Genomic DNA, 57671 nt, shown 5'->3' with positions numbered 1-57671 from the left:
TTATGACCTGGTGTTGACGGATATGAGAATGTCAGAAATGGACGGCTACGGGGTACTGACCTTGCTCCGGGGTAGTAACCTCGGACAAGCAAAGACACTTCCCGTATTGGCGGTAACCGCACAAGCGGACAAAAATCCAGAGTATTTTAGAAATGCAGGTTTTGCGGACTGCCTGTATAAGCCTTTCTCGCAAAGAGAATTAGTTTCGGTTACTTCAAGTATAGACAGGACGAATTTTACAACTATCGTGGAGGGGGAAGAAAATGCGAGGGAACTGTTGGATATGTTCATAGAGGACACGGAAAAGGAACTCTCTGAAATGCAGGACGCTTTGGAAACGGCAAATTATATGCAATTGAGGCATATCATACACAAAGCTGCTCCATTATGGGGAATGATTCGTATCAATGTACCCTTGAATGAACTGGAAGAGATGGCTTCACTATCCTCTGAAAAATGGTGTAAGGAATTGGACGCCCGTATTAAAAGACTGATGGAAGCAGTGGAACAGGCCGTAAAAAAAGCGAAAGAATTAAAGTATGAACCGGATGAAAACCATATTGGTAGTAGAAGATGACCGGATATATGCACGTACTACCGCCAACTGGCTGGTAAAAAACGGGATGGATGCCCGTTACGTGCTGTCAGTAAATTCCGCAAAAGAATTTCTAAGCGATCACGAAGTAGATCTGGTCTTGTCGGATTTCCGCCTTGGTGACTGTAATGGTGTGGAACTACTCGAATGGATGAGGGTACATGGATATCGTATGCCTTTTCTAATCATGACAGGATATGGAGATATACCTGGTGCTGTCGAAGCTGTAAAGAAAGGGGCTGACAATTATCTTCCCAAACCCGTACAAACAGAAAAAGTACTTGATGTCATCCGTGAACTGTTGGAACGCAGGGAGAAAAGGAGAAATCCGGAGCAGGCTTTTTATGTCTGTAAAAGTCCATTGGCAGTAAAACTTCAGGAGATGGTTCGTTTGATAGCTCCCGCAGACAGCTTATCCGTATTGATACGTGGCGCATCGGGCACAGGTAAGGAATGGGTGGCGCGACGGATACATGCACTTGGCAGACGTTCGGACGCTCCTTTTGTAGCGGTGGATTGCGGGGCATTACCACGGGAGCTGGCCGCATCGGAATTGTTTGGACATAAAAAAGGTACTTTTACGGGAGCAACTGAAGATAAAACCGGTATGTTTACTGCCGCCAATCATGGGACATTGTTTCTGGATGAAATTGGTAATCTGAACATGGAAACTCAGGTATTACTATTACGTGCCTTGCAAGAGAAACGTTATAGACCTCTTGGTGGAAAGGAAGAAATACAAGCGGACATACGACTGCTTACAGCCACCAATGAGGATTTAGAACGGGCTATAAGCGAGGGGCGGTTCAGGGAAGACTTGTTCCATCGGTTGAACGAATTTCCGCTTCATGTTCCGTCATTGAGAGAGTGTACAGATGATATTATTCCGTTAGCCGGATTCTTTCTTTCCTATGCGAACGAGGAACTTGGCAAGGAGATAAAGGAATTTGACCGGGACGTGAAAAAGGCTTTCAAGGCTTATTCATGGCCGGGCAATATCCGTGAGTTAAAAAGTGTGGTGAGGCGTGCGTGTGTATTGGCGCAGGATGAATGGATTACACTTAAAGACATCAACCTTCCGGTGGAGATAAAACCATCGGATGATTACCGGCTGGATATGGAGCGTACGGAATTGGAAGCGATAGTGAAAGCACTGGAAACTACAAGTAATGACCGGAAAGCAGCCGCCCGGTTGCTGGGCATATCCCGAAGTACGCTTTATTTGAAACTGAAAAAATACGGTTTAAACTGAATGTGTCCATAATTCTGAACACATTGTGTCTGATGGGGATAATAAATGCAGACACGTTTTGGGGATAACAAATTTTAATGTATTAGTTATCAATATATTAATATATTAGCTTTTCTGTGGCATATCACTTGTCCTTTATGGTTATGACAAGTGACGGTGAAAACCGGACAGTTTTAAACTTTAAATTTTAACGCTATGAGAACATTGACAAATACTCTTCTATTCAATATGTTCACCTATTACATGACAGGCTCTGAACTTATGTCGGAAAATTTACCTGCCGCCTATGACGATTTCGCAAATCAGCTTGCCGAACTGTCGCAAGATGAGGATAGAATGAAGCTATTAAGACGGTTGAACTACACAAAAATAGAACTTTTTTTTATGCAACAGACTTGTAACGTCATGGAAGGAGGACGACATGTACTCTACGATGTGTTTATCAGCAAGACTCTTTCATTATTGGAAACGGAGATAGAAATAACGAAAGATTATTTCCGTTATCATGCAGGTGGCACCAGTATGAAAATGGAAATTCACCGGCAGGGTAATAAACGGAAATCAACACTTCGCTGGAACGGTACGGATAATGACCTGATAGAATTAGTGGCCGCATTGATGGCTGCCGGGGTTGTGGACTGCGCGGAAGGGAAGAAACTTACTGTTGTAGATGTCATCAGAGTATTCGAGGATGCTTTTAACCTGAAAATAAATGCCTTATACACCAAGCGGGGAAAGGTGTTTGACCGCTGTACGGTTTCCACTCCTTTTATTGACTCTATTCGCAAAAGCTATATCAAGATGTTGGACGAACGGCTGGCGTAAAGTTTGCACGCCAACAGCCGCCAAAAGGTGACTTGTGTGTCCGCTGTGTTGCAGATTGACGGTCAAAGCGCTTTCTTTGCATCTATAAAACTTCTGTAAACAAATCAAGATTATGGGATTACTGAAAGATTGGACGACCCGCTGGATAACCCGTTTATCGGGGCGGACAGCGGGAGGGCCAGGGAGCGTGTTCATCACGCTGGACGAAAAAAATACCCCGGTGGATGTACACACGGGTGATGCCGTACCGAAAGCGTATGAGGATTATATCGGGAAGATGGTGAAGAGCTTCGACAAACGGGGCTACCTACCCGGCTGAACGATTCTAAAAGCAGATTTCGCAGATAAAGGGAAGATACCTTCCCGACGGGGAGAACTGGCGGACTGGTATTTTCATACTCTGGTTCCGGCTATCCATAGACACAAGGCAGTGACGGGAAGGCAGATTCCTTTGAGGGATGCGGCCTATACGCTGAAAACGGGGTTGAAACTGTTCAGCCGCCGGGCATCATCCACAGCACTGCAAAAAGACAAGCAATATAAAGAGTTTATCCGGCATAACGAGGCGGAAGGCTGGAACAATGAAAAACTGTCGGGCGAAAAGTGGCGAGTGTATGCCGTGGCGACGGATGAGGGCGTATTGTTCTTCTCGGACAACGAAAAGGGTATGAAAGCCCGCAACAGCTATCTGCAATATCTGGCGGATGGATTTTTCAATATGACCAAAGGGGCGGAAACATTGAAACTGTATGAGATAGAGACACCTTCCCGACAAGTGGCGGAACTGGCGGACAACTGCATCGACAAACTGGCGAAAAGCGATTTGCGCAGTGCCGATATGCAACTGCGTAAATCGGAGTTCAGCTTTACTTCTGAGAAACTGGCAGGAAAAGAAATGCTGGAAGGTGCCATCTGCACGGACAAATACGATTTAAGACCGGATTACAGTAACTTTGACCGGTTGACGAAGGACTTCAATCTGGGTATTTCGCCACGTAATTATGACGTGGCCTCTCTGCTTTATATTTCGGAAAACGGGTATGCCGGTCATGTGACGACAGACTATTTTCATCCGTTCAGTTATGAGTATGAGTTCCGAGATTTGGCTGAAAAGTTGGGTGACAGCATCAAGGCACGGCAATCGGTGCCAATGTCGTCACATGATTTCGGCTATGCGGCCTTGCAGACGGAAGCGAAGGTAATGGCAAGGGATATTCTGCAATCGGAGTTTCATATAACGGACGGGGAATTTAAGTTGGGCGGAAGTATCAACCGGATGGAAAAAAAAGAAAGAATGCAAACAGCTTCTTATCAACGTTCTAAAGAACAAAAGACAGGTAAATCAATCGATACAGGCCCCATACGGGAAGTTCCTGCGCAGAAACGGGGTAACGGTCAACGGCAGGCAAAGCATGTGGCCTCCATTACTCCGGATAAAAAGGAAAAGAAACAACTAATCATATAGAATTTATGGAAGAAAAGAAAATGCAAGCGGTGGAAAGCGGCAGTCTGTATATGACGTTGGATGCTTTTTACCGCCCCGTTTATTTAAGTATGCGGGGACAGGGAGAAGAAGGATTCTCCCGATATATCAGCAACAACGTACGGTTTCATACTGCAAGCAGGGAATTTGTACCCGACCACTGAATGTTCCGTTTCGACTTCAGAGACAAAAGTCTGATTCCCCCCATACTCGGAACGGATAATGCGAATTATCTGGAACGGCTCACGCCGGTATTGGAACGGGAAAGGATTCATCCTTCGGGTGTGGTAAGACTGCGGGATGCGGCATTCTGTGAGGAAAGGGGTATCGTACAACTGTCATCATCGGCGGAACATACGGTCTTATTGGAGAATGATGACTACAAGCGGTTGGGGCACCGTTTCGGAATGAACGGGGACGTGATAAGGAACGGACTGGCCGTTTTTCCTACTTGTACGGCAGTAGAATACGGACAGAAGGTGTTGCTACTGGGAAAAACGGACAAAGGGGACAAGGCATTGGAAGAGTTTCTGAACGATTTGACCGGATACTTTTTCGACGGGAAACGAAAGCCGGAGGAATTGAGGTTCCATGAGGTGGCACCGTTGGATGCGGAATTTCGGGCGGAAATCGGGGACTGCAAGACAGCTTCGCCGGATATACTCCGATACGGGATTTGTACGAAACGGTGCGACATGGCACCTACACTGAGAAACTTTAACCGGCTGAGAAACTTGCAACTGATGCGTGCGCCACTCTCAAAGGAGCAGGAACGGATTGTCTCGCTGCTGGTTACACGACCGGATAATGCAAGGTTCCCGGAGACGGAAGTGAAAACAAGGATACCGTTTAAAAAGAAAGGACAGGGTATAAACATTTAATTCTTTAATATATGGAAAATGAACAGAACGGAACGATAAAAGGTGGCAGCGTATATATAACTGTGGACAAATTTTTCAATCCCGTACATATCAGCATGAAAGGTACGGGTGAGGTAGGTTTTCAAGAGTTCATGCAGAAGGATGTGGAAAAGGCATTGAAAAGCGAGGAAATGCCGGCTATGGGCCTGATGTATTATAATGTGCCCGATATGGGTATCGTACCTCCCTTGCAGGAAGGAAACAATGAGGATTACCTGAAAAGGCTGGAAAAGGCGATGGACGAGCATGGGATCATTTTACAGAGATACCAACGTCTGTCGGAAGTAGTGTATTGCCTGTGAAATGAAATAGACCCGTTTTCGAAGGATGAGACTTATACCCGCTGGCTCACGCCGAAAATGTGGAAAGAAATAAAGTCATCACCCGTAGCGGTGGCGGATATGTTGGATGACTTGGAACACGGGAACAAATTTTATACGGGTGTTGAAACAGACAAGGGGGTATTGCTTTTCAGCCGGGATTATAAGGGAAACCACCAATATGGAGCCTTTATGGAGGCGAATATCGAGAGGCGTTTCTTTGAGCCGGACTTTGAAGGCAAGTCGCTGACGGTATATGAGCTTCGGGGATGGCCTTCGCTGATGGCGGGGAAAATAAACCGCTGTTATGATAATTATGACAGTCTGCTACCAATGGAGAAGATTCCGGCAGATGCCTTTCTGGATAAATCGGCTTTGAAAAGTGTTACGGACAAAGAGGAGTATGATCTTTCACCCACATGGGAGAATTATGCCCGGCTGACGGATAATGAGAAGGGGCTTGGTTTAGCTCGGAGCATGGATAACTATGACCGGATGACATTGCTGTATATCATGGACAAGGGTTATCCGAGGGACGGACTGATAGACGAGTATCCGGACAATTTCAGTTTTCATGAGAAATTTGAAAGAATTGAAAACAAGCTGCTGAGTCGGGACAGATGGGATGTGTATGACGAGATGCAGGAGAAGGCGAAGAAACTGGCCGGAAAACTGTTGTATGAGCATTTTCCCGATACACGGCAGAAAGAAGATGCCATTTCAAAAATGAAGGTTGAAAAAGAAATACCGAAAAAGAGTAAAGGCAGAAAGATGTAGAATAACAAAAGACAAGTAAAAGGATGGAAGGCCCGTTGCTGCGTGGATGCAGGGACGGGCTTTTGTTTTATCAGGCCAATGCACGCCAACGGGTGACTTTGATTTCGGCGGTTTGGAAGGTATGTAAGATGTGCCTTATTTTGCCGCATATTCAGAAACTTAAAAATGATTTTAGTATGGAACTGACGATTATTGAAACAAGCGCGTATCAAGAGCTGAGAAAGCTGGTCAGTACACTGGCCGCACAAATGGGTGACTTTCAAAAAAAGATTGCCCCGTCCGCACCGGACAAATGAATGGATGCGCAGGACGTATGTCTGGCATTGGGCATATCGAAAAGATGCCTGCAAAACTATCGGGATAACGGACTTATCCCTTACTCAAATGTAGGAGGAAAGTTCTTCTACCGGGAAGTGGATATTCAGGAGATTCTGGAAAGTGGACTAACCAGAAGAAAATAAAGGTATGGCAGAGATTATCACAAAAGATTCGGAAGAGTTTAAGGATTTGACCGGATGGATCAGGAGAACGGGAAAAGCGGTGGAGGATGCCACAGCACGAATACGCCCGACGATTGCGGATGAACATTACCTGACCGGGGACGATGTATGCGCCATGCTGCACATCTCACGGCGCACGTTGCAGACGCTGAGAGATGAAAAGGCGGTACCCTATACCACTATCGGTGGGAAACTGCTTTATCCGGAAAGTGGATTGTATGAAGTGCTGAGAAAGAACTACAGGGATTTCAGACGATTCAGGAAATAAAGAGAGAAAAGAAACGTCCTCCGGGCTATGGCTTGGGGGACGTTCCTCTTTATTGTCATGCTACATGGCAAGTTTGTAAATGTGGCCGATTCTCTCGCACAGCTTGTCTGTATCCTCACCGACTTTCGGGTTAATAAGTTCGGCATATATCTGGGTGGAGAGAATGGAATTATGCCCTAAAACCTTTTGCAGGGTTTCCAGCGGCATCCCTTTGAGGATGGCCAAAACAGCAAACGTGTGGCGTCCGATATGTGGGGTGACTTCAGTTCGGCAATCGCATTTCTTGCCTATGATTTTGAGACTGAGGAACATAGTGTTATATTCACCTACCGGGAAAACACAATCGGGGGAATCTTTCTTTTCATCCACACCTCTGTATTTTTCAATCAGTTCGATAGCAATCGGCAATAATTTTACGACGTATGCAACTCCTGTCTTTATACGGTTTCCCATCAGCCATGTGCCGCCATCGGAATCGGTATGGATATTGTCATAGGTTATGGCTTTCAGGTCGGCATAGGCAAGACCGGTGAAGCACATGAATAGGAACATATCGCGCATGGCACGCTGACGCTTGTATTTCAGTTCTACATGAATTATTCTTTGCAGTTCCTCTTCGGAAAGAAAAGAACGTCTTTTGTATTCGGGTACACATTCGAAAGATACAAACGGATGGACTCTTATCCAACCTCTTTCCTGTGCGATGTACAATAACCATTTCAGAGTGTTGACACGGCTAAAAGCCGTAGCGTTTGCATTTCCTGCTGTTCCGAGCATCCATGTGTAATAATCCTCAATGAACGGTTTTTCAAGTTCATCAATAGCTATATCTTCGATGTCCTTTTGGGTTTTCATGAAAAGCAGGAGGCTTTTATAGTCGGCAACCAGTCCACGGTAAGTGCTTTCCGCCTTTCCTTTACCTATCTTTTCCTTATACGATTCAAGTTGCTCTTTGAAAAGTGCCATAAGCGTGTGATAGTCCTCACCAAAACCGACGTAACGGTTATAGACCTTCTTAGCCGTGACAAAACTGTCATGGTCGCAAATGTATTGATAATGCTTGGTAATCTGGGCCCTGATATTATCAAGTTCCTGATTGAGAGTACGGGCTTCTTCGGATTTACCTTTTGCCCGGTTGGCTTTGGCGTCCCACAACGTAAGGGATACTTCTTTCTTACAACTGAAACCTGCCTGGGTTCCGTTAATGGTGATACGGCCCATCACAGGTGCCTTACCGTTTTTCACTGACTGGTTCTTTGTGTAAAATAACACTTTGAATGTACTTCTCATAACTCAACTTTTTTTAGTTACAAATTTAATTACTGTTGAGCTATTTGAAGTTATGCAAAAGTAGGCAATTAATTGAAAATTAATCAATTAAACCCCATTTGAAAGCTTTTGGAGGTGAGTTACGATTTGGTAACGTAAATCCCTTCCAAATATGCTTTTCTTTGCTTTCTTTTCCGACCTTACTAAAAAATATGTTTTATAACTATTTGATTTTTAGCATGGTTGCATTAACTTTACGCATCTTTTAAAAATACTTGGTTTCATTGCTTGAAACTCATAGTTTCATGCCGGGAAACCAAGAGTTGTACTAAATCCCTCCATATTATTGGATATATGCAAAAGAACTGTTAAATTCGCAAATTGAACAATTGCATTTTTTCTTTTTGCGTTGTTTATAGCATAGAGACTCGAACTATTAATTAAGAAATAAGATTGATGCTGAAAAGACTTATATTCTGCCTGTGGATATTGTTACCCTTCTCTTTGTTTGCGCAAAACGAAGAGGAAAGTTCTACCGCACACGATAGCCTTAGTACCGAAAAGCATCAGGAGGCCTTCATGAAAGCTATAAAGAAATTCCTCAACTTCAATGACTTCGACACAACTTATATAAGCCCCAACCGATACAACTATGCCTTGATGCTCGATCATTTCACAAACTACGAATATTATTCCGTAGGTACCGCCGCCCCCGAGCCCCAACGGCTCCGCTTCACTCCCAACCCTCGCAACAAGATAGGGGCTTACTTTGGTTGGCGCTGGATATTTTTAGGATGGTCAGTAGATACGGACGGGCTCCTTGGAAAGAAAAGCGGGAAAAACAGAGGGACAGAATTTGACCTCAGCCTTTACAGTTCTAAGTTAGGGGTGGATATTTTCTATCGTCGCACAGGTAACGATTACAAAATCCATAAAGTAACAGGCTTTTCCGACCGTGTTCCTTCTAATTACTCAGAAGACTTCAACGGTCTGAAAGTAAATATGAAAGGATTCAACTTATATTATATCTTCAATAACCGGCATTTCTCTTATCCGGCAGCTTTCAGCCAGTCCACCAACCAACGTCGGAATGCAGGTACACTTATAGCCGGCCTTTCCGTATCTACACATAATTTGAAGTTTGATTATACCAAACTACCCGAAATCATTCAGGAAACAATGAATCCCGGAATGAAGGTCAGACACATAAAATATACCAATATCAGCCTCAACTTTGGATACGCCTACAACTGGGTATTTGCCCGTAACTGCCTAGCATGCCTGTCGCTAAGTCCAGCTGTTGCTTATAAGACGTCGCGCATAGAGAAAGATACAGAAGAGCCCAGCGACTGGTACAAGAACTTCAATATTGATTTTATATTACGGGCGGGCGTCGTATACAATAACAGCAAATATTTTGTAGGTACTTCCTTTCTGGGCAGGACATACGATTATTACCGGGATAACTTCTCCCTGAACAATGGATTCGGGACGTTGCAAATATATGCCGGATTCAACTTCTATCTGAAGAAAGAGCACCGGAAGAAAAAATAATCTATCTGCAGATTACCAGAACTTATTATGTTCTGCGCTATATTCAAATCCGGCTGACTGCAACAGTCCTACAATCATCTCTTTATTGACATTCATATCATCACAGAGTTCATCCAATGAAGAATAACAATCACGCAATTTCGTATTGATGAAGCTGAAAAGCATCATCGGGTCTTTAGGCAATTCCATCTTTCTACTAATACTTATTGATTCCGACTGCAAAATTACAATTATCCGGATTATCTTATTCCTCCTGATGATCTATTTTTTCTATCTTTAACGCTACTTTCTCTATAATTCTGCTGAGTTCTTCCTCCAGTGGAATAACGTTGAAGTCCTCCCAGAAATGTTCATCATACTTAAACTCTTCATCTGCAAGTACGGTACGGGGAGGCAATCTTTCAGCTCGGGAGAAGCGGGTTACATTCTCCGTATCCACCAGACAAGTCACCATCTCGAACCAAGTATGCAAAGTAGGGTTGCTAAAGAAAAAACGTTTCCGCTTCATCTTGAAGTACAGGTCACCACGGATATGATGGATATAATAAGTACCTTTCCACGGTTTATACGAAATAGTATATACCACCTTCTGTGTCGTCAGATTTATCTTTGGCGCCTGCCTGACAACAAAGATACGTGTAGCCTCCTTGATATACTTGGGATTTATCTCAATGCGGGCCTGCACCAAAGCGCTGTTCTCAGAGTCAATATACAACGCCCCACAATAAAGAGGCGACCTGACACTCCGCTTCTGCTCAAAATAAACCACATTGACGCAACGGTCATCTATGAATGTAATGTCACCGGAGGTATACATATACGGATTATCTTCCGCATCAACCGACAGAAAATCCGGCAGGTCTTTCATTATATCCAACTGCAAACAAGCCTGAATACCGGCCCTGATCTTAGCAACCAGACTGTCTGTACTCTCCCGGTTATCAATCTTACTCATCTTTAGCAGCTTCACCTGATCGGATACGTTAATCTCCGGCAAAGAAGATTTATAAACTTTGAAAACAGCTTCCGTCAAGCTCTGGAATTTATTTTTCAACTGTACCCCCTCCCGATAGAACGTAGTTAGATAAGCGGGATTCAATGAATAGTTTTCCCCGCGTTGATTTACCATTTCACGCAATAGTTTCTTGGGTTCCACCAACCGTATCAACACTTCTTGCAAAGGAACAATTTTAGGTTCCAAGCTCAACACATTGTCCCGGCCAATCAGCGTAGATGCTTCAATACTTTGTGCAACATATCCTAAATGGGAAAAAGAAAGCTTGCCATTTTTCAGGGAGTCAGGCAGGTTAAGCCTGAACTCCCCGTTCTTATTTGTAATATTACCTATTGAAGTTCCTTGAAGAATGACCGACGCACTCACAATGGGATCACCCGTTTCTTTATCCCGCAAAAGGCCGGTAATGGTGAAATAGGTTGGCAAGGGTGCCTCTTCCGAGACTTTCCGCTTCCGTACGACCTTCTCCGCAGGAGGCAGAATCAAGATGTGATTTCCTATCACTTTCAGTTCTAATGTCCGGTCGCCTACAATTTCATAGATGGCCTGCCGGACCGTACAGTTTTTCTTTTTTGTCTTGATTTCGACGTCATTGTTCACCACCTTACTGTCATATACAAAAAAATAGCCGGATTGTTCCGACACTTTGCTCAACAGGGAATATACCGTTCCTTTCATCCCGGGTAACCGGATAATACGTTCCAACACATCTCCTCCGTCCGCCCTCATACCACAGGTAATGAGAAGCAGGCTCAGAAAATTTATGAAGAAACGATGAAGTTTCATGATTTATATAGTTAAGTTATCATTCGGATAAAATCAGTTTATCACCTTCACGTGAACATTTCAAACTCAGCGCCCAGCAAATAAGTTCCGCTACTGTTTCGGGGGAATTATTCTCAAATTCAATGGTCAGCTTCCGTTTACTCAGAACCGGTGATGCAGTCCGTATCTGCAAAGCGGAAGCCTCGGCATTTACCACTCGCAGAATATCTTCCAGGCATTCGTCCTTGAAGCGTATATTCTTTGTATATTGTCTGAACTCATCAGAATCTCCTGTCTCACTCAGTTGCAACTGCCGTGCTTGCAAGGTAACGGTTTCCCCTGCATTTACCAGTATACTTTGTCCGCCTTGCTTTAGCGAGACCTTCACTCTGCCCCGCTGCACGGAGAGCCGGAAAGAGTCATCTCCATAACTACGGACATTGAAAGCTGTACCCAACACTTCTATCTGTACCTTTTCCGTTTCAATCAGAAAAGTTTGTTCATGTTTCTTTGCTACATCAAAGAAAGCTTCTCCCTGTAAGTTCACTTCCCGCTTGTCCGTAGCAAAATGTTCGGGATACTTCAGCGTGCTCTCCTGTGCCAGATATACTACAGAACCGTCTTCGAGCGTGGTAACCAACATGGATGCTTCACGATTTTCTTGCGTCACCAGATTGAGGCTTTCAATCTCTCCTCCCGGAACAAACCACAACGCAGATGCCAGATAGACAAAACCGGCAATTACGGCCGCCGCCAATGCTCCCCATTTCAAGAGAAGTTTGCGGTACACTGCCCCGCCCCGCCCTGCTCCGGCGAGCTGGTTATCTTCATCCAAACGGGCATACAACCGTTCCCATGCCTCATCCGTCTTCGTCCTATTTTTATTCACTTCAATCATTTCGTTAGAATATAATTATCAATTTCATTTCGTAAGGTTCGCAGCGCTTTCGTCATCTCAGCCTCTACCGTCTTGACGGACAGAGATAATGAAGAAGCTATCTCCGCATATTTCTTTCCTTCCATACGATGCATTTCAAATATCCGGAGCCTGCGTACAGGCAATTTATCGAGAGTATGACGGATCAGTCCCTGTAACTCTTCATACTCCAACTGCCGGTGAGGATCAGAATCCTGTTCCGCAGCATTTCCCGCCAGTACATATTCGCGATACCGTTCCTTGACTTCCTTATGCTCGCAAAACTGGAGTGCTGCATTTCGTACAGCTTTATATAAATAGCTTTTTACGGACTGGAATATCTGCAAATGTTCCCGGTCCTTCCAAAACGCATAGAACAATTCTTCCACAATTTCCTCAGCAGCTTCCATCTCTCCCGTAATACCTGCGGCATACCAGCAAAGAGGGGAATAGTAACGACGGAAGATTTCCTCAAACGCCTTTATATCGCCCTCTTTTATTTTAGTCAGTATGAACAGCTCATTCAGCATACTCCGGAATTATTGTTGGTCTCCAAATATAAGAAAACTATCTGAAATCTAACGGGATTGCTTTTTCAATTTATTCACAGCATGTTCCAAAGACTCTGTAGGCTCAATAATATTGTATGTCTTCCAGAAATCCTCATTCCAATATTCATCTACCAAATCATAGAACACTTGTTTTTCTTTGAAAGCTTTCTTGCTAGGAATGGCTGCAAAGTCGCTCTTTCTATCTGTTACCACCATTTCGGAAAATACGGTATAGCTGGAAGAGAATAAACGCTTTTTCCAGTCGCACTTGAAACGGATTTCATTCCGTATGTAATTCAGATAAGTTTTTCCATTCTGTTCTTTATACGTCACCAAATAGGAAACTTCCTGTGGCCTGAAACGTAATCCGAGAGGCTTCTTATGAAGAATAGCTTCCACCGCCTTCACCCTGTTTTGCATATCCAGAGAAAATTCCGCACGGGTGAATGCCAGTTTCTCAAAATCAATATAGAGTTTTCCGTAAAACAACGCATACATCAGACTGACTCTGGGGCGAAAACTGACTACATATTGCATACGATTATCCAGATTCACAGGTTCCTCAATATGAAAATCATAATAATTCAGATTTTCCATGCTCAACAATGCATCTCCGTTCTTCACAATATCCAGATAAATAGAAAGATTAGGTCCGCCCACCACTTTTACCGCCAGTGTATCACTGGTTTTCGGGCTCAGCAGGCGACGTCCTTTTTGTAGTTGCACTCTATCATTCGATGGTTCCCGGTCGCTGTACGCAGTTTTAGACACATCTATCACAGCCTCCGATACACTGATATAGCGTCGCCTTTTCTGTACTGTCTCCCGATAAAATGCAGTCAGCAAATTCTTGTCAGCCGAATAGTTCACCGGAATTTTTTTAATCGCCTCTTCCACAAGCCCTCGGGCATTATTGCCAAAGACAACAATCTCACTCAGTAGATTAGGAGCCGGCAGCATCCAGATAGTGAGATCAGATACATCTTCCTTATCCTTCAGAGAAACTTGAGAATTCAAATACCCAATATGTGAAACCTCCAATCCCAGAATAGTCTCCGTGTCCTTTATCTTCAGAGAGAACACACCATCCGCATTCGTAACGGTTCCGATGTTCGTACCGGGAACAGACACATTCACATTCTCCAGTTTTCTCTTATTATCCTTATTTTTCACTATTCCTGTAATAGTGAAATAGTTCCCGGCTTCTTCCTGTGCCCATAAAGGTGAAATACCCAACAGCAAAAATGCCATCAACCACCCAACTGCAATACTAGCTAACTTTTTCATCTTCGTATGATTTTAAAAGGTGAACAATTCTCGTTTTCTACTACTAAGATCGCTCAGAAATGAAAAACCCTATCGGTTTTGGAAGAAAAAGTGAGGAAAATGTTTCCGGCTTAAAATATTTCGAACAGTTATTTTGTCGTCAGATTTATTATAAAAGAATACAAAAAGAGGAAAGAAGTAACTGTTAATATGAACCTTGATCTCTTTCTATTGTTCTCATGTGATTAATAAACAAACTATTCACCTTCAAAACGTTTAACAGCTATGAGAACTGTTCATCTGATAGTTATTCATTGCTCCGCAACAAAGGAGAATGAAACATTAACGGAAATTGAATTGGAAAAGTCGCACCGCCAGCGTGGACTAAATGGTATCGGTTATCATTATTACATTCGGAGAGACGGAAATATTAAGAGCACACGTTCTATTCGAAAACCCGGAGCTCATGCCCAAGGGCATAATCTTGACAGCATCGCTATATGTTACGAAGGTGGTCTTAACCGGCACGGACTTCCCAAAGATACACGCACTCAATGGCAAAAGCACTCCATGATTATTTTACTCAAAACGCTCCTTATTGATTATCCGAACTGTCATATTTGCGGGCATCGTGATTTACCTCAAATTATGGATAACCATTCATTAATAGAACCGGAATCATGGCTGGAAGAATGTCCTTGCTTCGATGCAGCGACTGAATATCATTGCTTACGCTATAGCAATGGCTAGAAGAAACCTAAAGCAAAAAAGAGTCGTAAATCATTGATTTACGACTCTTTTTTTAATATGACAGTCTATTTACTTCACTTCCTCAAAATCAATACATTATCTCTATCAGCAACTTGCGTACACGTGTTGCAAATATAACGCAAATCCGAAAATAAACATTCATAAGCAACACACGCTCTTGTTCACAAAAGTACGATTTTTATTCATAAATAACGAGATGTAAACGCATAAAAATCAAAAGAAAGCGATGTTTTTAACAGATTCTTCGGTTTTATCCTTACCTTTGTAAATGATATTGGGGTGATATACCCGAACAACAATAAGAAAACGATGCAGATACATAACAATACATTGATAGCTGAATGCTCAGCTTACAATTTCAAGGAAATGTTGGAGCGCAAAAAAGTGAAGTCATGGCTCAAATCCGTGTCGGCTTTTGCCAATACGGATGGTGGTAGTTTATTCTATGGAGTAAACGATGACGGAATAATTGTAGGTTTGGAAAACCTGCAAGCCGATGCCGACTTTATCAGCGAAACAAACAAGGCGAGGCTTGATCCTGTACCGGAAATACAGCTTATCCCGATAGAATATGAAGGACGTACCATGCTTGAAGTAAAAGTGAAAACTGGAACGCTGACGCCTTATTACTACTATCAAGACGGAACACGTACCGCATATGTACGAGTCGGCAATGAAAGTGTAGAATGTAATTCGCAACAACTCCTTTCGTTAGTATTGAAAGGAACACACATGACATGGGATTCACTTCCTACTCAAGTGGATGCCAGCAAGCATTCTTTCGTTATCCTTGCCAATACTTTCCGTGAGCAAACCCATCAGGAATGGAACGACAAATATTTGGAATCATTCGGCTTGGTCACATCAGACGGTAAACTTACCAATGCCGGATTGCTATTTGTAGATAATTGCACCGTATTCCAATCACGTATCTTCTGTACCCGTTGGACTGGACTACATAAGGATGATGCTATCAGTTCCGTAGAACATCGGGCCAACCTTGTATTACTCTTAAAATATGGGATGGACTTTATCAAGAATTACACCATGAGCGGATGGGTAAAAATGCCAAACTATCGCCTTAACCTACCCGATTATTCCGACCGTGCTATCTTTGAAGGATTGGTAAACCATCTTATTCATAGAGATTACACAATAATGGGCGGTGAGGTACATATCGGCATTTATGACGACCGAGTAGAATTAGTGTCACCCGGTGCGATGCTTGACGGTACGCAAATTCAGGACAGAGACATATACAGCGTTCCTTCTTTACGCCGCAATCCTGTCATTGCCGATATGTTTACCCAGCTTGACTATATGGAAAAACGCGGTTCTGGTCTACGTAAGATGCGTGAACTGACAGAGAAACTACCGAACTTTCTGTTTGGCAAAGAGCCACATTACAAAACAGAAGCATCTTCTTTCTTCACGACTTTTTATAATCTGAATTGGAGCAAGAATGGTAAAATCCCTGTGGAAGAAGTAGCCAACAGAGTAAATAGTACTCTCGAAAAGTATCCTATAAATGAAGAAAAGTTCGGTGAAAAACAAGAAAGTTCGGTGAAAACCTTCGGTGTAAACGACAATAGTTCGGAGAAGAGGTTCGGAGAGGTCTCTAAAAGTTCGGAGAGAAGGTTCGGAGAGGCTTCGGATAAACCTAAGAACATAAATAAAACTGCACAGAAAATTATCGATTTCGTCATTTCTGACCCTTCTATATCAGCCGAAACTATGGCTTATAAAATAGGCATAAGCTCTCGTGCCGTAGAAAAGCAAATCGCAAAGTTGCGTTCTATGGGTATATTGTCTCGTGAAGGTGCGGATTTTGGTGGATATTGGCGCATTGTTATTAATCCTCAAACTAAAAAATAAGCATATGAGAATACCTTTCGAACCACTCTGTGCCATAATAGCCGTCCCGCTTTCACAGAACATGACTTAGTACTTCTGCCCTCAATAAGAATTCAGCCCCAAGATACATGCAGCCAGCAAGAACTTATGTACTTTGTTTGCTCTGCTTTTTTCAATATAGGCAAGAAACGCAATGATATTGTGAGCTTCTCATATCAAGTTTTTCCTCTCTATTTTCCTGCAGGAGAAAGTGCATTAGCAGAAACGGTGCCAGGATTAGAAAAGGTAAGGGATAGAAGGGAAAAAATAACAATTCCAAGTAAGCTTATTGGGATTCGTATTAAAATATAATTCAATATAAAGTTGTTTTTTGATATATATTTTAGAAAAATATCAATTTAGAAATCTGAGATTTACTCTTGAAGTGTTAAAACAAAAAACAAAGACAATGCTGATGAAATTAGGAATATACGAGCAAATTATCAATCAATTGTTTGAAAAGAAAATTTCTTCAATTGACCAAACTCGTTTCTATATAGGGGAACGAACTATTGAAAAGAATGAAGTAGCAAAAATGCTCTCTATGCACCTAAGTGGCATCTTCGAACAAATGCTAATGGATGTGGTTGAGACAGTTACTGACATAGAGGAAAATGAAGAAGCTGCAAAAACACACGCCTTAAAAAAAAGCATTGATTTGACCAATGCCATTATTGGTAAACTGGTAAAAGATTTTCATTTAGAATCAGGAAATTTTGTGTCGGCGCAAGCCAAGATTCTAACAGCAGTTATCGACAAGACGCAGTCTGATTATCCCAATTTAGCTAAACGGTTAAAAGAGATAATGCCTATTAAGGGGCTCGTAAATGGAGAACTATTTACTGGCAAAGGCGTCAAATTGTATACAGAACTACAGAAGGAAATATGTTCCGCTAACGAAATCCGCCTGATGGTATCGTTCATCAAAAAACGTGGTCTTGCATTACTACTACCACAACTGAAGGAATTTACCTACAGAGGAGGTTTGCTAAAGGTAATAACTACTACTTACATGAAGGCTACTGATTTTGAAGCAGTAAAGCAGTTAGCAGCCCTAAAGAATACTGAAATCAAAATAACTTACGACGAAACATCAGAGCGCCTACATGCAAAAGCTTATGTTTTTCTGCGTGAAACTGGTTTCAATACAGCCTATATAGGCTCGTCAAATATGTCTGAGCAGGCTCTTGATACAGGTGCAGAGTGGAACGTTAAAGTAACTCAAATGGAACAACCTCGTATGATGAAAACCATCATGGGAGCTTTTGATGCTTCATGGTGGGCTGAAGGTTATGATACTTTTGTAAATGGTGAAGATGATATACGACTAAAAGCTGCCCTTGACGAAAATTCGGATAACGAAATTGACTTTAATGTACTTCAATTGATACGTCCGTTTGACTACCAACAAGAAATATTGGAAAACTTACAGATGGAGCGCGAAGTGAGAGGGCACTGGCGGAATCTTGTAATAGCTGCAACAGGTACAGGTAAGACAGTGATAGCGGCAAGCGATTATAAGATATTTGCTAATAGCCACGAACGTGCACGTTTGTTGTTTGTGGCCCATCGTGAAGAAATCCTCAGACAAAGTATACGGACATTCCAACAAGTGCTTTGTGATTACAACTTTGGTGAGAAATGGTATGGAGGCAAAGAACCAACCAATTATGAACATGTGTTTGCTTCCAAGGATACGTTAAACAATCGCTTGGATGATTTGTATCTACCAGAAGACTATTATGACTATATTGTCATTGACGAAGTACACCACGTAGCTGCAGGCTCTTATCGAAAAATTATAGATTATTTCAAACCAAAGATACTCTTAGGATTGACTGCAACACCAGAGCGAATGGATGGTTATGATATTACACAGGAGTTTGATGGAACTATATCTGCGGAAATTCGCCTTGACGATGCATTGAATAAGGGACTATTAGCCCCGTTCCATTATTACGGAATAACGGATTCAGTGGACTATTCAGAAGTGACATGGAACAGGGGGCAATATGTTGCATCAGAGCTCTCGCGTATATATACATATAATGATGCTCGTACTGGTGTTATATTGAAATCTCTAGAAACATACCTAACTATATCCAATATCAGTAATGTTAGAGCATTATGCTTCTGTGTTGACCAGGAACATGCCAAATATATGGCAGCAAAATTTACGCTATGTGGATTGAAAGCAGATGTACTGACTAGCGAAAATGCTCAGATGCGTGCAATACTATACAAGAGATTAAAGAACAAGAAGATCAATTACTTGTTTGTAGTAGATATGTTCAATGAGGGAGTAGATATTCCTGAAGTAGATACCATTTTATTCCTTCGTCCAACAGAGAGTCTCACTGTGTTTATTCAACAGTTCGGGCGCGGTCTGCGTAAGGCAGAAGGAAAGACTCATGTGGATATTTTTGATTATATTGGAAACTGTCGTTCCGAGTTCAATTACACAAACCGCATGCGTGCGATAATCGGGCGAACATCAATGAGTGTTGAGGAAGAAATGGAACGCAACTGTCCCCATTTACCCTTAGGATGTAAAATTTCACTTGAGCCAAAGGCCAAGGAATATATTATAAGAAACATCAAGGGGGCAATAAAACGATTTACTACACAACATATCATTGCATTAGTACAAAATTTTGAGAGACATCATTCTGTACCGCTTACACTTACCAATTTTATCAGGATATATCAGATTCCCTTAAATAAATTATATCGTGACAGGACATGGAATCAACTTTTATGTGAGACTGGAATAGAGCATCAACAATCCCGATTCAATGCTGAACTACGCCGTGCCGTACTTCGTAAATGGTTAGCTACAGATTCGTATAGCTATCTAAGTTTTATTAAGAATCTGGTGCAGAAAGATTTTAAGGTAAAGGTGGATATGCTAACTCCTGTCGACCAAAAACGTCTGTTAATGTTCTATTATGATTTGTTTGAAAATGCAGGATATTTTAACAATCTTCAGAAAATGGTGGATGAACTTGCAACCGACCATTACCTCTGTATAGAACTTAAAGAAATAATAACACTGCTACTTCAAAGAAACAAAGCATATGAAAAAACGGATAATTCAATGTTGCCTAATTTCCCATTGAAATTACATGGAGTATATACAAAAGCTCAAATTCAAGTAGCCATAGGAACATCTACACTTGAAAGAAAATCTCCATCTCGCGAAGGAGTAGAACGCAACAAAAAATTGAAATTGGAAGCGATGTTTGTCGATATTATTAAAAATCGCGAAGAAGGATCTACAACAGATTATGACGACAAAGCACTTTCTCCCTACTTGTTTCAATGGGATACACAGAATCGTGTGAAACCAGAATCCAATGAAGGAAAAGCATATATCAACCAAACGCGAACAATGCTTTTGTTCATTCGCGAACAGAAAAACTTTGCGGAAGACAAATCACGCACAATGGGATATGTCTATTTGGGACGTGTTACACTGAATAAATGGGAGTACAAAAACTTAGGTACTCGAAAGCAGATGCAAATAGTGTGGAATATGATTGAACCAATTCCTGGTAGTGTAATGCTTTTTGCAAGAATGAAGGAAATTGCATAATATTATGAAGAAAATAGAAGTTGTTGCTGCCATCATCTCTAAGGGAGACAAGATTCTTGCCACGCAAAGAGGATATGGAGAATGGAAAGATTGGTGGGAATTTCCTGGCGGAAAAATAGAGGCTACAGAAACTCCCGAGACTGCATTGATACGTGAAATTCGTGAAGAGCTATCAGCAGATATAAGCGTGAATAATTTTCTATATACTGTGGAATATGACTATCCCTCATTCCACTTTACAATGCACTGCTATTTTTGCTCTCTATTAACAGATGTTTGGAGTCTAAACGAGCATAAAGCTGCATGTTGGCTTTCAAAAGAAGAATTAGATAATGTAAAATGGCTGCCTGCTGATTTACAAATTCTTCCAATATTAAAATAGATAGAGTAAGTTTATAGTTAACAATCTTGTAATTGTACAGCAAAGCAATTTGAAATAAGAGATAAAAAAGCCCATAGAAGACACATAGCAACCATGAACCCCATAAATACAAAAAGCGTGCAACTCATTGAGCTGCACGCTTTTGCTTATTGCTTATTATCTGTTTCCTTATCGGAATCATTTGACTTCCTCGAAATCTGCATCCTGCACATTATCACCATGCTTACCGCTATCCTGAGCACCGCCAGCTTGTCCGGCATTCGTATCAGGACCAGCCTGTGCACCACCTTGAGCACCACTTTGTGCATACATTTCAGCACTTGCAGCCTGGAATGCAGTATTCAATTCTGCCATAGCAGTATCAACAGCAGCCAAATCCTGTGCTTTATGAGCATCTTTCAGTTTCTGCAAAGCAGCTTCAATCGGAACTTTCTTATCAGCCGGCAACTTGTCGCCCAACTCCTTCAACTGATTTTCAGTAGTGAAGATCATTGAGTCAGCCTGATTCAGCTTGTCAATCTTTTCACGCTCTTTCTTATCAGCTTCAGCATTAGCTTCAGCCTCAGCTTTCATCTTTTCAATTTCTTCTTTACTCAAACCGCTGGAAGCCTCGATACGAATGGCTTGTTCCTTACCGGTAGCCTTATCCTTAGCAGACACCTTCAAGATACCGTTAGCATCAATATCGAACGTAACCTCAATCTGAGGAACACCGCGACGAGCCGGAGCAATACCTGACAGATTAAACTGACCGATTGACTTATTCTGAGCAGCCATCGGACGCTCGCCTTGCAATACGTGGATCGTTACTTCGCTCTGGTTATCAGCAGCAGTAGAGAATGTTTCGCTCTTCTTGCACGGAATAGTAGTGTTAGCATCAATCAACTTTGTCATTACACCACCCAGAGTTTCGATACCCATAGACAGCGGAGTAACATCCAGCAATACCACACCCTTGATTTCATCCGTCAACACAGCACCTTGTACGGCAGCACCTACGGCTACTACTTCATCCGGATTCACACCTTTAGAAGGAGCTTTACCGAAGAAATCCTCAACCAATTTCTGTACGGCCGGTATACGTGAAGAACCACCTACAAGGATTACCTCATCAATATCAGCATTGTTCAAACCAGCATCAGACATAGCCTTCTTACACGGTTCCAGACAAGCCTGAATCAAAGTGTGAGCCAGAGCTTCGAACTTAGCACGAGTCAAAGTCTTCACCAAGTGCTTAGGCACACCACCTACCGGCATAATGTACGGCAAGTTGATTTCAGTACTTGTAGAAGAAGACAATTCAATCTTAGCTTTTTCAGCAGCTTCCTTCAGACGTTGCATAGCCATCGGATCCTGAGTCAGGTCAGCGCCTTCGTCATTCTTGAATTCATCTACCAACCAAGTGATGATTACCTGGTCGAAGTCATCACCACCAAGGTGAGTATCACCGTTTGTTGACAATACTTCGAATACACCGCCACCGAATTCCAGGATAGAGATATCGAATGTACCACCACCAAGGTCGAATACGGCAACCTTCATATCTTTGTTCGCTTTATCGATACCGTAAGCCAAAGCAGCAGCTGTCGGTTCGTTTACGATACGCTTCACTTCCAGACCGGCAATCTGACCGGCTTCTTTTGTAGCCTGACGTTGAGAATCAGAGAAGTAAGCCGGAACAGTAATAACTGCTTCCGTAATTTCTTGTCCCAAATAGTCCTCAGCGGTCTTCTTCATTTTCTGAAGAATCATAGCTGAAATTTCTTGCGGAGTATACAGACGTCCGTCGATATCTACACGCGGCATGTTGTTATCACCCTTTACAACCTTATATGGCATACGGGCAACTTCTTTCTGTACCTGATCCCAAGTTTCACCCATGAAACGTTTGATTGAAGATACGGTTCTTGTCGGGTTCGTGATAGCCTGACGTTTTGCAGGGTCACCCACTTTACGCTCACCACCGTCAACGAATGCTACGATAGACGGAGTAGTGCGTTTTCCTTCACTGTTTGCAATTACTACAGGTTCGTTACCTTCAAATACAGCAACGCAAGAGTTTGTAGTTCCTAAGTCAATACCAATAATTTTTCCCATGATCTTTAATATTTTATTTGTTATTATTCAAGTTTCGGTCGCCTGCATCAGCAGCAGACGCCAATAAAAAGACAAACGTCGTGCCAAAATGTTCAGGGAGGTTGTAATTTTATAGGTTGGCAGAAAGGCTGTCAGTTTGGCAGAATTCTTCTTTGTTTTTCTGTCGAAAATTACCATTTGTTAATCGCCCTCCCACATAAAAGCAGTAATTTTGCCAACGAAAAAGCAGAGAGTACAAGCTACGAGTGCCTTTCGGCATCATAGCGCAGCCACTCGTAACTCGTAGCTTGTAGCTCGTAACTAAATATAATTATGGAAAGAGATAGCATTGATTTTAAAAACACAGACATCGCGGCATTGTTCCGCAAATTATTACTCCCTACTGTACTGGGAATGATATTTTCCGCATTATTTGTCATTACGGATGGAATATTCGTAGGAAAAGGTATTGGCAGTGATGCACTTGCAGCAGTAAATATAGTGGCGCCATTATGGTTATTCTCTACGGGCATCGGACTGATGTTTGGTGTAGGAGCATCTGTTGTAGCCTCCATCCACTTGTCACATGGAAAAGTAAAAGCTGCCCGCATCAATATTACTCAGTCTATAGTTGTATCTTCATTGTTGTTGATAGGTACCTCCACGCTACTCTGTTCGTTCGCCCCACAGGTAGTACATCTATTGGGCGGTTCCGAGCGTTTGACTCCACTGGCTGTAGAATATATGGTATGGTTTGTCCCGTTCTCGGTGTTTACCGCCCTGCTTAACTCAGGAATGTTCTTCCTGCGTCTGGACGGATCACCCAACTTTGCCATGATGTGCAACGTAGTAGCTGCCATCTTGAATATCATTCTCGATTACCTGTTCATCTTTCCTTTCGGTTGGGGCATGTTCGGTGCAGCTATTGCCAGTGCCATCGGTACTACGGTGGGAGCATTGATGATAATCATCTACCTCTCCCGCCACAAATGCGCTCTACGCTTTTACCCCGTAAAATTCACTCGCAAAAGTATGCGACTGACTCGTCGCAATATAGGTTATATGTGCCGGCTAGGGTCTTCTGCTTTTCTGTGTGAAGTAGCTATTGCCTGCATGATGTTTGTCGGAAACATCGTGTTTATACATTATTTACAAGAAGAAGGTGTAGCTGCATTCAGCATTGCATGTTACTTCTTCCCTATCATATTTATGGTGTACAACGCCATTGCACAATCCGCTCAACCCATTATCAGCTACAATCACGGACTTCATGAAGAAACCCGTGTACGTCGTGCCTATTTATTGGCGCTGAAAACAGCCATCGGCTGTGGTACTGTCTTCGCTCTGGTCACCATCTTCTTCAGTTCAGAGATTGTTTCCATGTTCATCGACCGCAGTTATCCGGCCTATGAAATAGCCAGCAAAGGACTTCCTCTATATGCCACCGGCTTTATTTTCTTCGCTGTCAATATCGTTTCCATCGGATATTTTCAAAGTGTGGAACGGGCTCGTTATGCCACTATCATTACCCTGTTGCGTGGTTTCGTCCTGCTGACAGCGTGCTTCTTCGGACTCCCCCTACTCTTTGGTAATCCGGGTATCTGGTTGGCAACCCCTCTGGCTGAGCTACTGACCACCCTTTTCATACTTACTATTTATATAAAAGCAAAAAGAAAGCACAAAAAAAATATAGTATCTTTGCAGCATGGAAATGATGATAAAGAAATTCTGCCAAAGATACAGAGTCCCGGAAAAAAGCCTGCATGAACTTTTGTCACACATGACAGAATATCATTTCGGTAAAGGGGAATCCATTGTGAAAGAAGGAGAACGTAACAGTAACTTCTACATCTTGAAAAAGGGTATTTGGCGTGCTTATTATATGATAGACGGTACTGAAAGTTCCCTTTGGTTTGCCGGAACAGGAGAAATAGCTTTTTCCTCCTGGGGGTATGTCAATAATGAAGCTTCACAAGTGAATATTGAATCTGTGAATGAAAGTATTGCCTATGGTATTGCCAAACCGGATTTAGAAGAACTCTTCAATAGTTCTATAGAGTTATCCAACTTTGGCCGAAAAATCTTTGAACAGGAAATTTTATTCATTGATAGCTACACATTGGCATACGGCACTCCAAGTGCCAAAGAGCGTTATCTGACCCTAATGGAAGAGAATCCGGAACTGTTGCAATATGTTCCGTTAAAACATTTAGCATCGTATTTATATATTACACCACAGTCTTTGAGCAGAATACGGGCAGGACTGAAGAGAAGGAAATAAATCATCCCAATATATCCATTCCCTTTTCAGAATCTACTGTTTCACAATCTGTCAGCTCCGTATCTGCTCCGTACCAGCTCCGTACCAAGCCTATAACTATAACTATGAAGATGGTACGGAGCAGATACGGAGGTGGTACGGAGATAGCACGGAGATGCTACGGAGATAGTACGGAGATAATGCCGTGCAAATGCCATAAGAAAGATACATAACACAGTACCCAATATGGATTTAGATCAGATTATCGATAATATAGGAAAGCTGCCGGAGCCGTCAAAGAATGCGCTGAAGGAGATCATTTCTGAAGTCACTCACCCAAAAGGACATATCCTATTCAGGGCGGACAAGGTAGAAACCAAAGTATACTTCATAAAGAAAGGCATTGTACGTGCCTATACCGAGTTAGCTGACAACGAAATAACATTTTGGTTCGGACGCGAAGGCGATACGGTGGTATCCATGAAAAGCTATGTATCCAACCAAAGAGGCTATGAGAATATAGAACTCCTGGAAGAATGTGAACTATATGAAGTAAGGAAACGAGCCTTACATGAATTATTCAGCAAGGATATACACATCGCCAACTGGGGAAGAGAATTTGCAGAAAAGGAATTGCTCAAAACAGAAGAAAGATTTATCGGCCGACAGTTCAAGACATCCTTGGAACGTTATAGAGACCTGATGAATCATACTCCGGATCTTTTGCAAAGAGTACAATTAGGCTATATCGCTTCCTATCTTGGTATTACACAGGTCAGTTTAAGCCGTATTCGGGCTAAATTCAGATAAATCACTTTTTATCATTTGTTAAATAAGAAGTCAAACCAATTCATGAACTTTGCACAAAAAATAAAAGTTATGAGTTGGATATATTTAATTGTGGCCGGATTGTTCGAAGTAGCGTTTACATCGTGTATGGGTAAGGTTAAAGAAACAACCGGCAGTGAAATGTACTGGTGGTTCACCGGTTTCATTATTTCTATGAGTATCAGCATGTTTTTGCTGATAAAGGCAACGCAAGCCCTGCCTATTGGTACAGCTTATGCTGTATGGACAGGGATAGGTGCGGTAGGAACCGTATTGGCGGGCATACTGATTTTCAAGGAACCTGCTACTATATGGAGGTTATTTTTTATTGCAACGCTGATAGGTTCGATTATCGGTTTGAAAGTAGTATCTCATTAAAGCAAAAAACAGGATGCCAATTGATATTGACATCCTGTTTTTCTATATTCTGAATTACCTGGATTATTTCTTTACCAGTACCATCACCAGTGTATTATCCGCATCATAAAGTCCGATGCCACCACCGGCCAGTTTACCGAAAGACTTCACTTCATTCAATGCTTTCATCACACGGCCTTCTACTTCCATATCCGGACAAGCCATCATAGTGCTGATAAGTTGCGGGAAAGAAATTGCAGAACTGTTCTCGTTGTCTGCAACAAATCCGCCATTAATAAGATTACAACCGGCATTGCCGTGTATTCTCTTTTCAGAAAGATTGAACTCAATAAACGGTTGTTTCTCCATACCTTCGGGAATGGACTGACCACCGGCTTCGGAAATAATCCACTTACCACTCAAGTCTGATAGTTTCACTGTAGGAGCTTTCTTTTGTAATACAATAATAGGACGATTGGATGAACCGCACAAAGCGATGTTCTCCTTACCTAACTTTTTATACTTCTTCACTTGTCCCAAAGCAGACAACACGTTTTGTTCCAGCGTCATATCCGGACAAGCCATACGCGTACTTGCCATAGCTCCGAGATCAATTGTACCGGGTTTAGCGTTCACATCGAACGAACCCATCATACGATTACAACCACTATTACCGAATACTTTTCCGGTATTCGTATCAAAACCGATAAAAGGGAATTCCTGATTGGGAGCAGGCACTACGGCAGCACCATTTATTTCAATAATATTCCATTCACCATTGATGGAAGATAATGTCGCAGCATCTTTGGAAGAGCGACAAGATGACAGAGCAATCAAAGCTCCTGCCATACAAAGAGAAACTATTACTTTCTTCATTGCTATTCGTTGTTTAAGTTAATTTTCGCGGGGCAAATATATACAAAATAACCCAAAAACAAGCAGTTTGTTTAGAAATAGAAGCTTTTTATAAAAAGTATTTAGCAGGATTTTAATGTTTATCTGCGAATTAAATCCTATATTTGCTCACCAATAAAAAAAGGATAATTTATAATTTGTAACTCGTAATTTGTTATTAAAAGAAATGGGTAAAGTTCTTATTATCGGTGCAGGCGGTGTAGGTACCGTCGTTGCGCACAAGGTGGCTCAAAATCCGGATGTATTCACTGAGATCATGATTGCCAGCCGCACAAAGTCCAAATGCGACGCTATCGTAAAAGCAATCGGTAACCCCAACATCCAAACCGCACAGGTAGATGCCGACAATGTGGATGAACTGGTTGCTCTCTTTAATAGCTTCAAACCCGAAATCGTCATAAACGTAGCACTTCCCTATCAGGATCTTACCATTATGGAAGCTTGTCTTAAAAGCGGAGTCAACTATCTGGACACTGCCAACTATGAGCCGAAAGATGTGGCTCACTTTGAATACAGCTGGCAATGGGCATATAAGAAACGTTTTGAGGATGCCGGACTGACCGCCATTCTTGGTTGCGGTTTCGATCCGGGGGTAAGTGGTATTTATACTGCATATGCTGCCAAACATTATTTCGATGAAATGCAATATCTGGATATTGTAGATTGCAACGCAGGTAATCATCATAAGGCATTTGCAACGAACTTCAATCCGGAAATCAATATTCGTGAAATCACGCAGAACGGACGTTACTATGAGAATGGCCAATGGGTAACAACCCAACCGTTGGAAATCCATAAGGACCTGACTTATCCGAATATCGGACCTCGTGATTCCTATCTGTTATATCACGAAGAATTAGAATCTTTGGTGAAAAACTTCCCTACCATCAAGCGTGCACGTTTCTGGATGACTTTCGGTCAGGAATACCTGACTCACCTGCGAGTAATCCAGAACATCGGTATGGCACGTATCGATGAAGTGGATTACAATGGGATGAAAATCGTCCCGCTGCAATTCCTGAAAGCCGTATTGCCTAACCCGCAAGATCTGGGCGAAAATTATGAAGGAGAAACTTCCATTGGCTGCCGTATCCGGGGATTAAAAGACGGTAAAGAACGCACCTACTACGTTTACAATAATTGTAGCCACCAGGAAGCCTATAAGGAAACAGGTATGCAGGGTGTAAGCTATACAACAGGGGTTCCCGCCATGATAGGTGCCATGATGTTCCTCAAAGGATTGTGGAAGAAACCGGGAGTATGGAATGTGGAAGAGTTTAATCCGGACCCGTTCATGGAACAGTTGAACAAACAGGGATTGCCTTGGCATGAAGTGTTTGATAAAGATTTGGAAGTATAAACTAAATGAAGAACTAAAAATGAAGAATGAAGAATTTAGCTGCGCGGTAAAAGCATACCGAAAGGAAATTCTTCATTCTTAATTCTTCATTCTTAATTTAATTATAGATTATGCAAGTTGGAGATAAAGCGCCCGAAGTATTGGGCATCAATGAAAAAGGCGAAGCAATCCGCCTCAGCGATTATAAAGGAAAGAAGATAGTTCTTTATTTCTATCCCAAAGATATGACTTCAGGATGTACGGCACAAGCCTGCAACCTGCGCGATAATTATTCAGAATTACGTAAGGCCGGCTACGAAGTGATTGGCGTAAGTGTAGACAATGAAAAGTCGCACCAGAAATTTATTGAGAAAAACAACTTACCTTTCCCGCTAATTGCAGATACGGATAAGAAACTCGTGGAGCAATTCGGTGTTTGGGGAGAAAAAAGTATGTACGGACGTAAATATATGGGAACCTTCCGCACCACTTTCATTATCAATGAAGAAGGAGTGATAGAGAGAATCATCACCCCCAAGGAGGTGAAAACCAAAGACCACGCCGCACAAATATTATAAGTACACAAGGAAATTAGTTAACGAATTGAGAAGGAGACAGCAAGGTCATTCCTTGTCAACTAATACCTGGTCAACTCGTCAACTCTAAATAACAGAAAGCAATATGGCAAAGAAAGACGAACTTATTTTTGAAAACGAAAATGGCGGCAAGATGGCATCCAGCGAGAAGTTGAAAGCCCTGCAAGCCGCTATGGACAAGATAGAAAAGAGCTTTGGCAAGGGTTCTATCATGAAAATGGGCGACGGCATCGTCGAACAAGTAGAAGTAATCCCCACCGGCTCTATCGGACTAAACGTAGCGCTTGGTGTCGGCGGTTATCCGCGTGGACGTATCATCGAGATTTACGGTCCGGAATCATCCGGTAAAACAACTCTGGCCATCCACGCCATTGCCGAAGCACAAAAGGCCGGTGGCATTGCGGCATTCATCGATGCAGAACATGCCTTCGACCGTTTCTATGCTGCCAAACTGGGTGTAGACGTAGATAATCTCTTCATTTCCCAACCGGACAACGGTGAACAAGCATTGGAAATTGCAGAACAGTTGATTCGCTCCTCAGCTATCGACATCATTGTTATTGACTCCGTAGCCGCCTTAACTCCAAAAGCGGAAATAGAAGGTGATATGGGCGAGAACAAAGTAGGTCTGCAAGCCCGACTCATGTCGCAGGCATTGCGTAAGCTAACCGGTACCGTCAGCAAGACACGCACTACTTGTATCTTCATCAATCAGTTGCGTGAGAAGATCGGTGTCATGTTCGGTAATCCCGAAACAACGACCGGTGGTAATGCGCTGAAATTCTATGCATCCGTACGTATCGACATCCGCGGAAGCCAAGCCATAAAAAATGGTGAAGAAGTTCTTGGCAAGCAAACTAAAGTAAAAGTTGTAAAGAACAAAGTGGCTCCTCCTTTCCGTCGCGCTGAATTCGACATCATGTTCGGTGAAGGAATCTCACGTGCCGGTGAAATCATCGACTTGGGTGCAGAATTGGGTATCATCAAGAAAAGCGGCTCTTGGTTCAGCTACAACGACACTAAAATAGCCCAAGGGCGTGACGCAGCCAAGCAGGTTATCCTTGATAATCCGGAACTGGCAGAGGAATTAGAAGGACTTATTTTCGAAGCATTAAAGAAAGACAAATAAGCAAACTTTCTCTCATAATAAAGGGGAACCGGAATCGGTTCCCCTTTTCAACAAACTATTTACACCTATCAGCAGGATATCCTATTCCAGGTTTTCTAAACGCTCTTCCAGCATCTCCATGCTCTCTTCAAAACGTTTCCAGGAATCGGCATCCATCTGTTTCTTCAGATATTCGCTATCCTTTAGTTTACTTAAGTCTTTCAAACTTTTCAATCCCTTTAAACTTTCCAGGCTCTTCAGGCTTTCCAGACTCTTCAATCCTTCTAATCCTCGCAAGTCCTCCAATCTTTTTAAATCCTCCCAATTGCTAGCATTCGCCAAGTCAATATTGCCATCAATGCGGTAAACATTCCCTCCCGCATTCATACTGGTATTTTGATACATCATGATATTCTGAATATCTTTCAAAGTCATTTCTCCTTCCAGATAAACGAACTTCAAGTTAGCAGCGCCGTCTATAATCATAATCAGTTCCTTCACCTTATCTCCTTTCCTGTTAATATAGAATTCGGAACTGGAGACATTCCCCTTCTGCTTCATCAACAGCTCATATTTGGACGACTGTACCAGTGCACGCAAATCTTTCCGCAAATCCTTCTTGATATTATTATCCATTGTAGAAACAATCTGTACACTTTCCAGCTTACCGGATACTTTCCCAATATAGATATCCTTCGTGAAAAGATTGGGGTTCATTTCAATCATCGCTTTTGAGATATAAACAGAGGAAACCCCTTTCATATCATTATACGTATTGAATATATTTTTCTGCGCCTGGCAGAGCAGGGGGAGCATCAACAGCACACCTGCCAATAAAATTTTGTTGAGTTTCATAATCGTTTATCTTTGCATTTCTTTTTTTACTTCCTGATTCACTTTTTTCATATCCAATTGAGTTTCCTTCACCTGGGCAATGCCTTGGTTCAAATTGGTGGAAACTTCAATCAAAGTGGCTTGCAAAACCTGATAAGCTTCTTCCGGATCAGAGAATGTATCCTGCGGTGTGGGCGGACATACATCTTTTCCCAGATTTTCCACGCCATATCCGATGCCTATAATTACCAGTATGGTTGCTGCAACACTCCCAATCCAGCGCCAGTTACGTCTGGATTTGTTAGGGCGGAAGAAGCGTTGTTCTTCTTCAGCCTTTTCATCAATCAGCCGGCTCAGTTTATCCCCCAAGCCCGCAGGAACTTCCACATCTCTATCTGCACCCTGGTTAAGGCTAAGAAAAATTTCTTTATCCTTTTGCAGATGTTCGGGCACTTCCGTTGTTCTGAAATAATCTCTCAACGCCTCTTCCTGGCTCTCGGTAGTGTTCCCCTCATAAAACTCGGCGAGCAGCCTTTCAATTTCCTCGACTTTCATAGTTATTCCATTTATTAAATTCCTCACGTATTCTTTTCCTCGCCCGGGACAGCAGTACACGGATATTTGTAGAGTTCAACCCGGTCACTTGTTCTATCTCTTCGTAAGAACAGCCTTTGACATCACGCAGGTTTACAATCCGCTGCTGCTGTTCGGGCAAGTGGGCTATGATATCTTTTACTTGCCTTACTTCGTCACGTACCTCCAGATTATCAGCTTGAGAAATATCCTGTACAGCAGTCAATTCCACAGTTTGCCTGGATAAGACATACTTCCCTGAACGAAGTAAATCAAAGCACATATTCTTTACCAAAGTGACACTGAACGCTTCCGGGTTGCTGATAACCATCAATCCTTCCCGCTTATCCCATAGCTTCAGATAGGCTTCCTGAACCAAGTCCTCCGCATCTGCCGCATTCTCAAGCAGCCGATAGGCTACACTGTACAGCTTGCGGTGGTAGGGCAGAAACTCATTTTTAAAACTTTCAGCATCCATGGGCTTTTTCTGTATCTCAATCCTGTTTATTGGTTGTATCTATTGATTAGACGTAAAAGGACAGAACTTTGTTACAAAGAAAATGAATTTTATATAAGGTATGCGGCAAAAGAAATTTTCTTCTGCCGCATACCTTATATTAATAAGTGCTTTCTTTAGAACCAATAAATATACGCCAGCGTGCTTACGCTAATTGCAACCCACAACAACACACCTTGAATAAGTGGTTTGATACCCACTGCCTTCAATACATCACGTGAAAGGGAAGCACCGATAAAGAACAAAGTGATAGTCAGTGTCTTTCTGGCCAGACTGTTAATTCCCTCTCCTATCATAATACCGGTTTCCGATGAATTTAATACATATGTATTGAATACCATAGCCAGAATAAAGAAGAAAATAAACCAGGGGATACTTATCTTCTGTCCTTTACTCTTGAATACAAAAGAAGTAATCAAAGCCAAAGGAATAATCCACAAGGCACGTGTCAATTTAATGGTCGTAGCAATTTGCAAAGCTTCTTCACCATAAGCCGCACCGGCACCTACTACCGAACTTGTATCGTGTATAGCAATTGCCGCCCATGTTCCGAATTCTTGCTGACTCATATCTAAAGCATGGCCAATTACCGGAAAGATAAACAGTGCAATAGCGTTCAGAATAAAGATAGTACCCAGCGCTACAGACATTTCCGTATCTTTTGCCCGCAACACAGGACCTACCGCCGCAATAGCGCTACCACCACAGATAGCTGTACCGGAACTAATGAGGTAAGAAGTATCACGGTCTACCTTCAGGAATTTACGACCGATGAACCAACCGATAAGCATAGTGCCCACTACTGAAATAACAGTGAACTCCATTCCTTCTTTACCCGAAGCTAAAGATGCCTGAAGATTCATACCGAATCCCAATCCCACCACTGAATACTGCAAAAGATATTTGGATACTTTCTTATTAAACTTCGGATGTGCCTGCCCGCTTGACAAAGCAAAAATCAACCCCAGGAACAAAGCGACAGGAGGTGTCACCCAAGTAGAATAGCCAGGGATATAATCCAATAATAAGAAGATTGATAAAAGCACCACTAAAGACACATAAGTAATTTTGTTCTTCCGTTGAAGATACGCCAGAGTGCTTACACTCGCAGTTTGAATTGAAGCCATAATTTTTCTTGTATATCAATATTTATATTATTTCTGATTTCCGGGTGCAAAGGTAGGCTTCTATACCTATATACACCAATTGTATCTGTTTATACGCTATAACTTATGGTTATGATGTGCAGCAAACTGCATAAAGACCTGGGAAAGCCCGCTCTCCTGTCCCTGAGGTTGGGCAAAACTAAAATCACGAAGCATAACCATGTCTTTTATCTCAACGACACGCAGTTGTCCGGCATAGAGTTCACGGGTGATAGAACGGATGGAGACAATTCCCATGCAATCAGTGTGTTCCAGGAAAAGTTTGATACTTTCCGTACTACCCAGATACATTAATACCTGAAGAGACGATAACTTTATATTATGCTGTTGCAATGCTTTCTCAAAAACATCCAAGGTGCCCGATCCTCTTTCACGAAGCACTAAAGGAATACGAAGCAACTCTTCGGGAGTAATTTCTTCACCTACCTGCAGTTTACTTCCCGTACGTGTCACAGCCACCAGTTCATCCTCCAAAAAAGTAGTATATTTCAGATTTGGTAAACGGAAAACACCTTCCACTAACCCAAGATCTATGCGGTGTTCCTGCAAAGCCGCTTCTATCTCACGTGAATTGCCGTTCATCAATGAAAGATTTACTTGCGGAAACTTTTTGATGAAGCTGGCAAGCAATGGAGGTAAAACATATTGGGCAATGGTAGTACTGGCACCCAGACGCAATTCTCCGGTATATTCATTATGCAGCAAATGCATCTCATATTCCAATCGCTTATAATCTTCCAGAATACGGCCACAATGTTCCAAAAGTAACTTTCCCGCTTCGGTCAAACTAATCTTGCTACCTTGCCTATCAAACAACCGCACCTGATAAGTGCTTTCCAACTCTTGTATATGCTTTGTTATGGCAGGCTGGCTGACAAACAACTCTTGCGAAGCTTTCGTGAAACTCAGGTTCTTCGCTACAGACTGAAATACTTTCAAACGAAAATCAGACACGGAAGTTAGTGATTAAAAGTTAGCGATTAGTGATTAGAAACAGGTATTATTCCAGTTCTTCGGCCTTGATGCCCAATGCACGCATCATGGAGTAACCCAGTAAATCCCATTTGCAACCAAGGGGATGCGCAGGTTCATCCATATTGAAAAGGAACAATCCTTTTGAGTTTTCAGTATCAGCATTTCTTAAATACTCATCCAGAGCTTCCATAAGTTTTGCACCGTAATCATCAATAAACGGAACCAGCATAAGCCGTTTAACATCGGCAGAGTTAAGTGCTATATTCAGCAGATCAAGATAGAGATTTGCCCGTGGAACCAATCCTTCGGAAGATACAGAAGTGAATGTAAACTCACCTAACTGATTTGTATAGCCTACCCCGTTCAAATCTTTATTCAAATCAGACGGATCGCAGTGAAGCAACTTATTGCTCTGGCTGTCATGTACAAAAAGTACTTCTATGTTATTATCCTTATCACGAACACCGGAATCCAATGCCAGATAAGAAGCCCACTCTTCTACATAAATATTCTGCAACGGACGTCCCAGCTGCAACTCAAAATATCTCTTCAGATCTTTAACTACGTCATTAAAGTATGCTACGTCCACCAGTATCACATTCTCTGCGAGCTTTACATTTTCTGCCATAATCTATTCTATATCTATTTTTGAGGGATAAAGATACAATATTCCTTTCAGCCCTGCACTAGTTTTACTCAAAATTTACACATTAGTATATTTTTAGTATTGCTAGTCCATTGTTTATTTCTTCCAGTTAAAAGGTAACAACTCAAAGTAGCACTTTTTAAAAAACTTCCGGAAGTATAAAAATGTTACATGGCGATATCGGGACGGAATATAGTAAAACCGGTCTGAATCCGCTCAGGAGATAGTTATAACGCTACTTTTGCATGGCTACACCCTTTCCTTCGGATGGTGTAGCCATCACCTCCAAAGGGTGTAGCCATCCGGGAGAAAGGGTGTAGCCATGCCGAAAGGACGGTTTACCAACACTAGGGATTGATGAATGTTATTTGACAAGTAATCCCACGTGTGGCACAATAAAGACATTTTGGCATTACCTTTCATCTTTTAACTGTAAAATTGTCAGGTACAGACTATTGGCAAATCTTTTGCGCCCATTCAAGTGTTATTGAAAATGAAAAATAGAAAGGAGATATAAGATATGAACTTTAACAACTTTACCATTAAATCGCAAGAGGCGGTGCAAGAAGCGCTGAACCTAGCCAAGAGCCGTGGACAGCAGGCTATCGAGCCGGTTCATGTTATGCAGGGGGTGATGAAGGTGGGCGAAAACGTCACTAACTTCATTTTCCAGAAACTGGGTATGAACGGACAGCAGATCGCACTCGTCCTTGACAAACAAACCGATTCCTTACCCAAAGTTTCGGGTGGAGAGCCTTACCTGAGTCGTGAAACGAACGAAGTATTCCAGAAGGCTACCCAGTATTCCAAAGAGATGGGTGACGAATTTGTTTCACTGGAACATTTGCTATTGGCATTGCTGACTGTAAAAAGCACAGTTGCCACCATCCTAAAAGATGCGGGAATGACTGAGCACGAGCTCCGAGGAGCCATCACAGAACTGCGCAAAGGAGAAAAAGTTACTTCACAATCCAGCGAGGATACTTATCAGTCACTGGAAAAGTATGCCATCAACCTGAATGAAGCTGCCCGTAGCGGAAAGCTCGACCCGGTTATCGGCCGTGATGAAGAAATCCGTCGTGTATTGCAAATCCTGAGTCGCCGTACCAAAAACAATCCTATATTAATAGGTGAACCGGGTACCGGTAAGACTGCCATTGTGGAAGGACTTGCCCATCGTATCCTGCGCGGTGACGTGCCTGAGAATCTGAAGAACAAGCAAGTTTACTCATTGGATATGGGTGCGCTGGTTGCCGGAGCAAAGTATAAAGGTGAATTTGAAGAACGTCTGAAAGCCGTTATCAATGAGGTGAAGAAATCAGAAGGAGATATCATTCTCTTCATTGATGAAATTCACACGCTGGTTGGTGCCGGAAAGGGTGAAGGTGCCATGGATGCTGCCAATATTCTGAAACCTGCATTAGCGCGCGGTGAGTTAAGAAGCATCGGTGCAACAACTCTTGACGAGTATCAGAAATACTTCGAAAAAGATAAGGCACTGGAGCGTCGTTTCCAGATTGTATACGTGAACGAACCGGATACATTGAGCACTATCTCCATCTTGCGTGGATTGAAGGAGCGTTACGAGAATCATCATCATGTACGGATTAAAGATGATGCCATCATAGCTGCCGTAGAACTGAGCAATCGCTATATTACAGATCGTTTCTTGCCGGATAAGGCTATCGACCTGATGGATGAAGCCGCTGCCAAGTTACGTATGGAAGTAGACTCCGTACCGGAGGAACTGGATGAAATTTCACGTAAGATCAAACAACTGGAGATTGAGCGCGAAGCCATCAAACGCGAAAACGATAAACCGAAACTGGAACAAATCGGTAAGGAACTTGCCGAACTGAAAGAACAGGAAAAATCGTACAAAGCCAAATGGCAAAGTGAAAAGACATTGGTCAACAGAATCCAGCAGAATAAGGTTGAAATAGAAAATCTTAAATTCGAAGCTGACAAAGCTGAACGTGAAGGAGATTACGGTAAAGTTGCCGAAATCCGTTACGGTAAGTTGCAGGCTTTGAATCAGGAAATTGAGGATACTCAAAAGGAGCTTCATGCTATGCAGGGCGACAAAGCCATGATTAAGGAAGAAGTAGATGCCGAAGACATTGCAGATGTAGTATCCCGTTGGACAGGCATCCCTGTCAGCAAGATGCTGCAAAGCGAAAAGGATAAACTGTTGCATCTGGAAGATGAACTTCACCAGCGTGTCATCGGACAAGATGAAGCCATTGAAGCTGTTGCCGATGCCGTACGTCGTAGTCGTGCAGGTCTGCAAGATCCGAAACGTCCGATTGGTTCGTTTATCTTCCTCGGTACCACCGGTGTGGGTAAAACGGAACTTGCCAAGGCACTCGCCGAATTCCTCTTCGACGATGAAAGCATGATGACGCGTATCGACATGAGTGAATATCAGGAAAAGCATAGTGTATCACGCCTGGTTGGAGCGCCTCCGGGATATGTAGGCTATGATGAAGGTGGACAATTGACTGAAGCTATTCGCCGCAAACCATACTCAGTCGTACTATTCGACGAAATAGAGAAGGCGCATCCGGATGTATTCAACATCTTGCTGCAAGTATTGGATGACGGACGATTGACAGACAATAAGGGACGTGTGGTAAACTTCAAGAACACCATCATCATTATGACGTCCAACATGGGAAGTGCTTACATTCAGAATCAGATGGAAAAGCTGAATGGTACTAACAAGGAACAAGTAATTGAAGAAACGAAGAAGGAAGTGATGAATATGTTGAAAAAGACAATTCGCCCGGAATTCCTGAACCGTATTGATGAGACAATCATGTTCCTGCCCTTGAATGAAAGCGAAATCAAGCAGATTGTAGTACTCCAGATAAAAGGTGTACAAAAGATGCTGGCCCAAAATGGTGTGGAACTGATATTGACGAATGGAGCTATAGAGTTCTTAACAAAAGTCGGATATGATCCGGAATTTGGTGCCCGTCCGGTGAAACGAGCCATCCAACATTACTTACTGAATGACTTGTCGAAAAAGCTGCTCGCTCAGGAAGTAGACCGCAGTAAACCAATTATAGTAGACGCCGGTGGTGAAGGACTGGTATTCAAAAACTAAACTAAAATATCCGCAAATAAAAAAAGCTGTCTTGCCGCTGAAGGCAAGGCAGCTTTTTTCTTATTCTATAACGAGCTGCTTAACAACTGGTACGGACAACGCATGCGTTACAACCAACACATACTCTCCAGAACATGGCAAATCAAACGAAGCGTTCTCTTCCCTCGCCTGTTTTACCTCAATCACCTTCCCCCGGATATGATATAAACAAAGCGTAGCGTTCGGCAACACTCCATCCACATATATCTTACCAGCGGCTTTATCCACCTGTACTGTTACGCTCTTATGCTCTTCCATCTTAATTAATGCCAGCCTCAAGTCCCCCTTAAAGGCAATAAATTCATATAAAAAAAGCGTGGGAACTGCTGTTATTACTGTACCTGGGGCTCTGGACTGCCACTATTCAAATAATATACAACAGCCCACGCTCCGTACTGTACATTTGAATATGCATATACAACAGAGCATGAGCGTTTGTTGTCTATCATCCTTGAATAGCATGAAATTGTCCAGATTTCAAGTACAAGATAATATTAAACGCTTTTATCCATAATTATCCTTCAATCTTTGTGAGAGAGGCCACCGCCTACTCTGCATCTCAGGATGGCAACAAAGGTATAAAAAAAGTAATCAAAATTAAAGATACCGCATAAAAAAAAGCGGATTATCCGGGATGACCCTGATAATCCGCCTTTTCTGTTAAAAGAACAGTTTATTTTAAATTTATTCTTCCGTCTTTTCTTCTTCTGTAGCTTCTGCTTCCGCTGTATCTTCAAAATCAGTTATTCCACAAGCAACTAACAGATTGTACCAGGAAATAAGCTTTTTGATATCAGCCAGATATACACGATCGCGATCAAAAGTCGGCAAAACTTCACCCAAATAAGCACGAAGTTCATCAGCGGTAGCTTTCTTTAAATCCATTACTACGGCAGCACCGTTTTCTTTCTCTTTCATAGCAGTCAATACATCCTTCAAAGGTACGTCGTCCGTATCCGTATACATGGCAATATCACCCAAAGAGATTATTTTCTCGTTACCATAAGCGGGGAAGCGTTTCTTGTCCGTGAGAGACTCTACGATCAACATATTTCTACCTTGTGAAATGAGTTTATACAATCCCGGTTTACCGGAAATAGACAAAATAGTCTTCAACATAGTATGTTCTATTTTTTATTAGTAATATTTTATTTTTTCGGTGGGCAAAGATAGTGCAAACCGAGAGTAAAAGCAAATTTATTTGTTTTTACCGAGGTGCAGCCTATTTTCGCTTAAGCAAAGGTAAGCAATATTTTTAGATAGAGAAGTTATTACCTCCAAAACCTGCGGAATTAAGGGAGTTTCACCGTCGTTTACAATTACAAAATCAGCCTGAGTACGCTTCTCTTCATCACTCATCTGGCTACGAACACGGCGTTCTATCAATTCCCGAGAAGCGGTGTCACGCTGCATGGCACGCATGATACGAACTTCTTCGGGCGCATAAACCAGAACCACAACATCTACTTCACCTGCAAATCCTGCTTCAATCAGAATTGCAGACTCCATGCCTACTACCGGATAGGTAGTATGATGCTCTACCCATTGACGGAAATCGTCCCGTACCCGCGGATGGATAATACTGTTTACTGTACGGATATGCTCAGGATCTCCAAAAATATAGGAAGCAAGCAAAGATTTGTTAAGTTCATCACCGACATACACCTCTTCACCCAACAAAGCAATCAATTCACTACGGATCAAAGCATCTGAATTCGTCAACCGCTTCGACTCAATATCTGAGATATAAACAGGAATCCCCATTACTTCCAGCAAACGGGAAACAAGGCTTTTCCCACTGCCAATACCACCGGTTATTCCTATTTTAATCGCCATATTCGAAGGATACTTGCTCGATAAGAAAGTCGACCTGTTCCGGATTGATACGTATCTGATTAACTCCTTTGGGTACTGACTTCAATTTTACTGTATACTTCTTATCCGAACCCAGTTTCAAGAGTTCTTCATAAGAAACATTGATATGGAAATCACTTTCCGTTATCTTATTGAAACGGCTTAAACCAACCTGAAAGGTGACACTGACTTTCGAAGGGAACGCACGAAGCACTTTTCCTGCCGGAAAGTTAACTCCCCGCAAGGGAACTTCCACCGTTTTCTCAGTATAAATATCTACCGGAAAAAACATTTCTACCGAAGCAGGCACAAACTTAATTCCTCTTGGAGCCAACAGAGGAACCTGTTGCCTCAATGTATCGGAAATATCCTCGAATTTCACTTTTTGCGTATAAGCAACGGTTATGGTATCCAATGCTCCCTCCGGCGCATAAGCCAACACAGAATCAGGCTTGCAAACAGTATCGGATATATAATATTGCCGCCCTGCACTCACCGTGCCCTGAAGCTTTACCGGAACCAATTTGGAAGCACCTGTAGAATAAATATACTCCAAAGTATCAGGTTTTACAGAAAGCAGTTTTGTAGATACATTCAACTGATTAAGCAACCTCTTCTCAAACTGTGAAGAGTAGATACGTACATGATTATCAGTTCCTTTATAATCAGAAAAATCCAGAGTAATAGGAAAAAAGCTCTTTCCAAGCATGTAGTTGAGCAGCACCGTGCCCTTGTCTTTCACCCGGATATGCAGTTCAGAAGGCGGTTCGGAAGTTATAACCACATTATTGGGTACTCCCTTCAAACGTACCGGAATGGAGAATTCCGTTTCATAATCGTTGTTCAGCGTCTGAAGTAGCCAGAAACCACTGGCTATAAAAAAGAAGAATAAAAAAATTAAGAACTCTCTGCTCTTATCACTGAGCAGAAAGTCCTTAACTTTTCTCGCTGTTTTTAAATATATGCGTTTTATGTTCCTACGATCAATCATAGGCTCACTTATTCAAAATTATTTAGCAGCCTGATTACTGTTAGCATCAGCAGCAGCCGCAAATATAGAATTTTTATCTATTCTAATCTTAACGTTAGAAGCGATTTCAAGTACTATATCATTGTCATTAATTTCTTTAATCACACCATGAATACCGCCGGCAGTAATCACCTTTTGGTTTACTTGAAGTGATTTACGGAAGTTTGCAATTTCTTTCTGCTTTTTGTTTTGCGGACGAATCATGAAAAAATACATGATAGCAAACATAGCAATCAGAAGAATCCACATCATGCTACCACCACCAGGAGCTGCGGCAGGAGCTTGCAAGAATACGGTCATTAAATTCATAAAATATTCGTTTTTAGTTTTTAATACTCAACAAAGGTATCAGTTTTTCGCTAACTTACCTTCTTTTTTTAATTGATTAACTATTCCGTCCAATGTACCGTTTACGAAACTTCCGCTCTTTATCGTACTATAGACTTTAGCGATCTCAACATACTCATTTAACGAAACACTTACCGGAATGTTCGGAAAACTTAGAATTTCCGCCAATGCGCATTGCATTATTATCACATCCATAAAGGCTACACGATCCAAATCCCAGTTGCGTGTATTTTCACTGATCAGATGACGGTAATAGTCACAGTTCAGTATAGCGCGACGGAACAAGCGACGGGCAAACTCCTGATCTTCCTCATCCTTAAATTCCGGCAACAAAGTCTGGTTAGCACCATTTTTTGCCTCAAAACGTTTAATCGTCTTCAGCACGAAAGTGTCTACTATTTCTTTGTCATCATTCCAATAAAGGCTCTGATCTTCCAGCAAAACATCCAACTCTTCGTTATTGAAAACAAATGCCTTATAGAGCTTTCTCCATAGTTCACGGTCAACTTCATAAGATTTATCAGACGAAGCCATATATTCCTTATATATATCAGAAACTATAATCTTGTCATACAAACCCTTGATAAAATCTTCGTCATTTGCCCACGAACGTTTCTGGTTGGCAGCAAACTCCATCAACTGCTTATTCACTTCCAGTTGTGAAACGAACTTGTTTTCTACGAATTTCATGTTGGGATACAACTCCTCCGCGGTCGGAGCTAACTTGGACTTTGCCGCATCAATGCGTTTTTGTGCGTAAGTCGTCAGAGCTACCATCAGCATCAGCAAATAATTATAAAGGTCATACGCTTTTGAAAGACTAAAGAATAATTCTTTCTCCGCTGAGTCTAAATTTTTACTGCCATTCTGATAATAAGCATATACAATCTGTATAATCTTAAGACGAATAAGAACTCTGTTAATCATAAATCTATTAATCAATACTGTTGTTAACGAGATGCAAAAGTAGACATTTTTAATGAGTTTACGCAAATAAATCACATTTTTTAATGCAGATATTCATTATCCGGGCTTTTTCTTTTGACAGTTTAAAAAAAATCGTCATTTTTGAAGCCAATTACAACAAGAAACCTAAAATATGGAAGACTTAAAGAAGAAAAACGGTGCGGACATGAACGATAAGGAGATTGTATTCTCCAAATCCATTAAAGCAGGTAAACGAATCTACTATCTGGATGTAAAGAAGAACAGAAAAGATGAAATGTTCCTGGCCATTACTGAAAGTAAGAAGGTAGTGACCGGCGAAGGTGAAGATTTGCAGGTAAGTTTTGAAAAACATAAGATTTTCTTATATAGAGAAGATTTTGAGAAATTCATGAACGGCCTGAACGAAGCTATTGACTTCATTAACCGGAAAGAAATGTTGGAAGTTATAAGCGATATGAATGCAGAAGCGGATGAAAATGCAGAAACTGAGTTGGATGCTATAGCTGAAATGAATACCAAAGAAATGGAATTGAACGGAGAAATCAAGATTGATATTGATTTTGAAGAGCCAACTCTTTGATAATTCAAAAAGAAGCTGTACTTTTGCACCGCTTTTTTGCAACATTGTGTGGCTAACCCCACATCGTGCGATGGTGAATTAAGCAACAAAATAACTTAATTTAGAGTAACACAAAAAATTAAAAAATGAAATCAATTGAAGTAAAAGGTACTGCAAGAACTATTGCAGAACGTTCTTCGGAACAAGCAAGAGCTTTGAAAGCGATTCGTAAAGACAACGGTGTACCCTGCGTACTCTATGGGGCAGGTGAAAATGTTCACTTCACTGTACCTGCCGATGGTCTTCGTAACTTGGTTTATACTCCGCACATCTACGTAGTTGACTTGGTTATTGACGGCAAGAAAGTCAACGCTATCATGAAAGATATTCAATTCCACCCGGTAAAAGATACAATCCTGCACGTTGACTTCTATCAGATTGACGAGTCTAAACCCATCGTAATGGAAGTTCCTGTACAGATGGAAGGTTTGGCAGAAGGTGTAAAAGCCGGTGGTAAGTTGGTATTGCAGATGCGTAAGCTAAAAGTAAAAGCTTTATATAACATTATTCCGGAAAAACTGACAGTAAACGTTGCTCACTTGGGTCTGGGTAAGACTGTTAAAGTTGGCGAGTTGAGCTTCGAAGGTCTGGAATTGATGAACGCAAAAGAAGCTGTTGTATGCGCAGTTAAACTGACTCGTGCTGCAAGAGGTGCTGCCGCTGCTGCTGGCAACTAATCAGCTCTTTCACAAGAAGACACATTCCGGAACGCGGATTAACGCAGAAGACGCAGATTTCATTAATCCGCGAAAGCTGTGATAATCCGCGTTCCTTGTTTCTATAATTATTCACCACAGAGTTACACAGAGCATCATAGAATTATATTATTAAAGAAAAAGCTATGTGAAATTCAGCGCAACCCCGTGGTGAAAAGATACAATTTCTCAGAGAAATGAAATACTTAATTGTTGGATTAGGAAATATCGGTCCTGACTATCACGAAACCCGCCATAATATAGGATTCATGGTAGTGGATGCATTGGCAAAAGAAGCAGGGACCACTTTCAATGATGGCCGCTACGGCTTTACCACTACCCTATCCGTGAAAGGACGCCAGCTTTTACTGCTGAAACCTTCTACATTCATGAACCTCAGCGGAAATGCCGTGCGATACTGGATGCAGAAAGAGAACATTCCATTGGAAAACGTGTTAGTAATAGTAGATGATCTTGCTCTGCCATTTGGTACTCTGCGCTTGAAAGGAAAAGGTAGCGACGCCGGACACAATGGACTAAAACACATTGCAGCCATCCTGGGCACACAGAACTATGCCCGGCTTCGTTTCGGTATCGGCAACGAGTTCCCACGAGGTGGTCAGATAGATTATGTACTGGGCCACTTCACTGACGAAGACTGGAAGACCATGGACGAACGCTTAAAAACTGCAGGAGATATAATCAAAAGCTTCTGCCTGGCAGGAATTGATATTACAATGAACCAATTTAATAAGAAGTAGATAGTAGTTAACTACTTCCTACCAACTACTAAAAAACAATATGAGTGAAGCAAGAATAGATAAATGGATGTGGGCTGTACGTATTTTCAAGACACGTACCATTGCCGCCGAAGCATGTAAGAAAGGACGCATCAGTATCAATGGAGGATTAGCAAAGGCTGCCCGTACAGTGAAACCAGGCGACGTGATACAAGTGCGCAAACCACCTGTGACCTACTCTTTCAAAGTATTGCAAGCTATCGAGAAACGTATTGGTGCAAAGCTCGTTACGGAAATGATGGAGAACGTTACGACTCCCGATCAGTATGAACTGCTGGAGATGAGCCGTATCAGTGGTTTCATAAACCGTGCCAAAGGTGCAGGTCGTCCCACGAAAAAGGATCGCCGAACTCTGGAAGAGTTTACAACTCCCGAATTCATGGACGACTTTGATTTTGAATTCGATTTTGAGGAAGAATAAAAAAGAGTGATAATCGCATTACATCATTATGAGCGAAAAGAAGATTAAATGGGGATTCATTGGTTGCGGAGAAGTGACCAAATATAAAAGTGGTCCCGCCTTCCAAAAGGTGGAAGGTTCGGAAGTAATTGCTGTCATGAGTCGCGATGGCGCCAAAGCCAAAGCTTATGCTAAGGAAAGAGGTATTCCAAAGTGGTATGATGATGCCCAAGAATTGATTGACGATGAAGATGTGAACGCTATCTACATTGCCACCCCTCCCTCTTCACACGCCACTTATGCTATCATGGCAATGAAAGCCGGTAAGCCTGTATATATAGAAAAGCCCATGGCCGTAACCTACGAAGAGTGCTGCCGTATCAACCGTATCTCCAATGAAACCGGGGTTCCTTGCTTTGTGGCTTATTACCGTCGCTATCTGCCCTACTTCCTCAAAGTAAAAGAATTGATAGAGGATGGAAGCATAGGCAACGTCATCAACGTTCAAATTCGTTTTGCCCAGCCCCCCCGTGATTTAGATTACAACAAGGAGAATCTCCCATGGCGTGTACAACCAGACATTGCCGGCGGTGGCTATTTCTATGATTTAGCCCCACATCAGATTGACTTATTGCAAAACATGTTCGGTTGTATCCTTGAAGCCAGCGGATATAAAAGTAACCGCGGCGGGCTTTATCCTGCCGAAGATACTCTGAGTGCATGCTTCCAGTTTGATAACGGATTGGTAGGCAGTGGCTCCTGGTGTTTCGTAGCGCATGACTCCGCACGCGAAGACCGCATCGAAGTGATAGGAGACAAAGGAATGATCTGTTTCTCTGTATTTACATACGATCCTATCGCCCTTCACACAGAAAAAGGAAGAGAAGAAATCCCGGTAGCTAATCCGGAACATGTACAACAACCGCTTATCCAAGCCGTTGTCGACCACCTTTTAGGCAAATCCATCTGCACTTGCGATGGAGCAAGCGCAACGCTCACTAATTGGGCAATGGACAAAATACTGAATAAACTTTAATTAGCGACTAGGGGTGAGTAATCACTCACCCCTAATCACTATCAAAGCTCTTTCTTCACAGCCTCAATCAATTCTTTGTATTCAGCATCCGTTAAGTATACTTTTCCCGGGTTCATCTGGAAAATACCACCGTAATCGGGACCATCTACATATTTGGGAGCAAGATGAAAGTGCAGATGTGACAACTTATCGGAATATGCACCATAATTAATCTTTTCGGGATTAAACGCTTTCTGCATGGCACGCGTCACACGCGCCACATCCTCCATAAAAGCATTACGATCTTCATCGCTCAATTCATTCAAATCATTGACGTGGTCTTTGTAAGACACAAGGCAACGCCCTCTGTATGTTTGTTCCTTAAACAAAAACACACGGGATACACTCAGTTCGGCAAACTCAATCATCAGATTGTGCAGCGTCTCGTTATTCTGACAATACAGACATTCTTTCGGATCACTTTTCATGATATTCTTGGTTTATTATTTATGTTTACGGAACAAAGATAAACTTTCCATCTTTATTCCATGTCGATATTTTCATTCTTTTGGCCGACTAATTTATACACATCGGCTTTTTCTCCCACTACCCATACCACATCGTCCTCCATAAACGGCTCATGCGCATCGGGAGCATGCAAGGCTTCTTCTCCTCTCTCCACCCCTACTATAAGGCAATGATACTTCTCACGAATACCGGATTCACGCATCGTCTTGTCCAGAAATTCTGATTGCGCATCCACGCGGAACTGACGCAGAATAGTTTCACTCTTTTCAACTACATTCATATCTAGAGCAGAAGCTTTCTCCATTTCGGTACCAAACTGGTTCAGTTCTTCATCTGTACCTATGACCTGAATCTTATCTTCCGGAAAAAGCCTTACGGAAGCTCCCGGTATATTGATCCGCTTCCTTCCGCGAAGAATAGAGACGACATGTACGCCAAATTGTTTTCCAAAATTAAGCTCCAGCAACGTCTTTCCCGCCCATGCCGATTCACCGGAGATTTCGAAATCCGCCAGATGCAAGTCACGGGACAACAAACGTCCTGCATATTCCGGTTTCTTCTCTCCCATATACTCGGCCCGCATATCGCGATAACGCAGATTCTGGAAGAATTTCCGCTCTATCATGATAGACTGTTTCTTCAGTTGCCGGGACAATATCATCATCGTAACCAATAAAACAGCCACACCCAACAATAAACCAACAGAGACTTCAAACAAGCCTGCTATCACAAACATCACAAAAGATACGGCTATCAGAATACGTATAACGATTGTAGCTACCAACGGTGCACGATTTCCCCGACTATCCTTCCATAAAGTTATAAATTCAGCCGAATGATTCTTTTTTATCATAATGGCCCGCAGGAATGGAGCAATAAACAGAATAGTAAGGAAAGCGGCAAGCAGCTTCCCCCAGATTCCGGGTATATGTTCCAAAAGCAACGGAACGAGAAAGCGGAAAGCTAACGCAACAACCGCAATGCTCACTATGGAATAGACAATAGTGATTCGCATCAAAGCCAAAATAAACTTCTTCCACAGGCTCTCATGATTCATAGTCTGTGAACCGGATGAGTAATGCAACAGAAAGTTTTTCCACTTTGCCGGCAAATGAGTATCAACAAAATTTGAAGCTGGCTCGGCAAAGCGAATCATATAGGGAGTAAGAAAGGTGGTAATAACCGAAACTGCCACCACAATAGGATACAGAAAATCACTCGTCACATGGAGCGACACCCCCAACGATGCGATAATAAAAGCAAACTCACCAATCTGAGTTAAACTGAAACCGCATTGCATAGCCGTCTTCAAAGGCTGCCCCGCCAACAGCACACCCAGCGTACCGAACAAGGACTGTCCCAGAATAACAGCCAGTGTTATTACAATGATAGGAAATGCATATTCCACAATCATTGCAGGATCCACCATCATACCTACCGACACGAAGAATACGGCACCAAAAAGATCTTTCACCGGTTTCACTAACCGTTCTATACTCTCAGCCTCAACCGTTTCAGCAAGAATGGAACCCATGATAAAAGCTCCGAATGCAGCAGAGAAACCCGTATGAGCAGCCATAACCACCATACCGAAACAAAGTCCAAGAGAGACAATAAGCAGTGTTTCTTCATTCATCAACTTACGACATCGCTTCAGCAATTCGGGTATCAGGTAGATACCAACTACAAACCAAAGTATCAGGAAGAAGAGCAGTTTTCCGATACTTTCCAGCATTTCCGAACCTTCAAAATTATGCCTTACCGCCATGGTAGACAGCATCACCATCAAGACAATAGCAAGAATATCTTCCAATATCAGAACGCTAAGCACCAATCCGGTGAATTGCTTCTTACGCATTCCCAAATCATCGAACGCTTTATAAATAATGGTAGTGGAAGACATGGCAATCATACCTCCCAGGAAAATACTGTCCATACGCTGCCAGCCAAAGCCCGTACCGACGGTTATTCCCAAAAGAATCATACAGAATATGATGGTACAGGCAGCAATGATAGCCGCTCCACCAACTTTTACAATTTTCTTGAAACTAAATTCCAGTCCCAGTGCGAACAAAAGGAATATTACACCGATATCCGCCCAAGTCTGTATATTAGCCGTATCCATCACCGAGGGGGTATATGGCATATGCGGACTGGCCAGAAAACCTGCCACTACATACCCCAACACCAACGGCTGTTTCAGTTTCTTGAACAATAGCGTCATGATTCCTGCACAAATCAAGATCAACGCCAAATCGTTTATTAAAGTAGCCAAGTGTGACATATTATTTGTCCTTTCGTGTTTTTGCTTACAAAAGTAGCAATTTTTATAGCATTAATAATTGTAATGATAGAAACTTTTTTCTTCTGGTATTGTTCAGAGTATAATCAATCATTTTAAAACATACCATCATGGAAGAGAAAAAAGAAGCCCGTGAAGAACGGAACAGGGAAAAGTTAGCCAATGGAGACTGGGTTATGGCAGAATTTTACGCAAGCTGGTGCCCGCATTGCAAACGCATGCAGCCTATTGTAGAAGAATTTAAAAAGGCAATGGAAGGAACCCTCGAAGTAGTGCAAATAGATATCGACCAGGAAAGTGCCCTTGCTGATTTCTACACCATCGAAATGTATCCCACATTTATATTAATGAGGAAAGGTGAACAGCTTTGGAGACAATCGGGAGAATTGCCTTTGGAAAGGCTAGAAAAGGCAGTGAAAGAGTACGAATTAAAAGCATAAAGATAGCGACTAAATGAGGATAGCACAGTTGACAGTCCCCTTACAACTTATTACTTAAATAATCCGTCAAACTATCCTCACGCTCCAAAGCAAACTTTTTACGCAACCGGTAGCGGATAGTTTCAACACCACGAACAGAGATATTCAGTAAAGGAGCAATCTCTTTAGTGGAAAGATTCATTTTCAGATAAGCACACATCATACGCTCATTATCAGAGAGATCAGGATGACGAGCATGAAGGCGTTTCATAAAGTTGTTATGAATCAAATCAAACTGATCTTCGATGCGTTTCAGAACTTCATCACTTTGGATGTTAGAGTCAATTTTACCATTTATAATCAAAAGGAGTTGCTTACCTTCACGAGCCCCCTCCCCTTTCAGAGAGGAAGCCACTTTGAAAATTTCCGATTTGATCTCCGTCAACATCTCGTTTTTACGGACAAAGTTTATCATCAGGTTAGCCATCTCCTGACTCTTATGCTGTAAATCATATTCCAACTTTTCTTTTTCCAATTGCATTATTTGTTTTTCGCGCCGGGATTTTTCAGCCTCAAACTCCTTCTCCATTTCATGCAGTTCTTTATCTTTTTCTACAACAGCCTGCTCTTTCTTACGCTTCACACGCACATCATCCCAGCGGTAAATATACCAGACTCCCAACAACATAAGGACGAAATAGAAGACATAGGCGGGCACACTGCGATACCAAGGCGGAAGAATACAGAAAGAAAGTTCATCCAATGAAGTAGTACCGTCCGGATAAATGGCTTTTACTTCAAAAGTATAATCACCTTCGGACAGATTACTATACTCCTTGGTATACACAGTGGTATAGTCCGACCAGGTTCCTTCATTCAAACGATACTGAAAACGAATATCATCTCCTCCAAAAGCAAAAAAAGAAAGACTATAATCGAACCTAACCGAATTGGAGGTATAGTTAATAGCGAGGGATGGCTTCTTTCCAAGAAAATTAGCTGTATATATCAAAGAATCTTTAGGATAGGTAATATACATATTCCGGATATATACGGAATGGGCAAGATCTTGCCGGTACTTCACCGCCGGAATCGTGAACAGGGCAAATCCCTCTTCATTCGGAATCACCATAAGCGAATCCGATAAAGGAACAATTGCATACGTTGGCACCAACTCAAGCAAAGACTGGGGAATGGGATTGATACTGGTATTGGCTCCCCTCTTATAAGTCCCCAGGTTAGCTATACAGATTTCATAAGGGCTCAGACTGATGAGCCGGTCATGATATTCCAATAAACGCGTATAGGGAGCAGTGCCATTCAACAAATTATTCATATCGTTGCAAGGCTCCATCATATCTTTGTGAATATTATATTTATAGATACCGTGGGAAGTAGCAAAATAAACACGACCTTCTATTTTAGCTACATAAATATCACGCTCAACCGGAAAACCTTCTGCCACACCATAGGATTTTACACTGATCTGACGGGTTAAATCCTCACTCAACTCCACACGGGTGATAATGCCGGAATTATGAACCCATAGAATCCTGGCAGACTCCTGCTCAAACAAACGGCTTGAATCAACAAATCCTTCGATCTTACAAAGCATATGCCATTCGCCCGCTTTCTTCTCCAAAAGATAAATGCCATTATACACCCCTACAAACATACGATCGGGTCGCCCCATAACCTCTTGACAGCACCAGGCACCCGTAATATCCGTGATTCGATGTATACTCGTGCCTTTAATCTGGAAGATACCCCGGTCATGAAGACAAAACAGATCATCACCAATTTTACAAAGGTTCCACACCTGACCACTGGATTGAGGAACGGGATGAATATCCGGTAAACTACCGTTCAGCTTCACCGGATAAGAAGTATAATAAAGTCCCCGATTGGTACCCAGATACAAATAGCCATTCTCAACAGCCGCCGCATAGCCCGTACCGTAAGAATAAGGATATGAATACAAATTGGTAAAAGGAGAGCTCAGACAAACATGATCAATACCACTATCCAAGCCCGCCCACAGATTTCCCTGGCCGTCGAAGGCAACGGAAAGCACCGTATTATTACGCAGCCCGTTATTCTCATTGAAGTATTTCACATCCATGGTAGCGCAATCTATTAGTAATAAGCCTTTATGAATAGTTCCCAAAGCTATCTTATCATCTTGAGCAGCCACACAAAAAACTTCGTTCTCACGCATAAAGTCCTCTGCACCGGTAATAAAAGGAACAATGGTACGACCATTATAATAAAACAGACCGTCATATGCCGTCACGATGATGATTCCTCCACCCTTATGTGGAATGATTCCACGGATACGATTGGAAGCCAAGGAATCCGCACCCTGCAATGGAAAGAAAGTATTTCCGACCAATACCCACACACCACGATCGGTACCTATATAGAGGATACCATTCACCATATTGGAACAGTCGATCTTGGCATTCATTTCGATGGCGGTATATTTTCCATTCAGATATTTCACTACACGGTCATCTCCTTGTATATAAAGGATATTATCCGCCTCATGGATTCCCCACACATTGCCAAGCATACGGACAGAGTTGTCAAGCGTATCGGACATGCAGTGGTAAATCAACTCGCCGTCTTTTGCCGGTTCGTAATAGCCAAATTCATTAATACCACCGGCATAGATTCTTTTCTGAATAGTGGATGCCAATACGGAACGTACATCCGAAAAGTTATTTAACGGAAATACTTTCCACACATTACCATCAAATTGCACCATACCGTTTTTATTGGCAAAATACACCCAATGGTCATCATAAGGAGCTATTTGCCAAGTCTGGGGACCTTTCCCATAAAGGCTTTTATCAAAGTTTACAATGAAGTTGTTCCAACCGGCAAACACTTTACCAAAAGGGATCAGAAAGAGAAAAACGAAGAGTACATAGAAGGTATAAGGTTGTTTTCGTATCATAATATTAGGTTTTATAGAACAAAGCTATGACTTTTTCTTATAAAAAACAAATAAAAAAAGAGATACATTCTTGTTAGAACATATCTCTTTCTTTTGAGCCTCTTGTCGGATTCGAACCAACGACCCCGAGATTACAAATCACGTGCTCTGGCCAGCTGAGCTAAAGAGGCGGGTGGGTAAGCTTACTATATCGCGCCGCTACAACCAACTACCTTTGCTGCGATCAAGCCCTGGAGGATTCGAAGGGAGCTGGCCGTATAGGACTTACCCGTATTTTCGTTTGCGGGTGCAAAGGTATGCATTTTTATTAAACCTGCAATACTTTGCCCAAACTTTTTTCAACTTTAACAAGAATACGGGGGTTACAAACAATATTATTTATACCTTTGCGCCATTATTCCTAATGAAAGATGACAGAGAACAAAGGTTACTTACAACGATATGCCATGTTATTCGGCACTTACCTGGGAGGATTTTGGATTTTGAAGTTCATTTTATTTCCTTTAGGGCTAACTACACCGTTCCTATTTTTCCTCTTTGCAGGACTAACTCTATGCGTGCCTTTTATGGCGTATTATTATGTACGAATGTACCGTAACCAAGTTTGTGACGGTGCCATCAGTTTTCTTCATGCATGGATTTTCACTGTATTTATGTATATGTTTGCCGCATTGCTTACGGCGGTAGCTCATTATGTATATTTCCGTTTTATTGATCAAGGGTTTGTGCTAAACACATACGAAAGCTTACTGAACAGCCTGGCCAACCATACCATACCAGGGATGGACGCTTATGTAGAACAGTTTAAAGAAATTATAAGTGCGATGCGCTCGTTATCTCCAACAGATATCACCATGCAACTGATGTCTCAGAATGTATTCTACGGATCATTACTTGCTATCCCCACCGCCTTGTTTGTCATGAAGCGCCCACCGGCAGAGCATATAGGCGGAAGATAAAGATGGATAATTAAAATGAGTGATAAAGTAAAAAAGCAGATGTGATTTCAACCCTAATTCATAATTCATAAATCATAAACCACAAGATGGATATTTCAGTTGTCGTTCCTTTATATAATGAAGAAGAATCACTTCCGGAACTGTACGCATGGATTGAACGGGTAATGAAAGCCAATGGTTTTTCATACGAAGTAATTTTCGTAAATGACGGAAGTACCGACCGTTCCTGGCAGATTATCGAAGAACTGAGCAGGAAATCGGACACCGTGCATGGCATCAAGTTCCGCCGTAACTATGGCAAATCGCCGGCATTGTACTGTGGCTTTGAAAAGGCACAGGGAGATGTAGTCATCACCATGGATGCAGATTTGCAGGATAGCCCGGACGAAATACCCGAACTGTACCGCATGGTTACGGAAGACGGCTATGATCTGGTATCCGGATGGAAAAAGAAACGCTACGACCCACTTTCAAAAACCATTCCTACAAAAATATTCAATGCAACAGCTCGTAAAGTGTCGGGCATCAAGAACCTGCACGACTTTAACTGTGGATTGAAAGCCTACAAACTGGATGTGGTGAAGAATATCGAAGTGTACGGCGAAATGCATCGCTATATCCCCTACCTCGCCAAAAATGCCGGTTTCAAAAAAATCGGAGAAAAAGTAGTTCAGCACCAAGCGCGTAAATTCGGAAAGACAAAGTTTGGCGGTTTAAACCGTTTCTTCAATGGATATCTGGATTTGATTTCACTCTGGTTCTTGTCAGCTTTCGGAGTAAAACCCATGCATTTTTTCGGGTTGCTCGGTTCACTGATGTTCATCTTCGGTTTTATTTCAGTGATTATTGTAGGAATTACGAAACTATATAATATGTATAACGGAATGCCTTACCGCCTGATTACGGACTCCCCCTACTTCTACTTGTCACTGACCGCTATGATCATCGGAACTCAACTGTTCCTTGCAGGCTTCCTTGGCGAACTGATTTCGCGTAGTGCTCCTGAACGAAATAAATATCAAATAGAAAAAACAATATAGACTATGAAAAAATTAGTAAAACTGATATTGCTTTGTCTGATTGCTTATCCCATTATCAGCATCGTTTCTTCTTGTTCGGAAGAAGAAGATTGCTCCATGAATGCACGTCCGATGATGGAATGTTATCTATATACGGTGGACAGGGAAAGTAAAAGAGTGTTCAACGATACACTTGACTCGCTGACTATTACAGCATTCGATACAGACTCCGTCATTCTTAACAATCAGAAGAAAGTGCATTCGCTATCATTGCCTCTGCGCTATACAGCAGATTCTACCGTATTGATATTTCACTATAGCAAAGATCCCAAGATTAAAAAAGATACTATTATTATCTACCAAAAGAATACGCCCTATTTCCTGTCAATGGATTGCGGCTATCAGATGAAACAAAGCATCACAGGCGGAGCATACAGTCGCTATCTACTTGACTCCATATATATTAAAGAAAAAGAAGTAAGCATTTATGGAACGGAAAATCTTAAGCTCTTTTATCCTCAGCCTTAGTCTGGCATTTTTCTTGCTGACAGGGCTTCCGGTACAGGCACAGAACAGCAACCGGCCTCCCGCTTCCAATCCGCCCAAGAAGGAGGAAAAGAAAGAAGCGGATGAGAATGTCTTCCCGCTATACTATGGCATGACTGTCAGTGTGGACCTGTGGGGAATCGGAAGTAAAGTTCTGGGAGGTGATTTCTTAAGCTCGGAAGTAGCTGTTGACGTCAACCTTAAAAACCGTTTCTTCCCAATTGTGGAACTTGGATATGGCAGCACCAACGCATGGAATGATAACGGAACGAATTACAAAAGTAATGCACCTTATTTCCGTATCGGTATGAACTATAACGCTCTTTATAAGAAGAAATTTGATAATTTCTTGTTTGTTGGCTTACGCTATGCAATGAGTAGCTTCAAATATGATATAACAGCTCTCCCTGTGACCGACCCCATTTTTGATGGAAGTATTGGAAACCCCAATCAAATGGACGGTATCTGGGGAGGAAGCGTACCATTCAACCATAAAGGAATGAAAGGTTCGATGCAATGGTTTGAATTCTGCGTCGGCATACGTGCACATATCTGGAAACAGTTCTACATGGGTTGGGGATTGCGCTTCAAATTCCGCACAAGTTCATCAACTGGAGAATATGGTAATCCGTGGTATGTACCCGGATTCGGCAAATATGGCTCCAACACCATGGGTGTAACCTATACAATCACATATAAACTGCCCTATTAAATTATGACCGGATTAGAGATTTGGCTTCTTGCCGTGGGACTCGCGATGGACTGTTTCGCAATTTCCATAGCCAGTGGTATTCTTCTGAAACGTACGCTATGGCGGCCCATGCTGACCATGGCTTTTTTCTTTGGATTATTCCAAGCTATCATGCCACTCCTTGGGTGGATAGGTGGCAGCACGTTCAGCCACCTGATAGAAAGTCTGGATCATTGGATTGCGTTCGTCATCCTTGCTTTCCTGGGCGGACGCATGTTCAGAGAGTCTTTCAAAGATGAGGATTGCAAAAAAGAGTATGACCCGAAAAGTCTGAAAGTGGTACTCGCATTAGCCATCGCAACCAGCATAGATGCACTGGCCATTGGTGTCTCATTTGCATTTCTAGGAATGCGAGACTTCTCGGAAATACTGGCACCTATTTCTATTATCGGTTTCGTATCTTTCATTATGTCCCTCATTGGATTACTGTTCGGTATCCGTTTTGGTTGCGGCATTGCACGAAAGCTGCGGGCAGAACTCTGGGGAGGTATTATCCTGATTATCATCGGAACAAAAATATTAATAGAGCACTTGCTCTTCAGTTAAACTTCGCTTATGGAAAAGAAAGTACAGAGAAATTTCTTATGGATTGCCCTGCTGGTATTGGGAACAATTTGGATACTTGCACGTCATAACCGTACGCAACCTTATTATACAGTCAACGGACTGATATTCGGCACAGTTTATAATATAACTTATCAATATGACGGTGATCTGAAAGCTGAAATCGATGAAGAATTGAAGAGATTTGACGGTTCGCTATCTCCCTTCAATGATACGGCCACAATTACACGAATCAACCGTAATGAGGATATTATACCGGATACCTTTTTTACAAATGTATTCCGCCGTAGTATGGAAATATCTAAAGAAACGGATGGTGCATTCGATATTACAGTTGCTCCACTGGCTAATGCCTGGGGGTTTGGTTTCAAGAAAGGCGCATTTCCCGACTCTGCCATGATAGACAGCTTACTGGAAATTACAGGATATACCAAAGTGACTCTGTCAGAAGAAGGTAAAGTGGTAAAACAAGATGAGCGCATGATGCTCTCATGTAGTGCAGTAGCCAAGGGATATGCAGTGGATGTAATAGCACAGTTTCTTGCAAAGAAAGGCATCAAGAATTTCATGGTAGATATAGGCGGAGAAATCGTAGCGCAGGGAGAAAATCCCAAGAAAGACTTATGGCGTATCGGAATCAATAAGCCCGTTGATGATTCACTATCCATTAATCAGGAGCTACAAACAGTATTGAATATAACGGATGTAGGTATTGCAACCTCAGGCAATTATCGCAACTTCTATTATAGAGACGGAAAGAAATATGCACATACTATAGATCCAAGAACAGGATATCCCGTACAACATAATATCTTATCTGCCACTGTAGTAGCCAAAAACTGTATGAGTGCTGATGCTTATGCCACCGCATTCATGGTGATGGGACTGGAAGAAGCAGAACGCTTTGCTGATGCTCATCCGGATATTGATGCGTGCTTTATTTACACGGATGAGAATGGAGAACTTCAAACATACTATACGAAAGGAATGGAACGGTTTATAACAAAGAAATGATAATTTAATGAAGAACTAAGAATGAAGAATTTGGCTGCGCTATGCAAGCATGCCGCAAGGTAATTCTTCATTCTTAGTTCTTCATTAAATTATCATTTATAGAATACAAAATACACTGCCAATACCAAGCAAATGAATGCCGCAAAATGATTCCAGTGCAGGCTTTCACCTTTAAAAAGTACAGTAGTAAATACTGTGAAAATAATAAGAGTAACCACCTCCTGAATAATCTTCAATTGCATCAATGAGAAAGGCCCGCCATTGCCCAAAAAGCCAATACGATTGGCTGGAATCTGGAAGGCATATTCCGCAAGAGCAATACCCCATGAAAATAGGATTATGGCATAAAGCGGCCAATTTGTGATCACTTTCATCTCCTGTAGCTTCAGATGACCATACCAAGCAAAAGTCATAAAGATATTAGAGACTATTAAAAGCAAAATAGTATAAAAACCTTTCATTTCAGTAATGAATATTTAAAGAATGATTAATCTAACTTATCAATTTTATTAGGAAGAAGCTCTTCCTGAACATTTGCCATACTTCCCCAAAGACTATAGCGAGCTTCCGGGTTCATTTCTTCCAACTGATGCAAAATACCTTTCATATCGCTTCGATGAGATTGCGCTTCATAAGGGCAATTCTT

The 57671-nt window shown here is 42.0% G+C and carries 61 protein-coding genes, 1 tRNA gene and 1 pseudogene (2 of these 63 cut by a window edge); 37 read left to right on the top strand and 26 right to left on the bottom strand.

Annotated elements, in window-relative coordinates; all coding sequences use genetic code 11:
- The 11 genes from VYM24_RS13985 to VYM24_RS13935 form a co-directional block, all read left to right on the top strand.
- Positions 1 to 577: the end of a hybrid sensor histidine kinase/response regulator gene (locus VYM24_RS13985; protein ID WP_330942255.1), read on the top strand. The gene continues 1805 nt to the left of window position 1, outside the view; only the last 577 of its 2382 coding nucleotides appear in the window; the start codon falls outside the window, past its left edge; the stop codon is at positions 575 to 577.
- Complete coding sequence (locus VYM24_RS13980) at positions 549 to 1847, top strand: sigma-54-dependent transcriptional regulator (RefSeq protein ID WP_330942254.1); 1299 nt, start codon at positions 549 to 551, stop codon at positions 1845 to 1847. The genes VYM24_RS13985 and VYM24_RS13980 overlap by 29 nt, the downstream gene beginning before the upstream one ends.
- A 195-nt stretch (positions 1848 to 2042) precedes the next feature.
- Complete coding sequence (locus VYM24_RS13975) at positions 2043 to 2672, top strand: RteC domain-containing protein (protein ID WP_330940269.1); 630 nt, start codon at positions 2043 to 2045, stop codon at positions 2670 to 2672.
- 430 nt (positions 2673 to 3102) lie between these two features.
- Positions 3103 to 4137, top strand: a complete 1035-nt coding sequence (locus VYM24_RS13970; RefSeq protein WP_330940268.1) for a DUF6047 family protein — start codon at positions 3103 to 3105, stop codon at positions 4135 to 4137.
- 5 nt (positions 4138 to 4142) lie between these two features.
- Positions 4143 to 4319: a hypothetical protein gene (locus tag VYM24_RS13965; RefSeq protein WP_009860284.1), complete on the top strand. Its 177-nt coding sequence runs from the start codon at positions 4143 to 4145 to the stop codon at positions 4317 to 4319.
- The gene (locus VYM24_RS13960) at positions 4320 to 5036 is read left to right on the top strand and encodes a DUF6047 family protein (protein WP_007655511.1); all 717 of its coding nucleotides are present in this window, start codon (positions 4320 to 4322) and stop codon (positions 5034 to 5036) included. It abuts the gene before it with no gap.
- An 11-nt stretch (positions 5037 to 5047) separates the two neighbouring features.
- The gene (locus VYM24_RS13955) at positions 5048 to 5377 is read left to right on the top strand and encodes a hypothetical protein (protein WP_138291578.1); all 330 of its coding nucleotides are present in this window, start codon (positions 5048 to 5050) and stop codon (positions 5375 to 5377) included.
- Positions 5378 to 5434: 57 nt separating this feature from the next.
- Positions 5435 to 6172, top strand: a complete 738-nt coding sequence (locus tag VYM24_RS13950; protein WP_286075898.1) for a DUF6047 family protein — start codon at positions 5435 to 5437, stop codon at positions 6170 to 6172.
- A 23-nt stretch (positions 6173 to 6195) separates the two neighbouring features.
- Entirely contained in the window at positions 6196 to 6468 is a 273-nt protein-coding gene (locus VYM24_RS13945; RefSeq protein ID WP_171032097.1) for a hypothetical protein, read from the top strand.
- Positions 6469 to 6633 (top strand): helix-turn-helix domain-containing protein, encoded by a 165-nt coding sequence (locus VYM24_RS13940; protein WP_044245270.1) that lies wholly within the window; start codon positions 6469 to 6471, stop codon positions 6631 to 6633. It begins immediately after the preceding gene.
- A 4-nt stretch (positions 6634 to 6637) separates the two neighbouring features.
- Complete coding sequence (locus tag VYM24_RS13935; protein WP_330940267.1) at positions 6638 to 6940, top strand: helix-turn-helix domain-containing protein; 303 nt, start codon at positions 6638 to 6640, stop codon at positions 6938 to 6940.
- A gap of 60 nt (positions 6941 to 7000) precedes the next feature.
- Here VYM24_RS13935 and VYM24_RS13930 read toward each other — a convergent pair whose 3' ends face one another.
- Positions 7001 to 8230: a site-specific integrase gene (locus tag VYM24_RS13930; RefSeq protein WP_330940266.1), complete on the bottom strand. Its 1230-nt coding sequence runs from the start codon at positions 8228 to 8230 to the stop codon at positions 7001 to 7003.
- 435 nt (positions 8231 to 8665) lie between these two features.
- Between VYM24_RS13930 and VYM24_RS13925 the strand changes: the two genes are divergently transcribed.
- On the top strand, positions 8666 to 9763 hold the full coding sequence (locus VYM24_RS13925; protein ID WP_299088602.1) for a DUF4421 domain-containing protein: 1098 nt from the start codon (positions 8666 to 8668) through the stop codon (positions 9761 to 9763).
- Positions 9764 to 9775: 12 nt separating this feature from the next.
- Here the strand turns inward: VYM24_RS13925 and VYM24_RS13920 are convergent, their stop codons facing one another.
- From VYM24_RS13920 to VYM24_RS13900, 5 genes are read right to left on the bottom strand one after another with little or no spacing between them, the layout of a single operon-like run.
- On the bottom strand, positions 9776 to 9952 hold the full coding sequence (locus VYM24_RS13920; protein WP_044265059.1) for a DUF4250 domain-containing protein: 177 nt from the start codon (positions 9950 to 9952) through the stop codon (positions 9776 to 9778).
- Between the two features lie 55 nt (positions 9953 to 10007).
- Positions 10008 to 11564, bottom strand: a complete 1557-nt coding sequence (locus VYM24_RS13915) for a carboxypeptidase-like regulatory domain-containing protein (protein WP_330940265.1) — start codon at positions 11562 to 11564, stop codon at positions 10008 to 10010.
- Positions 11565 to 11583: 19 nt separating this feature from the next.
- The gene (locus VYM24_RS13910) at positions 11584 to 12441 is read right to left on the bottom strand and encodes a FecR family protein (RefSeq protein ID WP_330940264.1); all 858 of its coding nucleotides are present in this window, start codon (positions 12439 to 12441) and stop codon (positions 11584 to 11586) included.
- Positions 12438 to 12989 carry an RNA polymerase sigma-70 factor gene (locus VYM24_RS13905; protein WP_044265054.1) on the bottom strand — a complete coding sequence of 184 codons (552 nt, stop codon included), beginning with the start codon at positions 12987 to 12989 and terminating at the stop codon, positions 12438 to 12440. Before VYM24_RS13905 ends, VYM24_RS13910 begins: the two co-directional genes overlap by 4 nt.
- 48 nt (positions 12990 to 13037) lie before the next feature.
- Positions 13038 to 14297, bottom strand: coding sequence for a carboxypeptidase-like regulatory domain-containing protein (locus VYM24_RS13900; protein WP_044265052.1), 1260 nt, complete (start codon positions 14295 to 14297; stop codon positions 13038 to 13040).
- A 264-nt stretch (positions 14298 to 14561) separates the two neighbouring features.
- Here VYM24_RS13900 and VYM24_RS13895 point away from each other — a divergent pair, with 264 nt between their 5' ends.
- The 5 genes and pseudogenes from VYM24_RS13895 (at position 14562) to VYM24_RS13875 (ending at position 20917) form a co-directional block, all read left to right on the top strand.
- Positions 14562 to 15026 (top strand): N-acetylmuramoyl-L-alanine amidase, encoded by a 465-nt coding sequence (locus VYM24_RS13895; RefSeq protein ID WP_330940263.1) that lies wholly within the window; start codon positions 14562 to 14564, stop codon positions 15024 to 15026.
- A 330-nt stretch (positions 15027 to 15356) separates the two neighbouring features.
- On the top strand, positions 15357 to 16922 hold the full coding sequence (locus tag VYM24_RS13890; RefSeq protein WP_330942253.1) for an RNA-binding domain-containing protein: 1566 nt from the start codon (positions 15357 to 15359) through the stop codon (positions 16920 to 16922).
- A gap of 48 nt (positions 16923 to 16970) precedes the next feature.
- Positions 16971 to 17252: pseudogene (locus tag VYM24_RS13885) on the top strand (hypothetical protein); the annotation flags it as partial.
- Between the two features lie 19 nt (positions 17253 to 17271).
- Positions 17272 to 20535: a DUF3427 domain-containing protein gene (locus VYM24_RS13880; RefSeq protein WP_125910782.1), complete on the top strand. Its 3264-nt coding sequence runs from the start codon at positions 17272 to 17274 to the stop codon at positions 20533 to 20535.
- 4 nt (positions 20536 to 20539) lie between these two features.
- Complete coding sequence (locus tag VYM24_RS13875; protein ID WP_291554594.1) at positions 20540 to 20917, top strand: (deoxy)nucleoside triphosphate pyrophosphohydrolase; 378 nt, start codon at positions 20540 to 20542, stop codon at positions 20915 to 20917.
- A gap of 177 nt (positions 20918 to 21094) precedes the next feature.
- On the opposite strand, the gene dnaK is transcribed toward VYM24_RS13875, so the two are convergent.
- A complete protein-coding gene (gene dnaK, locus VYM24_RS13870) occupies positions 21095 to 23014 on the bottom strand; it encodes a molecular chaperone DnaK (RefSeq protein ID WP_291554729.1) in 1920 nt (639 codons plus the stop codon).
- 312 nt (positions 23015 to 23326) lie between these two features.
- Between dnaK and VYM24_RS13865 the strand changes: the two genes are divergently transcribed.
- The 4 genes from VYM24_RS13865 (at position 23327) to VYM24_RS13850 (ending at position 26459) form a co-directional block, all read left to right on the top strand.
- Positions 23327 to 24760, top strand: a complete 1434-nt coding sequence (locus VYM24_RS13865; protein WP_330940262.1) for an MATE family efflux transporter — start codon at positions 23327 to 23329, stop codon at positions 24758 to 24760.
- Positions 24699 to 25274: a Crp/Fnr family transcriptional regulator gene (locus VYM24_RS13860; RefSeq protein ID WP_330940261.1), complete on the top strand. Its 576-nt coding sequence runs from the start codon at positions 24699 to 24701 to the stop codon at positions 25272 to 25274. The genes VYM24_RS13865 and VYM24_RS13860 overlap by 62 nt, the downstream gene beginning before the upstream one ends.
- A gap of 225 nt (positions 25275 to 25499) precedes the next feature.
- Positions 25500 to 26063, top strand: a complete 564-nt coding sequence (locus tag VYM24_RS13855) for a Crp/Fnr family transcriptional regulator (protein WP_060408073.1) — start codon at positions 25500 to 25502, stop codon at positions 26061 to 26063.
- 69 nt (positions 26064 to 26132) lie between these two features.
- Entirely contained in the window at positions 26133 to 26459 is a 327-nt protein-coding gene (locus VYM24_RS13850) for a DMT family transporter (RefSeq protein ID WP_299096863.1), read from the top strand.
- A gap of 63 nt (positions 26460 to 26522) precedes the next feature.
- Here VYM24_RS13850 and VYM24_RS13845 read toward each other — a convergent pair whose 3' ends face one another.
- A complete protein-coding gene (locus VYM24_RS13845) occupies positions 26523 to 27314 on the bottom strand; it encodes an META domain-containing protein (protein WP_007213212.1) in 792 nt (263 codons plus the stop codon).
- Between the two features lie 205 nt (positions 27315 to 27519).
- Here VYM24_RS13845 and VYM24_RS13840 point away from each other — a divergent pair, with 205 nt between their 5' ends.
- The 3 genes from VYM24_RS13840 (at position 27520) to recA (ending at position 30417) form a co-directional block, all read left to right on the top strand.
- Positions 27520 to 28713: a saccharopine dehydrogenase family protein gene (locus VYM24_RS13840; RefSeq protein WP_291554721.1), complete on the top strand. Its 1194-nt coding sequence runs from the start codon at positions 27520 to 27522 to the stop codon at positions 28711 to 28713.
- Between the two features lie 110 nt (positions 28714 to 28823).
- A complete protein-coding gene (gene bcp, locus VYM24_RS13835; protein ID WP_299096868.1) occupies positions 28824 to 29270 on the top strand; it encodes a thioredoxin-dependent thiol peroxidase in 447 nt (148 codons plus the stop codon).
- Between the two features lie 103 nt (positions 29271 to 29373).
- Entirely contained in the window at positions 29374 to 30417 is a 1044-nt protein-coding gene (gene recA, locus VYM24_RS13830; RefSeq protein WP_291554717.1) for a recombinase RecA, read from the top strand.
- Between the two features lie 81 nt (positions 30418 to 30498).
- Here recA and VYM24_RS13825 read toward each other — a convergent pair whose 3' ends face one another.
- The 6 genes from VYM24_RS13825 to VYM24_RS13800 form a co-directional block, all read right to left on the bottom strand.
- Complete coding sequence (locus tag VYM24_RS13825; RefSeq protein WP_291554714.1) at positions 30499 to 31251, bottom strand: DUF4252 domain-containing protein; 753 nt, start codon at positions 31249 to 31251, stop codon at positions 30499 to 30501.
- Positions 31252 to 31257: 6 nt separating this feature from the next.
- Positions 31258 to 31785: a hypothetical protein gene (locus VYM24_RS13820; RefSeq protein ID WP_291554712.1), complete on the bottom strand. Its 528-nt coding sequence runs from the start codon at positions 31783 to 31785 to the stop codon at positions 31258 to 31260.
- Positions 31766 to 32281 carry an RNA polymerase sigma factor gene (locus VYM24_RS13815; RefSeq protein ID WP_007213205.1) on the bottom strand — a complete coding sequence of 172 codons (516 nt, stop codon included), beginning with the start codon at positions 32279 to 32281 and terminating at the stop codon, positions 31766 to 31768. Before VYM24_RS13815 ends, VYM24_RS13820 begins: the two co-directional genes overlap by 20 nt.
- Before the next feature lie 155 nt (positions 32282 to 32436).
- Positions 32437 to 33447: a YeiH family protein gene (locus tag VYM24_RS13810; RefSeq protein ID WP_299096871.1), complete on the bottom strand. Its 1011-nt coding sequence runs from the start codon at positions 33445 to 33447 to the stop codon at positions 32437 to 32439.
- Positions 33448 to 33543: 96 nt separating this feature from the next.
- Positions 33544 to 34440: a LysR substrate-binding domain-containing protein gene (locus tag VYM24_RS13805; RefSeq protein WP_330940260.1), complete on the bottom strand. Its 897-nt coding sequence runs from the start codon at positions 34438 to 34440 to the stop codon at positions 33544 to 33546.
- 46 nt (positions 34441 to 34486) lie between these two features.
- Positions 34487 to 35089 (bottom strand): DUF6621 family protein, encoded by a 603-nt coding sequence (locus VYM24_RS13800; protein ID WP_291554706.1) that lies wholly within the window; start codon positions 35087 to 35089, stop codon positions 34487 to 34489.
- Positions 35090 to 35627: 538 nt separating this feature from the next.
- Between VYM24_RS13800 and clpB the strand changes: the two genes are divergently transcribed.
- Entirely contained in the window at positions 35628 to 38216 is a 2589-nt protein-coding gene (gene clpB / locus VYM24_RS13795; RefSeq protein ID WP_299096877.1) for an ATP-dependent chaperone ClpB, read from the top strand.
- Between the two features lie 60 nt (positions 38217 to 38276).
- Here clpB and VYM24_RS13790 read toward each other — a convergent pair whose 3' ends face one another.
- The 6 genes from VYM24_RS13790 to nusB all read right to left on the bottom strand — a co-directional run bounded on the left by VYM24_RS13790 (position 38277) and on the right by nusB (position 42414).
- On the bottom strand, positions 38277 to 38534 hold the full coding sequence (locus tag VYM24_RS13790; protein WP_254884681.1) for a hypothetical protein: 258 nt from the start codon (positions 38532 to 38534) through the stop codon (positions 38277 to 38279).
- A gap of 405 nt (positions 38535 to 38939) precedes the next feature.
- Complete coding sequence (locus tag VYM24_RS13785) at positions 38940 to 39374, bottom strand: DUF5606 family protein (RefSeq protein ID WP_291554701.1); 435 nt, start codon at positions 39372 to 39374, stop codon at positions 38940 to 38942.
- 78 nt (positions 39375 to 39452) lie between these two features.
- Positions 39453 to 40091, bottom strand: coding sequence for a dephospho-CoA kinase (coaE, locus tag VYM24_RS13780; RefSeq protein WP_330940259.1), 639 nt, complete (start codon positions 40089 to 40091; stop codon positions 39453 to 39455).
- Positions 40081 to 41100, bottom strand: a complete 1020-nt coding sequence (locus tag VYM24_RS13775) for a CdaR family protein (protein WP_291554697.1) — start codon at positions 41098 to 41100, stop codon at positions 40081 to 40083. The genes coaE and VYM24_RS13775 overlap by 11 nt, the downstream gene beginning before the upstream one ends.
- A gap of 18 nt (positions 41101 to 41118) precedes the next feature.
- Positions 41119 to 41448: a preprotein translocase subunit YajC gene (gene yajC / locus VYM24_RS13770; RefSeq protein WP_007213184.1), complete on the bottom strand. Its 330-nt coding sequence runs from the start codon at positions 41446 to 41448 to the stop codon at positions 41119 to 41121.
- Positions 41449 to 41487: 39 nt separating this feature from the next.
- Positions 41488 to 42414, bottom strand: coding sequence for a transcription antitermination factor NusB (nusB, locus tag VYM24_RS13765; RefSeq protein WP_007213183.1), 927 nt, complete (start codon positions 42412 to 42414; stop codon positions 41488 to 41490).
- A 172-nt stretch (positions 42415 to 42586) separates the two neighbouring features.
- On the opposite strand from nusB, the gene VYM24_RS13760 reads away from it, so the two are divergent.
- From VYM24_RS13760 to VYM24_RS13740, 5 genes are all read left to right on the top strand, one after another.
- A complete protein-coding gene (locus tag VYM24_RS13760) occupies positions 42587 to 43015 on the top strand; it encodes a PUR family DNA/RNA-binding protein (protein ID WP_299092095.1) in 429 nt (142 codons plus the stop codon).
- A 125-nt stretch (positions 43016 to 43140) separates the two neighbouring features.
- Positions 43141 to 43731 (top strand): 50S ribosomal protein L25/general stress protein Ctc, encoded by a 591-nt coding sequence (locus tag VYM24_RS13755; RefSeq protein WP_291554692.1) that lies wholly within the window; start codon positions 43141 to 43143, stop codon positions 43729 to 43731.
- A gap of 215 nt (positions 43732 to 43946) precedes the next feature.
- Entirely contained in the window at positions 43947 to 44510 is a 564-nt protein-coding gene (gene pth / locus VYM24_RS13750; protein ID WP_330940258.1) for an aminoacyl-tRNA hydrolase, read from the top strand.
- Between the two features lie 40 nt (positions 44511 to 44550).
- Complete coding sequence (locus VYM24_RS13745; protein WP_291554687.1) at positions 44551 to 44970, top strand: RNA-binding S4 domain-containing protein; 420 nt, start codon at positions 44551 to 44553, stop codon at positions 44968 to 44970.
- A 28-nt stretch (positions 44971 to 44998) separates the two neighbouring features.
- Positions 44999 to 45985 (top strand): Gfo/Idh/MocA family protein, encoded by a 987-nt coding sequence (locus tag VYM24_RS13740; protein ID WP_044265008.1) that lies wholly within the window; start codon positions 44999 to 45001, stop codon positions 45983 to 45985.
- Between the two features lie 41 nt (positions 45986 to 46026).
- Here the strand turns inward: VYM24_RS13740 and VYM24_RS13735 are convergent, their stop codons facing one another.
- Both VYM24_RS13735 and VYM24_RS13730 read right to left on the bottom strand, forming a co-directional pair.
- The gene (locus tag VYM24_RS13735) at positions 46027 to 46452 is read right to left on the bottom strand and encodes an HIT family protein (protein ID WP_299092099.1); all 426 of its coding nucleotides are present in this window, start codon (positions 46450 to 46452) and stop codon (positions 46027 to 46029) included.
- Positions 46453 to 46505: 53 nt separating this feature from the next.
- The gene (locus tag VYM24_RS13730) at positions 46506 to 48776 is read right to left on the bottom strand and encodes a monovalent cation:proton antiporter family protein (protein ID WP_330940257.1); all 2271 of its coding nucleotides are present in this window, start codon (positions 48774 to 48776) and stop codon (positions 46506 to 46508) included.
- Between the two features lie 128 nt (positions 48777 to 48904).
- On the opposite strand from VYM24_RS13730, the gene VYM24_RS13725 reads away from it, so the two are divergent.
- The gene (locus tag VYM24_RS13725) at positions 48905 to 49234 is read left to right on the top strand and encodes a thioredoxin family protein (RefSeq protein WP_299092103.1); all 330 of its coding nucleotides are present in this window, start codon (positions 48905 to 48907) and stop codon (positions 49232 to 49234) included.
- 40 nt (positions 49235 to 49274) lie between these two features.
- On the opposite strand, the gene VYM24_RS13720 is transcribed toward VYM24_RS13725, so the two are convergent.
- On the bottom strand, positions 49275 to 52172 hold the full coding sequence (locus VYM24_RS13720) for a triple tyrosine motif-containing protein (RefSeq protein ID WP_330940256.1): 2898 nt from the start codon (positions 52170 to 52172) through the stop codon (positions 49275 to 49277).
- A gap of 96 nt (positions 52173 to 52268) precedes the next feature.
- Positions 52269 to 52342: transfer RNA gene (locus tag VYM24_RS13715), tRNA-Thr, on the bottom strand.
- 240 nt (positions 52343 to 52582) lie between these two features.
- On the opposite strand from VYM24_RS13715, the gene VYM24_RS13710 reads away from it, so the two are divergent.
- From VYM24_RS13710 to VYM24_RS13685, 6 genes are all read left to right on the top strand, one after another.
- Positions 52583 to 53131: a DUF4199 domain-containing protein gene (locus VYM24_RS13710; RefSeq protein ID WP_299092106.1), complete on the top strand. Its 549-nt coding sequence runs from the start codon at positions 52583 to 52585 to the stop codon at positions 53129 to 53131.
- Positions 53132 to 53217: 86 nt separating this feature from the next.
- Positions 53218 to 54171, top strand: coding sequence for a glycosyltransferase family 2 protein (locus VYM24_RS13705; RefSeq protein WP_299092107.1), 954 nt, complete (start codon positions 53218 to 53220; stop codon positions 54169 to 54171).
- Between the two features lie 3 nt (positions 54172 to 54174).
- The gene (locus tag VYM24_RS13700) at positions 54175 to 54678 is read left to right on the top strand and encodes a DUF6452 family protein (RefSeq protein WP_299092109.1); all 504 of its coding nucleotides are present in this window, start codon (positions 54175 to 54177) and stop codon (positions 54676 to 54678) included.
- Positions 54638 to 55408 (top strand): DUF6048 family protein, encoded by a 771-nt coding sequence (locus tag VYM24_RS13695; protein ID WP_299092110.1) that lies wholly within the window; start codon positions 54638 to 54640, stop codon positions 55406 to 55408. Before VYM24_RS13700 ends, VYM24_RS13695 begins: the two co-directional genes overlap by 41 nt.
- 3 nt (positions 55409 to 55411) lie before the next feature.
- Positions 55412 to 55993: a manganese efflux pump MntP gene (locus VYM24_RS13690; RefSeq protein WP_330940255.1), complete on the top strand. Its 582-nt coding sequence runs from the start codon at positions 55412 to 55414 to the stop codon at positions 55991 to 55993.
- Between the two features lie 9 nt (positions 55994 to 56002).
- Positions 56003 to 57025, top strand: coding sequence for an FAD:protein FMN transferase (locus VYM24_RS13685; RefSeq protein ID WP_299092112.1), 1023 nt, complete (start codon positions 56003 to 56005; stop codon positions 57023 to 57025).
- A gap of 92 nt (positions 57026 to 57117) precedes the next feature.
- On the opposite strand, the gene VYM24_RS13680 is transcribed toward VYM24_RS13685, so the two are convergent.
- Together VYM24_RS13680 and VYM24_RS13675 are read right to left on the bottom strand one after the other, a co-directional pair.
- Positions 57118 to 57486: a DMT family protein gene (locus tag VYM24_RS13680; protein WP_299092113.1), complete on the bottom strand. Its 369-nt coding sequence runs from the start codon at positions 57484 to 57486 to the stop codon at positions 57118 to 57120.
- Positions 57487 to 57512: 26 nt separating this feature from the next.
- Positions 57513 to 57671: the end of a PP-loop family protein gene (locus tag VYM24_RS13675; RefSeq protein ID WP_299092115.1), read on the bottom strand. The gene runs 597 nt beyond the window's last position; 159 of the gene's 756 nt are visible here — the last part of the coding sequence; the start codon falls outside the window, past its right edge; its stop codon occupies positions 57513 to 57515.

Origin of the sequence: Bacteroides sp. MSB163 (genome assembly GCF_036416795.1) — a bacterium.
Lineage (GTDB): Bacteria > Bacteroidota > Bacteroidia > Bacteroidales > Bacteroidaceae > Bacteroides > Bacteroides maternus.
Note: the sequence above shows the minus strand (reverse complement) of the source record. Positions and strands in the feature narration are given on the sequence as shown.

What these genes read in the sequence shown, in the direction of transcription:
- VYM24_RS13980 (WP_330942254.1), top strand. Translation starts at nt 549, where the DNA reads ATGAAAACCATATTGGTAGTAGAAGATGACCGGATATATGCACGTACT.
- VYM24_RS13975 (WP_330940269.1), top strand. Translation starts at nt 2,043, where the DNA reads ATGAGAACATTGACAAATACTCTTCTATTCAATATGTTCACCTATTAC.
- VYM24_RS13965 (WP_009860284.1), top strand. Translation starts at nt 4,143, where the DNA reads ATGGAAGAAAAGAAAATGCAAGCGGTGGAAAGCGGCAGTCTGTATATG.
- VYM24_RS13960 (WP_007655511.1), top strand. Translation starts at nt 4,320, where the DNA reads ATGTTCCGTTTCGACTTCAGAGACAAAAGTCTGATTCCCCCCATACTC.
- VYM24_RS13955 (WP_138291578.1), top strand. Translation starts at nt 5,048, where the DNA reads ATGGAAAATGAACAGAACGGAACGATAAAAGGTGGCAGCGTATATATA.
- VYM24_RS13950 (WP_286075898.1), top strand. Translation starts at nt 5,435, where the DNA reads ATGTGGAAAGAAATAAAGTCATCACCCGTAGCGGTGGCGGATATGTTG.
- VYM24_RS13945 (WP_171032097.1), top strand. Translation starts at nt 6,196, where the DNA reads ATGGAAGGCCCGTTGCTGCGTGGATGCAGGGACGGGCTTTTGTTTTAT.
- VYM24_RS13940 (WP_044245270.1), top strand. Translation starts at nt 6,469, where the DNA reads ATGGATGCGCAGGACGTATGTCTGGCATTGGGCATATCGAAAAGATGC.
- VYM24_RS13935 (WP_330940267.1), top strand. Translation starts at nt 6,638, where the DNA reads ATGGCAGAGATTATCACAAAAGATTCGGAAGAGTTTAAGGATTTGACC.
- VYM24_RS13930 (WP_330940266.1), bottom strand. Translation starts at nt 8,230, where the DNA reads ATGAGAAGTACATTCAAAGTGTTATTTTACACAAAGAACCAGTCAGTG.
- VYM24_RS13925 (WP_299088602.1), top strand. Translation starts at nt 8,666, where the DNA reads ATGCTGAAAAGACTTATATTCTGCCTGTGGATATTGTTACCCTTCTCT.
- VYM24_RS13920 (WP_044265059.1), bottom strand. Translation starts at nt 9,952, where the DNA reads ATGGAATTGCCTAAAGACCCGATGATGCTTTTCAGCTTCATCAATACG.
- VYM24_RS13915 (WP_330940265.1), bottom strand. Translation starts at nt 11,564, where the DNA reads ATGAAACTTCATCGTTTCTTCATAAATTTTCTGAGCCTGCTTCTCATT.
- VYM24_RS13910 (WP_330940264.1), bottom strand. Translation starts at nt 12,441, where the DNA reads ATGATTGAAGTGAATAAAAATAGGACGAAGACGGATGAGGCATGGGAA.
- VYM24_RS13905 (WP_044265054.1), bottom strand. Translation starts at nt 12,989, where the DNA reads ATGCTGAATGAGCTGTTCATACTGACTAAAATAAAAGAGGGCGATATA.
- VYM24_RS13900 (WP_044265052.1), bottom strand. Translation starts at nt 14,297, where the DNA reads ATGAAAAAGTTAGCTAGTATTGCAGTTGGGTGGTTGATGGCATTTTTG.
- VYM24_RS13895 (WP_330940263.1), top strand. Translation starts at nt 14,562, where the DNA reads ATGAGAACTGTTCATCTGATAGTTATTCATTGCTCCGCAACAAAGGAG.
- VYM24_RS13890 (WP_330942253.1), top strand. Translation starts at nt 15,357, where the DNA reads ATGCAGATACATAACAATACATTGATAGCTGAATGCTCAGCTTACAAT.
- VYM24_RS13875 (WP_291554594.1), top strand. Translation starts at nt 20,540, where the DNA reads ATGAAGAAAATAGAAGTTGTTGCTGCCATCATCTCTAAGGGAGACAAG.
- dnaK (WP_291554729.1), bottom strand. Translation starts at nt 23,014, where the DNA reads ATGGGAAAAATTATTGGTATTGACTTAGGAACTACAAACTCTTGCGTT.
- VYM24_RS13865 (WP_330940262.1), top strand. Translation starts at nt 23,327, where the DNA reads ATGGAAAGAGATAGCATTGATTTTAAAAACACAGACATCGCGGCATTG.
- VYM24_RS13860 (WP_330940261.1), top strand. Translation starts at nt 24,699, where the DNA reads ATGGAAATGATGATAAAGAAATTCTGCCAAAGATACAGAGTCCCGGAA.
- VYM24_RS13855 (WP_060408073.1), top strand. Translation starts at nt 25,500, where the DNA reads ATGGATTTAGATCAGATTATCGATAATATAGGAAAGCTGCCGGAGCCG.
- VYM24_RS13850 (WP_299096863.1), top strand. Translation starts at nt 26,133, where the DNA reads ATGAGTTGGATATATTTAATTGTGGCCGGATTGTTCGAAGTAGCGTTT.
- VYM24_RS13845 (WP_007213212.1), bottom strand. Translation starts at nt 27,314, where the DNA reads ATGAAGAAAGTAATAGTTTCTCTTTGTATGGCAGGAGCTTTGATTGCT.
- VYM24_RS13840 (WP_291554721.1), top strand. Translation starts at nt 27,520, where the DNA reads ATGGGTAAAGTTCTTATTATCGGTGCAGGCGGTGTAGGTACCGTCGTT.
- bcp (WP_299096868.1), top strand. Translation starts at nt 28,824, where the DNA reads ATGCAAGTTGGAGATAAAGCGCCCGAAGTATTGGGCATCAATGAAAAA.
- recA (WP_291554717.1), top strand. Translation starts at nt 29,374, where the DNA reads ATGGCAAAGAAAGACGAACTTATTTTTGAAAACGAAAATGGCGGCAAG.
- VYM24_RS13825 (WP_291554714.1), bottom strand. Translation starts at nt 31,251, where the DNA reads ATGAAACTCAACAAAATTTTATTGGCAGGTGTGCTGTTGATGCTCCCC.
- VYM24_RS13820 (WP_291554712.1), bottom strand. Translation starts at nt 31,785, where the DNA reads ATGAAAGTCGAGGAAATTGAAAGGCTGCTCGCCGAGTTTTATGAGGGG.
- VYM24_RS13815 (WP_007213205.1), bottom strand. Translation starts at nt 32,281, where the DNA reads ATGGATGCTGAAAGTTTTAAAAATGAGTTTCTGCCCTACCACCGCAAG.
- VYM24_RS13810 (WP_299096871.1), bottom strand. Translation starts at nt 33,447, where the DNA reads ATGGCTTCAATTCAAACTGCGAGTGTAAGCACTCTGGCGTATCTTCAA.
- VYM24_RS13800 (WP_291554706.1), bottom strand. Translation starts at nt 35,089, where the DNA reads ATGGCAGAAAATGTAAAGCTCGCAGAGAATGTGATACTGGTGGACGTA.
- clpB (WP_299096877.1), top strand. Translation starts at nt 35,628, where the DNA reads ATGAACTTTAACAACTTTACCATTAAATCGCAAGAGGCGGTGCAAGAA.
- VYM24_RS13785 (WP_291554701.1), bottom strand. Translation starts at nt 39,374, where the DNA reads ATGTTGAAGACTATTTTGTCTATTTCCGGTAAACCGGGATTGTATAAA.
- coaE (WP_330940259.1), bottom strand. Translation starts at nt 40,091, where the DNA reads ATGGCGATTAAAATAGGAATAACCGGTGGTATTGGCAGTGGGAAAAGC.
- VYM24_RS13775 (WP_291554697.1), bottom strand. Translation starts at nt 41,100, where the DNA reads ATGATTGATCGTAGGAACATAAAACGCATATATTTAAAAACAGCGAGA.
- yajC (WP_007213184.1), bottom strand. Translation starts at nt 41,448, where the DNA reads ATGAATTTAATGACCGTATTCTTGCAAGCTCCTGCCGCAGCTCCTGGT.
- nusB (WP_007213183.1), bottom strand. Translation starts at nt 42,414, where the DNA reads ATGATTAACAGAGTTCTTATTCGTCTTAAGATTATACAGATTGTATAT.
- VYM24_RS13760 (WP_299092095.1), top strand. Translation starts at nt 42,587, where the DNA reads ATGGAAGACTTAAAGAAGAAAAACGGTGCGGACATGAACGATAAGGAG.
- VYM24_RS13755 (WP_291554692.1), top strand. Translation starts at nt 43,141, where the DNA reads ATGAAATCAATTGAAGTAAAAGGTACTGCAAGAACTATTGCAGAACGT.
- pth (WP_330940258.1), top strand. Translation starts at nt 43,947, where the DNA reads ATGAAATACTTAATTGTTGGATTAGGAAATATCGGTCCTGACTATCAC.
- VYM24_RS13745 (WP_291554687.1), top strand. Translation starts at nt 44,551, where the DNA reads ATGAGTGAAGCAAGAATAGATAAATGGATGTGGGCTGTACGTATTTTC.
- VYM24_RS13740 (WP_044265008.1), top strand. Translation starts at nt 44,999, where the DNA reads ATGAGCGAAAAGAAGATTAAATGGGGATTCATTGGTTGCGGAGAAGTG.
- VYM24_RS13735 (WP_299092099.1), bottom strand. Translation starts at nt 46,452, where the DNA reads ATGAAAAGTGATCCGAAAGAATGTCTGTATTGTCAGAATAACGAGACG.
- VYM24_RS13730 (WP_330940257.1), bottom strand. Translation starts at nt 48,776, where the DNA reads ATGTCACACTTGGCTACTTTAATAAACGATTTGGCGTTGATCTTGATT.
- VYM24_RS13725 (WP_299092103.1), top strand. Translation starts at nt 48,905, where the DNA reads ATGGAAGAGAAAAAAGAAGCCCGTGAAGAACGGAACAGGGAAAAGTTA.
- VYM24_RS13720 (WP_330940256.1), bottom strand. Translation starts at nt 52,172, where the DNA reads ATGATACGAAAACAACCTTATACCTTCTATGTACTCTTCGTTTTTCTC.
- VYM24_RS13710 (WP_299092106.1), top strand. Translation starts at nt 52,583, where the DNA reads ATGACAGAGAACAAAGGTTACTTACAACGATATGCCATGTTATTCGGC.
- VYM24_RS13705 (WP_299092107.1), top strand. Translation starts at nt 53,218, where the DNA reads ATGGATATTTCAGTTGTCGTTCCTTTATATAATGAAGAAGAATCACTT.
- VYM24_RS13700 (WP_299092109.1), top strand. Translation starts at nt 54,175, where the DNA reads ATGAAAAAATTAGTAAAACTGATATTGCTTTGTCTGATTGCTTATCCC.
- VYM24_RS13695 (WP_299092110.1), top strand. Translation starts at nt 54,638, where the DNA reads ATGGAACGGAAAATCTTAAGCTCTTTTATCCTCAGCCTTAGTCTGGCA.
- VYM24_RS13690 (WP_330940255.1), top strand. Translation starts at nt 55,412, where the DNA reads ATGACCGGATTAGAGATTTGGCTTCTTGCCGTGGGACTCGCGATGGAC.
- VYM24_RS13685 (WP_299092112.1), top strand. Translation starts at nt 56,003, where the DNA reads ATGGAAAAGAAAGTACAGAGAAATTTCTTATGGATTGCCCTGCTGGTA.
- VYM24_RS13680 (WP_299092113.1), bottom strand. Translation starts at nt 57,486, where the DNA reads ATGAAAGGTTTTTATACTATTTTGCTTTTAATAGTCTCTAATATCTTT.